The 57671-nt window shown below is 65.8% G+C and carries 49 protein-coding genes (2 of these 49 running past the window's edge); 33 read left to right on the top strand and 16 right to left on the bottom strand.

Going from position 1 to position 57671, the window contains the following annotated elements; genetic code table 11:
- From lhgO to ftcD, 5 genes are all read left to right on the top strand, one after another.
- Window positions 1-456: the end of an L-2-hydroxyglutarate oxidase gene (lhgO, locus tag OEX18_06965; GenBank protein MDH4337007.1), read on the top strand. The gene continues 774 nt to the left of window position 1, outside the view; the window shows 456 of its 1230 coding nt (coding positions 775-1230); the start codon falls outside the window, past its left edge; its stop codon occupies window positions 454-456.
- A gap of 133 nt (window positions 457-589) precedes the next feature.
- Window positions 590-1444 carry a methyltransferase domain-containing protein gene (locus tag OEX18_06960; protein MDH4337006.1) on the top strand — a complete coding sequence of 285 codons (855 nt, stop codon included), beginning with the start codon at window positions 590-592 and terminating at the stop codon, window positions 1442-1444.
- Window positions 1445-1448: 4 nt separating this feature from the next.
- Complete coding sequence (locus OEX18_06955) at window positions 1449-2420, top strand: hypothetical protein (GenBank protein MDH4337005.1); 972 nt, start codon at window positions 1449-1451, stop codon at window positions 2418-2420.
- Between the two features lie 80 nt (window positions 2421-2500).
- The gene (locus OEX18_06950; protein ID MDH4337004.1) at window positions 2501-3121 is read left to right on the top strand and encodes a hypothetical protein; all 621 of its coding nucleotides are present in this window, start codon (window positions 2501-2503) and stop codon (window positions 3119-3121) included.
- A gap of 62 nt (window positions 3122-3183) precedes the next feature.
- Window positions 3184-4854 carry a glutamate formimidoyltransferase gene (gene ftcD, locus OEX18_06945; GenBank protein ID MDH4337003.1) on the top strand — a complete coding sequence of 557 codons (1671 nt, stop codon included), beginning with the start codon at window positions 3184-3186 and terminating at the stop codon, window positions 4852-4854.
- Between the two features lie 80 nt (window positions 4855-4934).
- On the opposite strand, the gene OEX18_06940 is transcribed toward ftcD, so the two are convergent.
- From OEX18_06940 to OEX18_06915, 6 genes are all read right to left on the bottom strand, one after another.
- Window positions 4935-7271, bottom strand: coding sequence for a PKD domain-containing protein (locus tag OEX18_06940; protein ID MDH4337002.1), 2337 nt, complete (start codon window positions 7269-7271; stop codon window positions 4935-4937).
- A 21-nt stretch (window positions 7272-7292) separates the two neighbouring features.
- Window positions 7293-7910 (bottom strand): T9SS type A sorting domain-containing protein, encoded by a 618-nt coding sequence (locus OEX18_06935; protein MDH4337001.1) that lies wholly within the window; start codon window positions 7908-7910, stop codon window positions 7293-7295.
- A 139-nt stretch (window positions 7911-8049) separates the two neighbouring features.
- A complete protein-coding gene (locus OEX18_06930; protein MDH4337000.1) occupies window positions 8050-8649 on the bottom strand; it encodes a hypothetical protein in 600 nt (199 codons plus the stop codon).
- A gap of 43 nt (window positions 8650-8692) precedes the next feature.
- Window positions 8693-9028: a hypothetical protein gene (locus OEX18_06925; GenBank protein MDH4336999.1), complete on the bottom strand. Its 336-nt coding sequence runs from the start codon at window positions 9026-9028 to the stop codon at window positions 8693-8695.
- Complete coding sequence (locus OEX18_06920; protein ID MDH4336998.1) at window positions 9025-9420, bottom strand: phage holin family protein; 396 nt, start codon at window positions 9418-9420, stop codon at window positions 9025-9027. Before OEX18_06920 ends, OEX18_06925 begins: the two co-directional genes overlap by 4 nt.
- A gap of 10 nt (window positions 9421-9430) precedes the next feature.
- Window positions 9431-9760, bottom strand: a complete 330-nt coding sequence (locus tag OEX18_06915; protein MDH4336997.1) for a DUF883 family protein — start codon at window positions 9758-9760, stop codon at window positions 9431-9433.
- 242 nt (window positions 9761-10002) lie between these two features.
- On the opposite strand from OEX18_06915, the gene OEX18_06910 reads away from it, so the two are divergent.
- Window positions 10003-12138, top strand: coding sequence for a hypothetical protein (locus tag OEX18_06910; GenBank protein ID MDH4336996.1), 2136 nt, complete (start codon window positions 10003-10005; stop codon window positions 12136-12138).
- Here the strand turns inward: OEX18_06910 and OEX18_06905 are convergent.
- Genes OEX18_06905 through OEX18_06890 form a run of 4 tightly spaced genes read right to left on the bottom strand, consistent with a single transcriptional unit; the run spans window position 12135 to window position 16332 of the window.
- Window positions 12135-13637 carry a hypothetical protein gene (locus OEX18_06905; protein MDH4336995.1) on the bottom strand — a complete coding sequence of 501 codons (1503 nt, stop codon included), beginning with the start codon at window positions 13635-13637 and terminating at the stop codon, window positions 12135-12137. The genes OEX18_06910 and OEX18_06905 overlap by 4 nt on opposite strands.
- Window positions 13634-14299: an ABC transporter ATP-binding protein gene (locus OEX18_06900; protein ID MDH4336994.1), complete on the bottom strand. Its 666-nt coding sequence runs from the start codon at window positions 14297-14299 to the stop codon at window positions 13634-13636. The genes OEX18_06905 and OEX18_06900 overlap by 4 nt, the downstream gene beginning before the upstream one ends.
- Window positions 14300-15517, bottom strand: a complete 1218-nt coding sequence (locus tag OEX18_06895; GenBank protein MDH4336993.1) for an FtsX-like permease family protein — start codon at window positions 15515-15517, stop codon at window positions 14300-14302. It lies immediately after the preceding gene.
- Window positions 15514-16332: an ABC transporter permease gene (locus OEX18_06890; protein MDH4336992.1), complete on the bottom strand. Its 819-nt coding sequence runs from the start codon at window positions 16330-16332 to the stop codon at window positions 15514-15516. Before OEX18_06890 ends, OEX18_06895 begins: the two co-directional genes overlap by 4 nt.
- A 202-nt stretch (window positions 16333-16534) precedes the next feature.
- Between OEX18_06890 and OEX18_06885 the strand changes: the two genes are divergently transcribed.
- Window positions 16535-18307, top strand: a complete 1773-nt coding sequence (locus OEX18_06885) for an SLC13 family permease (GenBank protein MDH4336991.1) — start codon at window positions 16535-16537, stop codon at window positions 18305-18307.
- Between the two features lie 171 nt (window positions 18308-18478).
- Window positions 18479-19159, top strand: a complete 681-nt coding sequence (locus OEX18_06880) for an HAD hydrolase-like protein (protein MDH4336990.1) — start codon at window positions 18479-18481, stop codon at window positions 19157-19159.
- Between the two features lie 77 nt (window positions 19160-19236).
- On the opposite strand, the gene OEX18_06875 is transcribed toward OEX18_06880, so the two are convergent.
- Both OEX18_06875 and OEX18_06870 read right to left on the bottom strand, forming a co-directional pair.
- Window positions 19237-20319: a hypothetical protein gene (locus OEX18_06875; protein MDH4336989.1), complete on the bottom strand. Its 1083-nt coding sequence runs from the start codon at window positions 20317-20319 to the stop codon at window positions 19237-19239.
- A gap of 155 nt (window positions 20320-20474) precedes the next feature.
- Window positions 20475-20849 carry a GNAT family N-acetyltransferase gene (locus tag OEX18_06870; protein ID MDH4336988.1) on the bottom strand — a complete coding sequence of 125 codons (375 nt, stop codon included), beginning with the start codon at window positions 20847-20849 and terminating at the stop codon, window positions 20475-20477.
- A gap of 215 nt (window positions 20850-21064) precedes the next feature.
- Between OEX18_06870 and pyrR the strand changes: the two genes are divergently transcribed.
- The 10 genes from pyrR (at window position 21065) to pyrF (ending at window position 31133) form a co-directional block, all read left to right on the top strand.
- Window positions 21065-21607 carry a bifunctional pyr operon transcriptional regulator/uracil phosphoribosyltransferase PyrR gene (pyrR, locus tag OEX18_06865; GenBank protein ID MDH4336987.1) on the top strand — a complete coding sequence of 181 codons (543 nt, stop codon included), beginning with the start codon at window positions 21065-21067 and terminating at the stop codon, window positions 21605-21607.
- Window positions 21604-22584 carry an aspartate carbamoyltransferase catalytic subunit gene (locus OEX18_06860; protein ID MDH4336986.1) on the top strand — a complete coding sequence of 327 codons (981 nt, stop codon included), beginning with the start codon at window positions 21604-21606 and terminating at the stop codon, window positions 22582-22584. The genes pyrR and OEX18_06860 overlap by 4 nt, the downstream gene beginning before the upstream one ends.
- Entirely contained in the window at window positions 22581-23903 is a 1323-nt protein-coding gene (locus OEX18_06855; protein MDH4336985.1) for a dihydroorotase, read from the top strand. Before OEX18_06860 ends, OEX18_06855 begins: the two co-directional genes overlap by 4 nt.
- A 1-nt stretch (window position 23904) precedes the next feature.
- Window positions 23905-25554: a tetratricopeptide repeat protein gene (locus OEX18_06850; protein MDH4336984.1), complete on the top strand. Its 1650-nt coding sequence runs from the start codon at window positions 23905-23907 to the stop codon at window positions 25552-25554.
- The gene (locus tag OEX18_06845; protein ID MDH4336983.1) at window positions 25554-26378 is read left to right on the top strand and encodes a dihydroorotate dehydrogenase electron transfer subunit; all 825 of its coding nucleotides are present in this window, start codon (window positions 25554-25556) and stop codon (window positions 26376-26378) included. The genes OEX18_06850 and OEX18_06845 overlap by 1 nt, the downstream gene beginning before the upstream one ends.
- Window positions 26375-27289, top strand: coding sequence for a dihydroorotate dehydrogenase (locus OEX18_06840; GenBank protein ID MDH4336982.1), 915 nt, complete (start codon window positions 26375-26377; stop codon window positions 27287-27289). The genes OEX18_06845 and OEX18_06840 overlap by 4 nt, the downstream gene beginning before the upstream one ends.
- Before the next feature lie 30 nt (window positions 27290-27319).
- Window positions 27320-27991 (top strand): VIT family protein, encoded by a 672-nt coding sequence (locus tag OEX18_06835; GenBank protein ID MDH4336981.1) that lies wholly within the window; start codon window positions 27320-27322, stop codon window positions 27989-27991.
- Window positions 27992-27996: 5 nt separating this feature from the next.
- The gene (locus OEX18_06830) at window positions 27997-28626 is read left to right on the top strand and encodes a hypothetical protein (GenBank protein ID MDH4336980.1); all 630 of its coding nucleotides are present in this window, start codon (window positions 27997-27999) and stop codon (window positions 28624-28626) included.
- Window positions 28627-28718: 92 nt separating this feature from the next.
- Entirely contained in the window at window positions 28719-30218 is a 1500-nt protein-coding gene (locus tag OEX18_06825) for an oligopeptide:H+ symporter (GenBank protein MDH4336979.1), read from the top strand.
- Window positions 30219-30422: 204 nt separating this feature from the next.
- Window positions 30423-31133, top strand: a complete 711-nt coding sequence (gene pyrF / locus OEX18_06820) for an orotidine-5'-phosphate decarboxylase (GenBank protein MDH4336978.1) — start codon at window positions 30423-30425, stop codon at window positions 31131-31133.
- Between the two features lie 84 nt (window positions 31134-31217).
- Here the strand turns inward: pyrF and OEX18_06815 are convergent, their stop codons facing one another.
- Entirely contained in the window at window positions 31218-31682 is a 465-nt protein-coding gene (locus OEX18_06815) for a hypothetical protein (protein MDH4336977.1), read from the bottom strand.
- A gap of 285 nt (window positions 31683-31967) precedes the next feature.
- Here OEX18_06815 and OEX18_06810 point away from each other — a divergent pair, with 285 nt between their 5' ends.
- The 4 genes from OEX18_06810 (at window position 31968) to OEX18_06795 (ending at window position 38491) form a co-directional block, all read left to right on the top strand.
- Window positions 31968-33104, top strand: a complete 1137-nt coding sequence (locus OEX18_06810) for an efflux RND transporter periplasmic adaptor subunit (GenBank protein ID MDH4336976.1) — start codon at window positions 31968-31970, stop codon at window positions 33102-33104.
- Between the two features lie 18 nt (window positions 33105-33122).
- Window positions 33123-36284 carry a multidrug efflux RND transporter permease subunit gene (locus OEX18_06805; GenBank protein ID MDH4336975.1) on the top strand — a complete coding sequence of 1054 codons (3162 nt, stop codon included), beginning with the start codon at window positions 33123-33125 and terminating at the stop codon, window positions 36282-36284.
- On the top strand, window positions 36281-37735 hold the full coding sequence (locus OEX18_06800; protein MDH4336974.1) for an efflux transporter outer membrane subunit: 1455 nt from the start codon (window positions 36281-36283) through the stop codon (window positions 37733-37735). The genes OEX18_06805 and OEX18_06800 overlap by 4 nt, the downstream gene beginning before the upstream one ends.
- Before the next feature lie 75 nt (window positions 37736-37810).
- Window positions 37811-38491 (top strand): potassium channel family protein, encoded by a 681-nt coding sequence (locus OEX18_06795; GenBank protein ID MDH4336973.1) that lies wholly within the window; start codon window positions 37811-37813, stop codon window positions 38489-38491.
- Here the strand turns inward: OEX18_06795 and OEX18_06790 are convergent.
- Together OEX18_06790 and OEX18_06785 are read right to left on the bottom strand one after the other, a co-directional pair.
- Entirely contained in the window at window positions 38486-39838 is a 1353-nt protein-coding gene (locus OEX18_06790) for a hypothetical protein (protein ID MDH4336972.1), read from the bottom strand. The genes OEX18_06795 and OEX18_06790 overlap by 6 nt on opposite strands.
- A 29-nt stretch (window positions 39839-39867) precedes the next feature.
- Window positions 39868-41223, bottom strand: a complete 1356-nt coding sequence (locus tag OEX18_06785) for a BamA/TamA family outer membrane protein (protein MDH4336971.1) — start codon at window positions 41221-41223, stop codon at window positions 39868-39870.
- A 137-nt stretch (window positions 41224-41360) separates the two neighbouring features.
- Here OEX18_06785 and OEX18_06780 point away from each other — a divergent pair, with 137 nt between their 5' ends.
- The 4 genes from OEX18_06780 (at window position 41361) to OEX18_06765 (ending at window position 48571) form a co-directional block, all read left to right on the top strand.
- Window positions 41361-42872 carry an alkaline phosphatase family protein gene (locus OEX18_06780; GenBank protein MDH4336970.1) on the top strand — a complete coding sequence of 504 codons (1512 nt, stop codon included), beginning with the start codon at window positions 41361-41363 and terminating at the stop codon, window positions 42870-42872.
- On the top strand, window positions 42869-44026 hold the full coding sequence (locus OEX18_06775; GenBank protein MDH4336969.1) for a glycosyltransferase family 4 protein: 1158 nt from the start codon (window positions 42869-42871) through the stop codon (window positions 44024-44026). Before OEX18_06780 ends, OEX18_06775 begins: the two co-directional genes overlap by 4 nt.
- Before the next feature lie 3 nt (window positions 44027-44029).
- Window positions 44030-45334 (top strand): dicarboxylate/amino acid:cation symporter, encoded by a 1305-nt coding sequence (locus OEX18_06770; GenBank protein MDH4336968.1) that lies wholly within the window; start codon window positions 44030-44032, stop codon window positions 45332-45334.
- Window positions 45335-45484: 150 nt separating this feature from the next.
- Window positions 45485-48571, top strand: a complete 3087-nt coding sequence (locus OEX18_06765) for a T9SS type A sorting domain-containing protein (GenBank protein MDH4336967.1) — start codon at window positions 45485-45487, stop codon at window positions 48569-48571.
- Window positions 48572-48627: 56 nt separating this feature from the next.
- Here OEX18_06765 and OEX18_06760 read toward each other — a convergent pair whose 3' ends face one another.
- Entirely contained in the window at window positions 48628-51381 is a 2754-nt protein-coding gene (locus OEX18_06760) for a T9SS type A sorting domain-containing protein (GenBank protein ID MDH4336966.1), read from the bottom strand.
- Between the two features lie 289 nt (window positions 51382-51670).
- Here OEX18_06760 and OEX18_06755 point away from each other — a divergent pair, with 289 nt between their 5' ends.
- The 7 genes in view from OEX18_06755 to OEX18_06725 are tightly spaced (at most 24 nt apart) and all read left to right on the top strand, a layout consistent with a single transcriptional unit that may run on beyond the window.
- On the top strand, window positions 51671-52621 hold the full coding sequence (locus OEX18_06755) for a GDP-mannose 4,6-dehydratase (protein MDH4336965.1): 951 nt from the start codon (window positions 51671-51673) through the stop codon (window positions 52619-52621).
- The gene (locus OEX18_06750; GenBank protein ID MDH4336964.1) at window positions 52621-53562 is read left to right on the top strand and encodes a GDP-mannose 4,6-dehydratase; all 942 of its coding nucleotides are present in this window, start codon (window positions 52621-52623) and stop codon (window positions 53560-53562) included. Before OEX18_06755 ends, OEX18_06750 begins: the two co-directional genes overlap by 1 nt.
- Window positions 53559-54872: a UDP-glucose/GDP-mannose dehydrogenase family protein gene (locus OEX18_06745; protein MDH4336963.1), complete on the top strand. Its 1314-nt coding sequence runs from the start codon at window positions 53559-53561 to the stop codon at window positions 54870-54872. The genes OEX18_06750 and OEX18_06745 overlap by 4 nt, the downstream gene beginning before the upstream one ends.
- A gap of 2 nt (window positions 54873-54874) precedes the next feature.
- Window positions 54875-55330 carry a dTDP-4-dehydrorhamnose 3,5-epimerase family protein gene (locus OEX18_06740; protein MDH4336962.1) on the top strand — a complete coding sequence of 152 codons (456 nt, stop codon included), beginning with the start codon at window positions 54875-54877 and terminating at the stop codon, window positions 55328-55330.
- Between the two features lie 24 nt (window positions 55331-55354).
- On the top strand, window positions 55355-56386 hold the full coding sequence (rfbB, locus tag OEX18_06735) for a dTDP-glucose 4,6-dehydratase (protein MDH4336961.1): 1032 nt from the start codon (window positions 55355-55357) through the stop codon (window positions 56384-56386).
- Window positions 56383-57489, top strand: coding sequence for a UDP-N-acetylglucosamine 2-epimerase (non-hydrolyzing) (gene wecB, locus OEX18_06730; protein MDH4336960.1), 1107 nt, complete (start codon window positions 56383-56385; stop codon window positions 57487-57489). The genes rfbB and wecB overlap by 4 nt, the downstream gene beginning before the upstream one ends.
- A protein-coding gene (locus tag OEX18_06725) for a flippase (protein MDH4336959.1) crosses the window boundary here: on the top strand, window positions 57476-57671 show its start. 1319 nt of this gene lie beyond the right edge of the window; only the first 196 of its 1515 coding nucleotides appear in the window; its start codon is at window positions 57476-57478; its stop codon lies beyond the right edge, outside the window. Before wecB ends, OEX18_06725 begins: the two co-directional genes overlap by 14 nt.

Genomic DNA, 57671 nt, shown 5'->3' with positions numbered 1-57671 from the left:
CCGTTCCTCGGTGTTCACTTCACCCGCACCGTCCACGACGATGTCCACGCCGGCCCCAACGCGGTGCTCGCGTTTGCACGCGAGGGATACCGTGTGAGCGACGTTTCCGCGCGCGACATGCTGGAGCTGGCGGGCTTTCCGGGTTTCTACCGCATGGCGCTGGCGCACGGCGCCACCGGCGCGGGCGAGTTCGTGCGCGACCTCTCGCGGCGCGCGTTTGCCAATGCGCTGCGCCGCTACATTCCCGACCTCGGCGACGGGGACCTGATCTTCGGGCCGTCGGGCGTGCGCGCCCAGGCGGTCGACCGCCGGGGACGCTTTCTGGACGACTTCAGTTTTGGCGGTTCGGGACGCGTGCTGCACGTGCGCAACGCGCCCTCTCCCGCCGCCACCGCATCGCTCGCCATCGGCGGCCATCTGGCGGCGGAGGCGGAGCGGCGCTTCCAGGCTTCCTGACCATTGAGAGGCGGGAACACCGTGCGCATCATTCTTGCCGACAGCCACGGACGCACCAGGCGGACGGGCAGGAACGCTCTGGTGGTGACAACCCGCCGGAGCGTAGTATGATGGCGGAACGAGCGTGTACTCCATGGCCAGCACGATTTCCTTTGAAGAATTTGCCGCGGTAAGTCCCTGCCGGGACGCCGTGGATCGCAGGAAGCTGCTCTTCGTATACCGGGCATTGGAAGACCTCGCGGCCGAACGCCGTGCGCAGGTCACAGATCTGTCCGTGCTGGAGTTCGCCTGCGGCGCCGGGGCGGTTACCCTGCCGCTGGCGCGGACCGGCGCGCGTGTGCGCGCCGTCGACACCGACCGTCGCAGCCTCGACGCGCTGTCCAACGCCGCGTCGCGGGCCGGCTTCGACAACCTCTCGGTGACGGCCTCCGATGCGGTTGCGTTTCGCGGCGGCGAGCGGTTCGACCTGGTGATTGCGTCGGGGGTGATCGAGCGCGCCGCCGACCCCGACGCGCTGCTGGCCAACGTCGTGCACCACCTCCGGCCGGACGGGGTGGTGATTGTCGCCGCCGCCAACGGTTATGGTCCCCGCCAACTCTCCAGCTACCTGAGCCCGCGCAGCCTCGCGCGCCGCTGGAGCCGGCAGCGCGATGGGGGCGACGACGCCGCGGGATCCACCGTCGCCTCCCGGGTCCGCACCCGGCACTTCACGCCCGGCAGTCTGGTGACGCTGTTTCATCGCAACGGCCTCGACGTGCAGCGCTTCATGAACTCGGACTTCCTCTTCACCATCTCGAAGACCCTGCGCAGCAATCCGGCCATCGGTTCTCTCGATACCGAACTTGCAGACCTGGTGCCGCGCTGGATGGCCAGCGGCTGGTATGTCGCGTTGCGGCGCGGTGGCCCGGCCGGAAGCGGCGTGCCGGCCATGACCACAGGCAAGCGCGTTCCGTTTCCCGCGGCGCAGAGTCTGCACGGAGCGCCGTGACCTGGTGAATGCGTCGCGAATACCACTCGTTGCCATTGCTGCCGTGTTGCTCGCGTGTTCCGGGCCGAAGGCGCCCGCCCCGCTGCCGCCGGGGTGCTTCGCCTTCGGGGTGTTTGGCGACGGCCCCTACCGGGTCTGGGAGGAAGGACGTTTTCGGCGCCTCGTCCGGGACGTCGACGGCGCCGATCTCGCGTGGCTGTTTCACATCGGCGATATCTTCTGGTATCCGTGCTCGGACGGCCACTACAACGAAATGCTCGCAAAGATGAATGCAATTCAACATCCGGTGGTGTACACGCCGGGTGACAACGAGTGGACGGACTGCCACGAGGGTCTCGCCGGCGACTTCCAACCGCTGGAGCGGCTGGCACGGTTGCGCGCGACGTTCTTTTCCGATCCGTCGCGGACGCTGGGTACTCGCCCGATGCGCGTGGTGTCGCAGGCCGCGGATCCCGCCCACGCGGAGTTCGTGGAGAACGTGCGCTGGGTGCGGGGAGGCTTCGTATGTGCGACCATTCACGTGGTGGGTTCGGGAGACGCGGCGGAAGCGTTCCCGGGACGGACGGCCGAGGACGACGCCGAGGTGGTGCGGCGCCAGGATGCCGCCGTCGCGTGGCTGGAGGAGGCGTTCGCGGTCGCGCACGCCGACAGCCTGAAGGGCGTGATCCTGGCCATGCACGCAGAACCCGGGTTTGCACGCGCGGAGAATGCCGATTTCGGGCGCCTGGTGAATCGCCTGCGGGAACTGGTGCTCGGATTCGACGGCCAGGTGCTGCTGTTGCACGGCGACGGGCACACCTTCGTCGTCGACCATCCGCTATGGGACCCGCCGCTGCGTCCCGACCCCATCGACACGTTCACGCGCATCGAGACCTTCGGTTCGCCCGACATTGGCTGGGTGCGCGTGGTGGTGGATTCCGTGAACGGGCGAATCGTGGATGTTGAACCAAGGCTGGTGAGCCGGTGGTGGTTATGATGAGACGCTTCTTATGGATCGTAGCTGCGCTGACTCCGTTGCTGGCGGCGGGTTGCAACAACTCAAGCCAGGCGGATCCCGTGGCACGCATGACGCGGGCGCTGGGTGGCCGCGAGGCCATCGGCCGCCTGCACAGCTTGTCCGTGGCCGCGAACTGCATCGGCCCCGACGGACATTTCCGCACCTGGGTGGAATCGGTGCGCCCCGGCAGCGTGCACTTTCGACAGAGCGACGGTGTGGACAGCATCGCGGTGTGGAGCACCCCGGACAGCACGTGGTTGAGCGACGGAGCCAGGATGGTGGAGGGCGACCCGCGCGTGCGCGCGTTCGTGCGCGGCCACGAGTTTCACCTGGACCTGTTCGAAATCGACACTCGTTTCTCCGGCCATACCGTGGCGGGGATGGATACGGTGGACGGCCACGCGTGCGCCCGGGTCGACATGCGGGACGAGGGCGGAAGTCCCGCGGCGATCTTCATCGACGAGGAGAGCGGGCTGCCGCGCCTGCTCGAACTCAATCCGGCCGGTGCCGAGGGAACGCTGCGCATCATGTTTGACGACTGGCGTGAGGTGGCGGGTCTCATGGTTTTCTTCGCCTTCGGAATGGCCGAGGGCCCGGACCGGAACTTCATCTACCGCTACACCGAGATCGTGCCCAACCAGGTCCCGCCGGGTCTCTTCGATCCTCGCCAGTTCCGGTAGGCGATGGGCGCATTCTTGGCTAGTATCGCGGGAGCGAAAACCGCTTGGACAGGAGCAGCAGGATGAAACTGGTTGAATGTGTTCCGAATTTCAGCGAGGGCGGCGATCGCGGCATTATCGACGCCATCGTGGCCGCCATCGCCGCCGGCGAGGGCGTGCACGTGCTCGACGTGGACCCCGGCCGCGACACCAACCGCACCGTGGTCACCTTCGTGGCACCGCTGGAGCGCGCGGTGGACGCGGCCTTCCGCGGCGTTGCCAAAGCCGCCGAATTGATAGACATGGGCCAGCACAGCGGCGCGCACCCGCGCATGGGCGCCACCGACGTGTGCCCCTTCGTGCCGCTGGGAACCACCTCCATGGGCGAATGCGTGGAGCTGGCGCGCGTGCTTGCAAAGCGCGTGGGCGACGAATTGAAGATCCCCGTGTATCTCTACGAGTTCGCCGCCTCCAGCGACGAGCGCCGCAACCTAGCCGCCATCCGCGCCGGCGAATACGAAGGGCTGGTGGAGAAGCTCGCCGACCCGGCGTGGAAACCGGACTTCGGCCCTGCGCGCATGAACGCGCGCTCCGGAGCCACCGTGATCGGCGCGCGCAAGTTTCTCATCGCCTACAACGTCAACCTCAATACGCGCGACCGGAAGAAGGCCAACGACATCGCCTTCTCCATCCGCGAGTCCGGGCGCAAGAAGCGCGACGAACACGGGCGTTTCGTGCGCGACATGAACGGCGATTTCGTCTACGAAGCGGGCACGCTCAAGGAATGCAAGGCGGTGGGCTGGTACATCGACGAGTACCAGCGCGCGCAGATATCCATCAATCTGACGGACTTCGACATCACCCCGCCGCACGTGGCCTTCGACGAGGTGGCGCGCCAGGCGGAAGCGCGCGGGCTGCGCGCCACCGGCAGCGAACTGGTGGGCCTGATACCGCTGGAGGCGATGCGGCGCGCGGGTCTGCACTACCTGGAGAAGCAGGGCGCGTCGCCGGGCGTACCGGAGGGTGAACTCATCGAGACCGCCATCCAGTCGCTGGGGCTGCGCGAGCTGGGCGGGTTCGATCCCGCGCAGAAGATCATCGAGTACCGCGTGGCGCAACCCGCCCCGCTGGCGAGCGCGAGTGTCGCGTCGTTCGTGGATCTGACGTCGACAGAAGCACCGGTGCCGGGCGGCGGCAGCGTGGCCGCGTTGTGCGGCGCGCTGGCGGCGGCGCTCACCGCCATGGTGGCCAACCTCACCCACGGCAAGAAGGGCTACGAGGAATCGTGGGAGGAGATGGGCAAGGTGGCGCACCTGGCCCAGTCGATCAAACAGTCGTTCGTGCGCGCGGTGGACGACGATGCACGCGCGTTCGACGCCGTCATGGCCGCCAACCGGATGCCGAAGGGTTCCGAGGAGGAACAGAAGCGGCGCGATGCCGCCATCCAGGACGCCACCCGCCAGGCCATCGAGGTGCCCCTCGAGGTGATGCGCGCGTGTCACCGCGTGTTGCCGCTCATCGAGGCCACCGCCGAGAAGGGCAACAGGAACTCCATCAGCGACGCGGGGGTGGCGGCGCTGGCGCTGCGCACCGCCGCGGGCGGCGCGTTCTTGAACGTGCTCATCAATCTGCCCGGCATCGAGGACAAGAAGTACGCGGACCGCACGCTGCGCGAAGCGCGCGACCTGGTGGACGCGGTGGCCGCCGCCGCGCCCGGCATCGCCGACAAGGTCAAGAAAGGCCTGGGCGCCTGAGCGGCCAGCGCAACGTGAGCACGTGAAAAAAGGGGCGCACCGTATGGTGCGCCCCTTCTCGTTGACTCCCTGGATACGGCTTAGAACGCGAGCGTATTTGCGCTGATACCCGCCGCACCCGCTGGCGCCGTACCCCCGAAGCCGTTGGTGCCACCGCTGCCGCCCGGGCCGGGCGAGCCGAGTGTATAGAGAGGACTGGTAATGGTCGGGGCCGCGCCGAAGTACGCCACACCCACGCTCGGCCCACCGGGGCCACCCGCTCCGCCACCGCCGTCGCCGCCATCGCCGCCCCGCCCGCCGTTGCCGCCACGTCCGACCTCGGATGTGCAGACGGCTGCGCCGGATCCTCCATTTCCACCCACGCCGCCGATGCCGCCGCCGCCGCCCGCGGCACCGCTGCCGCCGCTACCGGTCTGGAAGATGCACGAGGCGAATTCGCACGACGAGTTGTAGACCCACACGGCGAAGGACGCGTAACCGCCCCCGCCGCCGGAGCCGAAGGCGCCGCCACCCGCGCCGCCGCCGCCGCCACCACCGCCATTACCGCCGCCATCGTCGCAGACGACACCGCCCTGGCCGCCGCCGCCGCCACCACCGCCACCGCCGTTACCCGGCGAGCCGCTGCTGCCGTTTCCGGAGTTCATGGGAGTCCAGTTGCCGCCCACTGTCTGGCCGGTGTTTGGCGCGGCGGCTCCCGCGGCGCCATTCGCGCCAAAGGCACCGGGTGAGCCGCTGCCGCCGGGACCGCCGACCGCGTTGCAACTGATGAGGCTGTTATCGTAGTCGCCCAGGCCGCCGCTACCCCCTGCCGTGCCACCGACGCCGGTGCCGCCGGCAACCCCGTTGTTGGCCCCTTCCAGTCCACCCCGCCCGCCCGTTCCTCCAGTGCGTCCCACCGGAGACGAGCCGCCCGAGCCGCCATTGCCGTAGGTTCCGTTGCAACTGCCGCCGAGGCCCGACACTCCAGGGTTCGCGCTCGGGCCATTGCTTCCGGAACCGCCCGCGGTGCCGGCGCGCGCGTTCGAGGCGACGAACATGCATTCCTCGAAGCGGACGGTTGCCGCGGAGTTGGTGACCCGCATCGCAATCGAGTTACCGGTCGCCAGGGCGGACGATGCCTGAATATGGATACGCCGGACCAGCACGGCGGTCGTGATGTTGTTTGCGCTGGCGGGGGTGACGCCAACGTTGAACGTCGAATAGCCGACACCTTCTGCCCATGAGGGCCAGGTCCGGCCACCGGACACGTCGATCCCCGACAACAGATTGGGGACCTCGTTGTACGCTCCCTCCTCGATCAGAATCGCCGTGCTGCTGTTGGCCATTGCGGTGGCGTACGCCTTGGACAGCGTCTTCACCGGAACATTGGGAAGCAGCCCGGCATTGGTATCGCTCCCGCGCCACGACATGTAGACCGTGGATGTGGGCAGGGGACCGATCTCCAGGTTGATCGCGGTCAGTCCGATTGCACCCTGGTTGTCGGTCACGCGCAGCTTCGCGATGTAATTGCCATCCGTGGTATAGGTGTGGCTGGCGTTGGCGGAGTCCACGCTCGCATAGTCGAAGACACCGTCGTTTTCCCAGTCCCACTCGTAGAGAACCACGGTCCCGTCCACGTCGCTGCCGCTTGCGACGAAGTCGACCGGGAAGTTGCTGAACAGCGGGCCCGCAGCGCTGATGGTTGCCACCGGTGGAATGTTGGACACGAGCGGCAGGTACATCGCCGGCACGGGCGCCACTTCGCCCGCCATGGCGATGGTCCCGCTGTCGGAGTCGTCCAGATAGCCGGGATGCGTGGCGCGCACCGTGTAGCTGCCGACCGGCACGTCCGTCAGCGAGTAGGCGCCGGTGGGGTCGGTGACCGCCACGTACGACGTGCCCTGCACGTACACCACGGTGCCCTGGTGGCTGGTGGCGTTTTCGAGCGTGGCGACACCGTCCAGCGTGCCCGTGGGGGTGAGGTTTACGTCCACGTACACCGTGTCCAGCAACGCCTCCGGGGCGGGAACGAAGATTGCCTGCATGGCGCCGAGATGGTCGTCGGCGATGACCTGCAGGTAGTAGTCGCCCGGTGCGACGTCCTTGAAGGCGTAGCTGCCGCCGGCGCCGGTGGTGGTGACGCGGCGCCCGGACGTGGCCGGGCCGTTGGCCGCATCGTCGCCGTGGGCGAGCAGTGTCGCCGTGAGCGGAACCCCTTCCACGGAGGGCTCGATGACCACGAGCGCGTCCGCGACCACGCTCTTCTGCGCGTCGCGAACCGTTCCCGCTACCACCGCCGCCACCGGACTGTCAGAGGCCGGCAGCGGCGAATACTGGTCCCCGTCCTTGCCGCAGGCAAGGACCAGGAGCAGCGCGAGGGCCGTGCCCGCACGCCCGGACCAACGCAACTGTTGAATCAGGTTTCGAGATGTACGCATGGTGTCCTCCGGGTTGATCGGTTAGCGAAGCCGAACGAAACGCCGAACGGCCTCGTTGCCGCCCGATCGCACACGAACCACGTAGACCCCCGAAGCGACCGGAGAGCCGTTCGGGTCTTTGAGATTCCATTGAATGGCGTTGTCACCGCTGCCTTCACCGCTCCAGCCCATCACCAGGCGGCCGGTGATGTCGAACACCTCGAGCGTCGTGGGTTCGCCGCCGGGCGAGCCGAACCTGAAGGTGACGTTGTTGGTGGCCGGGTTGGGTTGTGGCCCGGCCAGGAACAACGGGGTGCGGGTGTGCACATCGACACTGGTGGCACTCTGCACCACAATGTCGCGAACCACGGCGGCCACGTAGTCATCCACGCGCACCTGCAGCGTGTAGGTGCCGGCAGGGACGTTATCAATACAATAGTGGCCGGCGGGGTCGGTGCCCGCATAGAGGCCGGTGTACTGATCGAGGTTGTCGTAGAGAAAAACCGCCGCGCGATCAACGGGCAGAAGGGTCTGCCCATCGCGGACGATTCCACATAGGGTTCCGGCGAATGCCGGCACGGCGGCCAACAACGCCAGTGCGAGGAAACCGAACAGCCAGCCCGAGGGGGCAAGCGTTCGACGCTTTGTGCGTCGACTCATGGCGCGACCTCGTTTGTTTCCGGGAGCACTGCGGTATGGAATTGAGCATTAAGTGTACACCGCATAGGGACACCGCACAACGCGTTAGAACAGGAGTTACGGGTCCGCTGGTGCAGTATGTGGTGGACTCGATGAACGGTTAACGCGGTGAGATTGCTCCGAGGGGGGCAATGAGTATGGGGCGCAGGCTGCGTTCGCGCTGACAGCGGTGCACAAGCTCGGCCTCGAAGAACGACAGATAGCGGCGCATGCCGTGCGAGCGCTGCACCACCGCCTCGCGGGCGACTTCGAACACGACGCGCGCCTGCGCGTCATTGAGTCGTCCGTTCTCGTCCAGCATGGATCTGGGCACGCGGATGTAGCTGGGCCGCTCGTCGTTGAGCGTCCAGTGACGCGCCAGCGAGAACACGTCGCACGCCTTCTCCCCGGAAGGAATTCCCAGGTCACGGCATTGCAGCAGATGCATCAGTTCGTGCGCGATGGTGTGATACGACAATCGCGACGGGTTGAGCCAGATACGCGTGCCGCCCGGGATGGCCATGCCGCTCGCGGCGCGCGTAACACCCACCGTGATGGATTCGCCGTCGAGCTCGGGAAAGTAACGGCGCACGTACTCCACGCGCCGCAGCACGTCGTTGCGCAGGCGGTGCTTCTGCAGATGGCGGCTGGCCACGACGCGTGGCGGCGTCGCGTTGACGTGCGAGAGAAGCTCGAGTTCGAGCTGGGCAGGGGGTGTCACGCCGCCAGAGTAGGCGATGCGGCGCGAAACCAACAGGAAGAAGTCAGCCGGTGGATTCGGCCTGCGGGGACGGGTCGTCCGGCGGAGACCGCCTGTGCCCGGCGAAGAGCTGGTATCCCTCGATGGCCGCGGGGATCAGCCAGAGCGCGCGGCGAATCCAGCTCCGCGCTGCGAGGGGTGCGAGCACCATGAACACCCCGGCGGCGCCGGCGAGGGCGCGATGCCGGTTGAGTCCACGCGCCGTCGCGACCACGGTTTCCGCCAGGGCAAGCTTGCTCTCGATCCCGCCGACGATCGCGCCCAGTTCCTCCCGCTCCTCGCCGCAGCGCGCGATCAGGGCCTTGCGGCGCTCGGCCAGCGCATCCGGCCGGAAACTCATCGCCGGCTCCTGATGGCGTCGCGGTCCTTCTCCAGTTCGCCGAGCGTGGCGTCGAAGGGGCGCGGTTTCGAGTGCAGGATTCTGCGGATGGCAGCAAACCCGACCGCGGCGATGACCAGAAACACGAGTCCCAGCCCCGCGGCGACCAGGGCACGGTACCTCTCGGGCGCCGCCACCAGGAGCATGGTGCCCAGAAAGGACGCACCGATGATCACCGAGAACACGGACACGATCCCCCACAGCAGCACGCGGACCAGGCGCGTCACTTCTTCTTCCAGCTCGGTGCTGAGGAGTTCGGCCCTGCCGTGCAGAATGGTCAGGATCGTGTCGAGCAGTGACCGAAACGAATCAAGAATGCCGTGGGGGTGGTTGGTGCGCGGACGGTCGTTCATGGCCGTGCCCCTAGCGCCGTCGCCCCAGGGCGCCCAGCACGTAGCCGATCCCGGCTGCAACCGCAACCGCAATCCACGGGTTTTCGCGCACGTACGCGTCGGTGGAACGCGCCGCAGACCGGGCGTTCTCCTCGATGCCGGCACCCGCGTTCTCCAGGCGTTCGCGCGCGCCGCCCAGCGTTTCCTCGGCACGGGTGCGGATGCCGGCGATCTTCTCGTCCGCCTGTCCTTCCGTGGCGCGCAGAAGCTCCTCGGCGTCGTGGATGACGGCGCGGAGGTCTTCCAGAAGGTCCTTCGCCGTTACGCGGCCTTGGTCGTCAACGGGTGTCTTTGCTGGCATGGTGGTCTCTTTCAGGAAACAACGAATCGGAAGGTGAGTTGAACCCGATGACCGGGTTCGATTCATATTTTCTTCTTCTTCGGGATTCTTTAGAATCGGCGGTGCTGGGATCGGCGGCCGGTAAAGTCTGGTCCGATGTTACGCCACCCGTACGGCCGGGGCAATAGGCGACTTCCCCAGACAGCCGGTGGCGCTCGCCCGGATGCATGAGCTCCTTGACCGCCCCGGGGGGCGGGTTCCCCATGAAGAATCAACTCCGCCGGATCTTCGTTGTGGCCTGTGGCACGATCAGCCTGGCCGCGCTCCTCTTCGGCGCAACTTACTCCTACTTTTCGCGCACGTTCTTCGACGCCGATGTGTTTGCAACCCGCGTGGCCGACGGGCTCTCGGACCCGGAGCTCGCGGGCGTGGTCGCGGGAGTTCTCTCCGACCAGATCATCGCCGCTCGTCACGACCTGCTGCCGTACCGCCCGATCATCGTGGGCTCCGTGGAGCGCGTGGTGGGTTCCGTTGCTTTTCGGGCGGTCGTCAAGAAGGCGGTCAAGGAGACCCACCAAACCATCCTCTCGGAGACGGGCAAGAGCATCTCCTTGACCTTGAACGACGCGGGTGTCGTGGTTCGTGACGCGCTCGCCACGAACCCGGAAATAGCCGCCAAGATCCCCGCAAAGGCGCTCGCGGTCATCGCCAACGAGGATGACTGGCCTTCCGGGAAATACCTCGCCCGCGCGATGCGCATCGCGAACCGCATGCGCACGCGTGCCTTCGTGCTGCTCGGCCTGAGTCTCGTGCTTGGCGCCCTGAGCCTTGGACTCTCGCAGCGCAAGGAGCAGGATCTCGTGCGCTACGGGCTCGCTATGGCGGTGTCCGGTGCGGTGGTGGGTGCGCTGGCGAAGTTCGGTGGGCCGCTACTCGCGTCGATGGCCGGGGCGGAGTTCATGTCCGGACTCATTCGCGGGCTGTGGACGGCTTTCATCGGACCGCTGGCGCTGCGCATGTGGATCTTCGCGGGTATCGGGCTGGTACTGGTGGCGGGCGTCACGTCCACCTTCAACCGCGTCGACATTGCCGCCATCGCGGCGCACGCGTGGCGGGGCGTTGGAAGGCGGCCCCGCCGCGGTTCGCTGGGACTCCTGCGCGGAGCCGGCCTCGCACTGGCCGGCGGGGTGGCCGCATTCCATCCCATGGTGGCCATGCAGGTGCTGGCCGTGGCCGGCGCGGGCGTCCTGTTCTTTTTTGGCATACAGGAGATCTTCCTGGCCATCATGGGCTGGATTCCCAGAGTTGAAGCGGCGGTAGCAGCCGCGTCCAGCGGCAGGCACTCGCGCCTCCCGCGCAACGTGGTCGCGTCCGTCGTCGGCGTGGTGGTCATCGGTGCCGGGGCTATCTGGTATGTGCGCCAGGACCGCGCCCCGGTTGCGGACTCAGTGGTCGACGCATGCAATGGCCACCCGGAACTCTGCGACCGCCGCTTCGACAAGGTTGCGTTGGCGGCGACGCACAACTCGATGAGCGCGGGCGACATTGCGGACTGGATGTTCCCGAACCAGCAGAAGGGCATCCGCGCCCAGCTCCAGGACGGCATCCGGGGATTCCTGATCGACGTCCACTACGGCGTGCCGGTGGGCGACCGGGTGCGCACGGAGCTCGAGGACGAGACGAATTCCATGGCCAAGTATGAGGAAGCGCTCGGCAAGGAAGCGGTGGGAGCCGCCATGCGCATTCGGGACCGCATGGTGGGAAAGGAAACCGGAAACCGCGACGTCTACTTCTGTCATGGCTTCTGCGAACTCGGGGCCACACGCTTTGTCGCCGCGCTGGAGCAGATCCGCGAGTTCCTCGTGATGAACCCCGGCGAGGTCATCGTCATCATCATTCAGGACGAGGGAGTCACGCCGCAGGATGTCGCAGCCTGTTTTGAGAAGAGCGGGCTCGACCGTCTCGTGTACCGCGGGGCGGTAACGGCGCCCTGGCCGACGCTGCGGGAAATGGTCGATAGCGACCAGCGTGTGGTGGTGCTCGGCGAAAACAACACGGAGGGGGTGCCGTGGTATCACCCCGCGTTCGAGGTCTGCCAGGAAACCCCGTACCGCTTCCTGGATCCGTCCGAGTTTTCCAACAAGCCCGGCCGCGGTGGAACCTCGGGCTCGCTGCTGCTCATGAACCACTGGATCGAAACCACGCCGACGCCGCTGCCCAGCAACGCGGAGATCGTGAACGCGTATGACTTCCTGCTGAAGCGCGCGCGTGCCTGCCAGAAAGAACGCAAGATGATCCCCAACCTGGTCGCGGTGGACTTCTACCGGAGCGGGGATTTGATGCGCGTGGTCGACACCCTCAACGGCTTCGGACCCGGACCGGTTACCGCAAAACGCTAACGATCCACGAAGAACGTTTCCGAGTAGGCGTGGCCGGTCTCGTCCACCGCTTTGCCGTCCAGGTGTCCGGTCAGGCGCACGCGTCCCTCCAGTTGGTAGAAGAACGAACGCGCGGTCTCGTCCGCGCGGAACAGCGGCTGCTCGCCCCCGCCGGTCTCGGAGAGGAAGTGGCGCTCGACCTCGATGGTCAACGCGAGCTTGTCCGGCCCCCGCACGGCCGAGAGCGAGATGACACGCGGCCAGCGTTGCGCCGCTGTGGCATGCATGACGCGGGTCTTCGGGGGTGGTGTCGCGGATGTCTCCGCCCATTCCACCCGGTAGTCGCCCGTCAGTACGAAGCGCTGCGGACCGTCGCCGTCGAACGCGGCCAGTAGCAGCGGCCGGTTCTGCAGCTCCCGCTGCGATTCCGCAAAGCGCCCGTACAGGATGCTGTACGGGCCCGCGTGCACGATCCCCCAGTCCCACACCGCGTCCCTGAAGTGACCCCAGTTGTGGTCGTGATAACCGACACCGTCGAGTTCGATGGTGCTTCCATTCATCTGTACGCGTCCCGTCATGTGGCCGCGCACCACCGGTACCACGTAACCGAACGGCGTCTCCTCGCCCAGCGGTGTCACCGGCGGGATGTACTGGTGCGGTGTGGGGGTGAGATCCAGCGTCACCGTGACCGGCCGCGCCAGCGAGTCGGAGAGCGCAACCGACACGCGGTAGGCGCCGCCGTCCAGGCGCACCGCGTTCAAGCCCACCAGCAGATCGGGGGAGTCGTACGAGGCGCGGATCTCGCGGCCGGGGAGGATGTCCACCATCTTCGTCTGCCGGCCGTGTTCGTCCACGAACTCGAACAGCACCACGCCGCGCGAGTAGCCGCTGGCCGCGATGTCCTCGTCGAAGGTGACACCGCTGATGGAGACGTATAGCGAGCGCCCCGCGTCGTCGTGGTAGTTGAAGTAGTGCCACTCCGCCCACACCTGGCTGGTGTCCACCACCGGCGGGTGGAAGGCGTCGATCTGGTAGAGCAGTGCGGTGAAGTCGGGGTCGATGTAGTCGCGGTCGTGCGGCGTGTCGGCGAACGCAGCGGGCATCGCCGGCCACAGCCCACGAAAGCGGGATGGCACCGCGCCCTCCATGCGCACCAGTTGTTCGTTGCCGCGGTGGGAGAGCGTGCCGTACACGCGCGACAGCTCGGGTGAGACCACATCCACGCCGGGAAGCCGCCGCGGGGTGAGGAACTCGCGGGTGAGGTAGCGCGCGTTGGGGATGTCGAAGTTCATGGACGTGACGCCGCCGGTCTTGAGCACGGACACGTCGATGCCGACGGGCAGCAGCACCACGTCGCCGCCGCCGGTCAGATCCTCGTCCATGGCCTGGTCCAGCACGGCGGTGCCCACGGACAGGAGCACCGTCATCACCATGACACCCACCGCAAAACCAAGCAGCAACAGCAACGTGCGCTGCGGGCGGAAGCGGAGTCCCTTGCCGATGAACGAGACGGTGTTCACGATGTCTCCATCTGAATGGCGCGGTCGCCGAGTTCGGCGGCATGCGGGTCGTGGGTGGCCATGACGACGGTGAGGCCGCCTTGCTGCAGTTCCTTGATCAGTGCCAGGATCGACGCGCCCGTCTTGCGGTCGAGCTCGCCGGTGGGTTCGTCGGCGATCACCAGGTTGGGCTGGTTGGCGAGCGCCCGCGCGATGGCGGTGCGCTGCATTTCGCCGCCGGAGAGCTGGTGGGGCCGGTGCTTGATGCGGTGTCCCAGCCCGACCCGCTCCAGCAGCGATCTTGCGCGTTCGGTGCGCTCGCGGCGCGGTACCTTCGCCTCGATCATGGGCAGTTCCACGTTCTCAAACGCGGTGAGCATGGGCAGCAGGTAGAAGCGCTGAAACACGAATCCGATGCGCCTGAGGCGCAGGGCCGACCGCTCGCCGTCGCTCATCGCCGCCGCGTCGGTGCCGAACACGCGCAGCCGTCCCGAGGTCGGCGTGTCGATGCAGCCGAATAGATTCAACAGCGTGCTCTTGCCGCAGCCACTGGGTCCCATGAGGGAGACGAACTCACCGCGCGCGACGGTTAGCGAGAAGTCGCGCACCGCCTCCACGTCGCTGGCTCCCACGTGGTAGTTCTTGCCGATTCGTTCGGCCACGATGATCGGTTCGGCCGCCACTCACACCACCTCTTCGTGCAGGGTCCGGGGAATATCCACGCGCGCCGCCTGCACCGCGGGGAGCAGCGCCGCAACAACGCCGGCCGCGCCGGAAATGAGCACCGCCAGGATGATCTCGCGCGGCGCGGGTATGAAGAAACGATACCCGTCCGGCAAACTCGGCGAGCGGGTGAGGATGCCGTCCAGATACCCGGCCAGAAACCAGCCCAGCACCGCGCCGATCGCGGCACCCATGGCCAGCAATACAACGCTCTCCGCCACGATCATCCACTGGATCGAGCGCCGTGCAAAGCCCATGCTGCGCAGTGCGGCAATCTCGCCGCGACGTTCGCCCACGCCAATCGCGAGCAGCACGGCAATGAGCAGGAAGGTAATGAACAGGCTGATGGTGGAGAGAATGGTGGCAAACTGCTTGAAGTACGCGAGTTGCCGCTCGAGCGCGAGCATGAGTGTGTCCATCGAGTAGGCCGACAACTCCGGGAAGTCCGCCTCGATCCCGGCCGCCACCGCGCGCTGGTCGTCAACCCCGGCGGGCGCGAGCGGATCGTCGCCGCCGGCGTGCAGTTTGACGAGGACGAAGGAGACCGCGTCGCGCGATTCCGGGCGCAGTCGCTGCACCGCATCGAGCGGCATCACCACCGTGCGCTGGCCGGGCAGGTCGAAGGCGATGTCGATGATGCCGCTCACCACCACTATCGCGCCGTCCGAGAACGCCATGGTTGCGCCGGGCGGCGTTGCGGTGAGCGAGAGTGTGTCGCCCACCCCGGCGCCGAGTGCGGCGGCGGCATTTCTGTTCATCACCAGGGGCGTTTGTTCCGGCACAGGCACGCGCGAGATGTCGACACCTTCCACCACACGGTACAGGGACTGGTCCTCTCCACTCGCACCCATCGCGAAGACGGGAACCGAGTCCGCGTACAAGGTGGTTCCGAGTACGCGCAGCACGCGGGCCACGCGCGCGTCGCGCGCGAGCCGGTCGGTCACGCGCGCGCTCTCCGTGATCACCGCCTCGGTGGCGAAGGGGAGCGTGCCGCGTGGACATACGCGCACTTCGTATCCCACCGACGAGAGCACCCGGTTGAATGTCTTCTCCATGCCGGTGGAGAGCATGAGCATGTCGGCCAGCAGCGCTACCGCAATGGCGAGTGCCGCCACCGAAAAGGTGGTGCGCAGCCGGTGCCGCAGCACGTTGCGAAGCGCGATGCGCATCATCATCATCGGCCCAGCACCTCGTTCACCTGCAAACGGAACAGGTAGGCGGTTGCCAGCGATCCCACCAGCAGTCCCACCAGCGTGGCGATCCCGAATGCCAGGGCCACGTGCATTCCCGTCACCGCGGAAAAGACGAGATCGGTGTCGAAATAGCGGCGGTAGTACATGTTTACCCCGCGCGACACCACCAGTGCCAGCGCCACCCCGATTGCCGCGCCCGTGTTGGCGAGTAACACCGTTTCCCCCACCACCGAAACGTAGATGCGCCGCCGCGAGAAGCCCAGCACGCGCAGCACGCCGAGCGACTTGCGCAGCTCCTGAACCTGCAGGAGCACGATGGCGGCCAGGAAGGCCGAGCCGGCCATGATGGAGAGAAACGAGATTGCCTTGTGGAAGTTGGAGATCACCACGAAGGTCTCAGAAGAGCGCGCGGCCACGTCGGTGGCGTGGTAGGCGCGAAAGCCCATTTCCATTTGGTTGAGTGCGGTCACCGTCGAATCGGCATTCGCGCCCGGCGCAAGCGCCAGCACGAAGCGGCTCACGCGGTCGTGGCGTCCGGAGAGGTCTTCGAGGTCGGGGAGCGACATCCATACCGTGCGGCTGCTGCGGCTGATGCCCGCCGGGTCGGGCGGGGGTGTGTGGGTGCCCGCCACCACGAAGGCGGTGGCGTCCCGGTTGTCGCCGGTCATGCGAATTTCCACCGTGTCGCCCGGCGCGAGGACGAGGGCGGAGGCCAGGCGATCCTCCAGGATCACGCGGCCGCCCTGCTCCGGAAGCGCGATGGTAAAGGCGAACAGCATTGCGATGAATGGTGGGGTCATGTCTTACGAAACGGCGTCACAGTTGCCCGTGCATCATAGCAAGATACGAACACCCGGGGGATGGCACAAACCTGCCCAGTTCACTGCCGACGATCGTCGTTGCGCAGCCGGTGCCGGGCCGTTACCCTTGACAGCCCGGCGACCGGTCCGCGCGACATGGCGGTGGTGGGCCCGGCAGGAGCTGTAGAAAAAGGGAGTTGCCGTGACACCAGAGATCGCACTGTTACTGCTGATTCTCGGCGCCGGCATTGCAATTTTCTGGTCGGAGAAGGTCTCTCCCGACGTTACCGCGCTCGGCATTCTGCTGGCATTGGTGCTCACCGGGCTCCTGCCCACCGAGCGCGCCTTCGCCGGCTTCGGCAGCCACACCGTCATTCTGATCCTGGGCCTGCTCATCATGACCGCCGCCCTGCAGCGGACGGGTGTGGTGGACGTGATCGGCCGCGCGCTCATGCGCCAGAGCGGCAAGAGTCCCACCCGAGCGCTGCTGCTGCTGATGGTGGCCGCGGCCACCATGAGCGCGTTCATGAGCAACACGGCATCGACCGCTTTCTTTCTCCCCGTCGCATTCAGCATGGCCCAGCGCACCAACACCAGTGCGGGGCGCTTCCTGATGCCGCTGGCGTTCGCATCCACGCTGAGCAGTTCTGTCACTCTGGTGAGCACGTCCACCAACGTGGTGGTGAGCGGTGTCATGCGCGACCACGGCATGGCGCCCATGGGTCTCTTTGAACTCGCCCCCATCGGTATCCCCATCGCGCTGGCGGGGATCCTGTACATGATTCTCATTGGCCGGCGATTGGTGCCGGATCGCGCCAAGGCGCAGGACCTGGCCGACCGCTTCGGCCTGCGACCCTACCTGAGCGAACTCATCGTCACGCCCAAATCCGGCCTCGCGGGCAAAACGCTGGCGCAGGCGAAGATCGGGGAGAACCTGGGCCTTACCGTTCTGCACATCGTGCGCGACAAGCGCGAGTACATCCAGCCCGACGGGGCCACGCTGCTGCAGGATGGCGACGTGCTCATGGTGGAGGGGCGGCAGGAGGACATCGTGCGCGTGAAGGACATCGCCGGTGTGAAGATCAAGGCGGACGTGACGCTGTCCGACCCGGAACTGCAGAAGCACGACATGGGCCTGGTGGAGGCGATCCTGCTGCCTGGTTCGGCGCTCATCGGGCGCACCCTGCGTGGTTTTCGCTTCCGCGAGCGCTTCGGGCTGCAGGTGCTGGGGATGAACCATCGCGGTGTGCACGTGGTGCGCAAAATGAGCGACGTGCCGCTGCAGATCGGAGACGTCCTGCTGCTGCAGGGGCGCCGCGACGTTCTCTCGCGCATGCGCGACGAACCCACCTTTCAGGCACTGGGGCGCGTAGAGCTGATGGACACGCTGCGCCCCAACCGCGCGCGCGCGCCGGTGGCGATTGCCACCTTCGTGGGCGTGCTCGCGCTGGCGGCACTGGGGATTCTTCCCATCGCGATCTCGGTAATGCTGGGCGTCGTGATCGTGTTTGCCACGCGTTGCATCTCACCCGCGGCGGCCTACGCCACGGTGGAGTGGCGTGTAATCATCATGATCGCGGCGTTGCTCGGGCTGGGCACGGCCATGCAGGAAACGGGGGCGGCGGCGTACCTTGCCGGTTTCCTGGTGGACGGACTGGGGCCACGCTGGCTCCTCGGCGGCTTCTTCATGTTGACGGTCCTGCTTACCCAGCCCATGTCCAACCAGGCCGCGGCCATCGTCATGCTGCCCATTGCGTTGCAGGCGGCGATTCTGACCGATCTAAATCCGCGCCCATTTGCCATGATGATTGCCATCGCCGCGAGTTGTTCGTACCTGACCCCCCTCGAACCGTCGTGCGCGATGGTTTATGGCCCCGGCAGCTACCGCTTCCGCGATTTCGTGCGCGTGGGCGCGCCGCTGACGTTGCTCATATTCGTGCTCGCGCTGGTCATGGTGCCCCGCCTGTGGCCGTAGCCGCTTCTTGCGGTCGCACGACACCGCTCCTCCGCTCATGGTCCTCGCGCGAAACATTTGAAATCGCGCTGCGGAAATCGCGTCGGATCGGTATCGTGCGCCCGCCATTTTCGGCGGACTGCCCGCAAACACGGTTTGCACCCGGACACCCCCCCGTAGTAGCTTGCCTGCGTGAAACTCATCCTGTTTGATATCGACGGCACGCTGGTCGACAGCGGCAAGCAGCCGCGCCTCGCCTTCGCCGAAGCCCTCATGGAGGTCTACGGCGAGACCGGCGACATTTATAACCACGAGTTCTCGGGGAAGACCGACCCGCGCATCATGCTGGACCTGCTCACCGAAGCCGGCCGCACGCGGGAGGAGGTGGTGGCGTGGCTGCCTTCGGCCCGCGACGCCTACCTCGACCGCCTCGACGAGATCCTGCACCGCGACCGCATGCGCATTCTGCCGGGCCTGCCCGGACTGCTCGATGCCCTCGCCGCACGGGACGATCTTGCCCTGGGTTTGTTGACGGGGAATTTCGAACGAGGCGCAAAGATAAAACTCTCGCGGGTGGGGATCGACGGCTACTTCGCCTTCGGCAGTTACGGCGACGATCAGTTCGACCGCAATGACCTGCCGCCGGTGGCGCTGGAACGCGCCCACGCCCTGCTGGGGCGCCGCTTCGACGCGGCCGACGCGGTGATCGTGGGGGACTCGCTGCTGGATGTGGCCTGCGCGAAGGCGCACGGTCTCAAGTGCCTCGCGGTGTCCACGGGCTGGACGTCCGCGGAGAAACTCGCCGCCGCCAACCCGGACTGGCTGGTGGACGACCTCACCGCGGTCGCAGACCACGAGGCGTTCGGGTCGTAGGTCCGTCGCGACGCCCGCACGATCCCATCAGAAGCTCCGCTTCCAATCGATTGTGATACGCGCACAGGAGCCGTAGATTATCCGGCGTGCCGGGGCCACCACGGGCAACGGGTTTGACATGATCGATCTGCAGCGCGCGCCTGGATTCGCAGCGCCGGCCATTGCCAGCCTTGAACGTGCAGCGGCCGTCGTCTCTCACGAAAGACCGTGTCGCGTACCGCCATGGGGATATGCCGCGGATTCTCGCGTCGTTTCTTCGCGTTGCCGGCGGCTTTGACAGCCCCGCGCTCCTGACGTCCGGCGCGCTGCTCGCGCCTTGACTGTCGGCGTGACGGATCCTCGCGCGCGATCAAGAAATCCAGGGCCAGCTCGAAGACCTGCTCGAAAGTAGCATTGGCCGGCAGGCGGTGCCAGACCAGCGACTTCACCTTCTCGATCTTGGCCATGAATGCTTCGCTGGCGCAGAAGTGGATGGACGCAAGGCGTTCGAGTCGCGCGGCTTCCGCCATGCCGCCGACCGCCACGGCCCCGGTCGCGCCCCGTGAATCCACGCCATCTTTACATTCACAACCGTTACGGTTGTGATCTCGTGCCGGCGCCCGCGGCGGTGTATTCCTGCCATTGGGGGCAGCGCCCGGGTCTGTCGCGAGAGACAGCCCGCGGCCATCTTCGCCCACATTCGCCGCCTGGACCGGCGTTGAAGGCGCCGCCACAACCGGGACCCGCACCACCACCGTGCGCACCCGGTCCCGCGGCGCCGCCGCGCGGGGCTCGTACTCGGCGACGATTGCCTCGACCTGCCGCTGCGATCTGCCACGAATCCGCGCCAGTATCTCGACCTTGTTGTCCACCGACAACACGCGCGCCACCTGGGCGACCGTACTCACGTTCACCTCGTTTGATTCCAGCAGGGCGTACACCTCGGGGAAGCGCGCCACGCACCGCGCAACGCGCAGGCGTCGTGAGGCGGCCGACTCCGAGTACCCCAGAGCAGCCGTGCAGAACTCGAACATCGACTTGTACGCCAGTTCCAGGTGCAGCTTGCGCCGTTCGATCTCGTTGAGATGCAGCAACACGCTGAGAGCCAGCCTGCGCTCGCGGCGGGTGAGTTCGTGGGTCGTGGAGAGGAGTTTCTTGTCGGAGAGAGAATGAAGCAACACGGCATTACCTCCTGATGGGCTGCACCACACAAAGATGATGGGAGGAACACAACGTGCTCTCTTAATGTAGCAATGTTTGCTGAGTAGTCAACATTCGTGACGAAAGAAACGCAAGAAAGTGTGCGCGTGTGAGACCAAGCAGTCTGAACGCCACATCAACTGTCGTCCCGGTTGCTGCGTGGCGCGACGACGACGGAGTAGATATCAGACTGCGCTCCATCGACGGGATGAGGCCCGCTTCCCACGCAGCGCATGGCGAGTCGCTCCGCCAGCGACGGGCTGCGGTGATTCTCAGGATCGATATGCGCCATGAACTCCGTGACCCCGCACTTCGTGGAGCAGTACTTCGTCACGCACCGCAGCGCTTCGGTCGCGAACCCCTTGCGCCGGTGTTCGCGAGCACAATGGCCAGCAGGAAATACGGAGTGCTGGTCCCGTATGACAAGTCCGAGGGCGCCGGAATTCGCGGAACAGCCCTTGCGGACGCCCCGAAGAATCCCCTTGCCTCGCCGCCCCCGGGGGCGTACCATGCATGGCAGCAGATCCTTTTAAGCTTGGTCCGGGAGACCGGCAAGGGGTCGAGAAAATGACAACGGCGTATTTCGATGCGCCGCCGCCAGGTGCCTCGCCCTCTGAACTTCCCAGGAGGGCTTTTTTTGTGCCCGCCGATGCCGCCCCGGACACCACCCGAGACCACCGGAGACGCCCGCATGAGGTCCGCATGAAGAAGGAAGATCACGCCGGCATCCATTATAAGGCGACGCTCATGGATCGCGACCAGATCCGCCGCGCCGTCAAGCGCATCGCCCACGAGATCGTGGAGCGCAACGGGGGTGTGGACGGGATCGTGGTGGTAGGCATCCGCCGCCGCGGCGTCCCGCTGGCCCAGCGTATTGCCGAATACATCGAGCAGAACGAAGGACAGCCCATCCCCGTGGGTGCGCTCGACATCACCCTGTACCGCGACGACTTCCAGCGCATTACGCGCCACCCCCACGTGGGAAAGACCGACATCAAGGAAGACATCACCGACAAGGTGATCGTGCTGGTGGACGACGTGCTCTTCACCGGCCGCACCATCCGCGCGGCACTCGACGAGCTCATCGACTATGGCCGCCCGCGCAAGATTCAGCTCGCGGTGCTGGTCGATCGCGGACACCGGGAGTTTCCCATCAAGGCCGACTACGTGGGCAAGAACGTGCCGACTTCGGAAAATGAACTGGTCGACGTCCAACTCGCCGAGATCGACGGCGAGGACGAGGTCCTTCTCGCGGAGAAACAATCATGACCCAGTCAAGACACTTGCTCGGCCTGGAAGGAATGAGCGCGGAGGATCTCATCCGCTACCTGGACACCGCGGAGTCCTTCAAGGAAATTTCCGAGCGTCCGGTCAAGAAGGTGCCCGCGCTGCGCGGCATCACGGTGGCGAACCTGTTCTTCGAGCCCAGCACACGCACGCGCATCAGCTTCGAGCTGGCCGAGAAGCGCCTCAGCGCGGATTCGGTGAACTTCAGCGCCTCCGGGAGCAGCGTGTCCAAGGGTGAGACGCTGCGCGACACGGCGGAGAACATAGAAGCCATGAAGGTGGACATGATCGTGATCCGCCACGGTGCCTCCGGCGCGCCGCACTTTCTGGCCAGCCTGCTGGACGGGTCGGTGGTCAACGCGGGCGACGGTTCGCACGAGCACCCCACCCAGGGACTGCTGGACATGTTCACGCTGCGCGAGCGGTGGGGCAGCTTCGAGGGCAAGAAGGTGGTGATCGTGGGCGACGTGGCGCACAGCCGCGTGGCGCGCTCCAACATCCACGGCCTGGTCACCATGGGTGTGGAGGTGGTGGTGTGCGGCCCGCCCACCCTGATGCCGCCCGAGGTCGAGCGCTTCGGTGTACGCGTGGAAACGGACCTGAAGAAGGCGGTGGAGGGCGCGGATGCCATCAACGTCCTGCGCATCCAGCGCGAGCGGCAGAAGGCGGGAATGTTCCCGAGCCTGGACGAGTACGCCCGCGTATGGGGGATCAACACCGACGTGCTCAAGAACGCACAGAAGAATTGCATCGTCATGCACCCGGGGCCGATGAACCGCGGCATCGAAATCGCGCAGGACGTCGCCGACGGAGAACGCTCGGTGATCCTCGATCAGGTTACCAACGGTGTTGCGGTGCGCATGGCCGTGCTCTATCTGGTGAGCGGCGCCGCGGCGCTGGAGCTGGGAGAGACGCAGACCGCGGAACAGAAGGCACGGGAAGGGAAGCAGGTGGCATGATGCTGAGTCTCGACAATCTCACCCATCGCTCGTTCATCATCGATAACGTGACCGTCGTGGACCCGGCGCGCAACACCTTGTTCCCCGGCTACGTGGTCGTCGCCGACGGCAAGATCGAAGGCGTCGAACGCGGACGCGCGAAAGAGGCGGCGCTCCCCATCTACGACGGGCGCGGGTTGCATCTGGCGCCGGGCTTCGTGGACATCCACGTCCACCTGCGCGAGCCCGGACACGAGTACAAGGAAACCATCGCCACCGGCACGCGCGCCGCGGTGGCGGGTGGGTTCACGTCGGTGGCGTGCATGCCCAACACCATTCCCGCCATCGACGACCGCAGCGTGGTGGAGTTCATCCTCACCCAGGCGAAGATTGCGGGTCTGGCGAAGGTGTATCCCATCGCCGCGGCCACCATCGGCCGCAAGGGCGAGGTGCTGAGCGAGTACCACGATCTGGTGGATGCGGGCGCGGTGGCGGTGAGCGACGACGGCTCGCCGGTGGGCACCGCCGACATGGCGCGCCGGGTGATGGAGTATACGGTGCCGCTGGGAATCCCGTTCATCGAGCACTGCGAGGACATGTGCGCCTCGGGCGACGGTGTCATGCACGAGGGCTTCTACTCCACCAAACTCGGCTTGAAGGGAATTCCCGCGTACAGCGAAGAAGTGTGCCTCGCCCGCGATCTCACCATTCTGCGCGCGGTCAAGGGCGCGAAGTACCACGGCGCGCACATGTCGACGCGGGGCTCCATCCAGCTCATCCGCCGCGCCAAGGAAGACGGTCTCTCGGTGACGGCGGAAACCGCGCCCCACTACCTGTGCCTGGAGGACAAGGATCTCGTCACCTACGACACCAGCAAGAAGATCAACCCGCCCCTGCGCGGCGCCGAGGACCGCGAGGCCATGATCGAGGCCATCAAGGACGGAACCATCGACTGCATCGCATCCGATCACGCTCCCCACGCGGCCCACGAGAAGCAGGTGGAGTTCAGCGCGGCGCCGAATGGTTCCGTGGGGCTCGAGACCATGTTTCCGCTGGTGGTCAAACATCTGGTTGCCCCGGGTCATCTCACGCTGCCGCAGGCGCTGGCGCTCATCACCCACAAGCCGGCGGCATGCCTCGGCATCCCCGGTGGGACGCTCAGCCGCGGGGCTTCCGCGGACCTGGTGCTCTTCGATCCGGCGGAGCCGTGGACGGTGCGCGCCGAGGATCTGCATTCTCGCTCAAAGAACTCCGCCTTCATCGGGCACGAGGTCACCGGCAGGGTGAAGCACACGCTGGTGAACGGCGTGTGCGTCTCGACGGCGGGGGTGGGAGTGTAGCGTGCGTACCGCGCGGGCACGGGGCTGGACTTCGGTTGCGTTGTTGGGCGCGCTGATCACGCTCAGCGCGTGCGCGTACTTCAACACGCTCTACAACGCCGAGCAGCAGTTCAAGGAGGCGCAGAAGCTGGATACGCGCGCCGCCCAGACCCAGCCCGGGCAATCCCAGCAATCGCAGCCCTCCCAGCAGTCACAACCCACGAGCGCCAGTCCCGCGGCCCGCCAGTACGAGGATGTCATCGAGAAGTGCAAGAAGATGATCGCCAACTATCCCGATAGCAAACATGTGGACGATGCCATGCTGCTCTCGGCCAAGTCGTTGTACGCGCTGGGCCGCTATGAAGAGGCAGTCGCTGCACTGGACACGCTGGAACGCACGCATCCCGAGAGCAACCTGCTGGACGACGCGGAATTCCTCAAGGGAAAGTCGCTCTATGCCAGCGACAAGTACGACCTCGCAGCGCTGGCGCTGCGCGATTTCGTGTCCGAGCACCGCAAGAACGACCATCGCCCGGAGGCCCTGTACCTGCTGTGCTCGAGCCTCATGGAGCTGGGGATGTACGACGAGGCCGTCAGGGCGCTCGGGATTCTCGAGAAGGACCACGACCACTCGAACTATCGCTTCACCGCCCAGGTGGAGATGGCCGACATCCTGGCGCGCAAGGAACAGTACCAGGAGAGTCTCAACGTGTACAGCCGACTCAGCGAGTCGCGCATCCCGGAATCCTACCGGTACGACGTGTGGATCGGGATGGCGCGCGTGCAGACCCAGCTGGGCGAATACCACAACGCGATCACGACGCTGGAGGGTGTGAAGACGCTCCCGCGCTCCATCGAGAAGGAGCCCATAGCCATCCTGTTGCGGGCACGCGCGCACGCGGCACTCGACTCCACCATCATCGCCATTGACGAGTACAAGGATGTCACCACGCGCTTCGCGCGCGGTACCTACGCCGCGGAGGCGTACTACCGACTCGGTGTGTTGTACGAATCCATGGACAGCCTGCAGACCGCGCAGCACAACTACCAGGAGGTGCCGCGGGCATACTCGAGTTCGGACTACGCGGAGGACGCCATCAAGCGCAGCGGCAACATCAGCCGGATGCTCAAGGTGCAGGAGACATCGGGCGATGACAGCCCGGAAGCCGTGGCCATGCGAACCTTCTCGCTGGCCGAGATTCAGTTCTTCCAGTTCGAGAGCCCCGACAAGGCCGTCGCGAACTACGAAAAGGTCGCCAACGACTTCCCCGACAGCGAGTACGCCCCCAAGGCGGTCTACGCCCTCGGGTACATCAGCGGCGTGGTACACGGCGATACGCTGAAGGCGCGCCAGTACTACGAGGTGCTCATCACCCGCTATCCGGACAGCGCACAGGCGCAACTGGCGCAGGGCTTCTACGCCGGTGCGCCGGCTCCGCCGCCGGTCTCGGAATGGGTGCAGAAGGCGCCCGCGCCGCAGGTGGTCCCGCCGCCCGGCCCCGATACGCGCAACCGGCCGCAGCGGCCCGTGCCGCGACCGGTGGCCGGCGTCGATTCCGCGCGCGTCCGCCGTCCCGCCGTGGCGGACACCAGCGCGGTTGCGCCGCCACCCGCACCGGTTGTGGCAGATACCACCGCCGCGCCGGCCGATTCCAGTGGTGGTGGCGGCTGATGGCAGCCTTCTTTGCGCCCGCGCACGCGCACGAGCACAGCGCGCGCGTCATCGATAATGTTCAACTCAGCCGGCGCTATTTTCTGCTGCGCCTGGCGCGGCCGGACGGGTTCGTGGAGCCGCAGGCGGGGCAGTTCGTGCACGTCGCCGTCCCCGCGGCGGGCGACGGACGCTTCTTTCTGCGCCGGCCCTTCAGCATCCACGATTGCACCAGAGAGTTCATCGATCTCGTCATCGTGGAAGTCGGGCCCGGCTCGCGCGCACTTCGTCACCGGGTCGAAGGCGACCGCGTGGATTTCTACGGACCCCTGGGACACCCGTACCCGGTGCTGCCGGGTAAACGCATCCTCGGTCTCGGTGGCGGCGTGGGGCTCGCGCCGCTCTACTACTACGGCTTCCGTGCGCCGGGGAACCTGGGTGACGGCTACCGGCTGATCTACGGCGCGCGCACCCGGGAAGATCTCTTCCTGGAACACGTGCCGCTCGAAACGCGCGGCGTGATCCTCGCCACCGACGACGGCAGCCACGGTTTCCAGGGCAACGTGGTGCAGGCCGCGGAACGCGAACTCGCGCGCGAGCCCGCCGACGCCATCTTCTCCTGCGGTCCCACCGTGATGATGCGCGCCGCGCAGGCGCTGGCCGACCGCATGCACATCCCGCACTACGCGTCGCTCGAAAACCGCATGGGGTGCGCGCTGGGCGCGTGCCGCGCGTGCGTCGTACCCACCACCCTCGACGGCGGCAGCCACTACCGCACCGTGTGCCACGACGGCCCGGTGTTCGACGGCTCCATTCTGCGCTGGAAGGAGTTGCCCGTCCCATGAGCGACATCGGTGTGCAGATCGGCCCGGTTCGCTTCAAGAACCCCGTGTTCATCGCGTCGGGCATCTGCGGCTACGCGGAGGAGTACTCGCCGCTGGTCAATCTCTCCGGCCTCGGTGGCGTGGTCACCAAGACCATCACCATGCGTCCGCGCGAGGGCAACCTGCCGCCGCGCATCCATGAGCTGCCGCACGGTATGCTCAACTCCATCGGGCTGGAGAACGTGGGGCTCGAGCGCTACGTGGCCGAGAAGTTGCCGCAGCTCAATCAGCGCCCCGACGTGGCGGTCATGGTGAGCGTGGCCGCGGAGACCGAGGACGAGTTCGTCCGCCTGGCCGAGACCTTCGCGCCCATGGACGGCTACGCCGGTCTTGAACTCAACCTCAGCTGCCCCAACGTGAAGGGCGAGGCGTTGGACCAGGGGCGCAACCCGCAGCTCGTCGAGCGCATCGCGCGTATCGTCAAGGAGCGCATCCCGCAGAAGTCCCTGTGGATCAAGGTGACCCCCAACATCACCAGCGTGGCCGATGTGGCGCGCGCGGCGGAGCAGGGGGGTGCGGACGCCATCGCCGCCATCAACACCGTCATCGGCATCGACTTCGACCTGGAGACGGGAAAGCCTGTGTTCGCGCGCGGCAGCGCGGGCTACTCCGGGCCGGCCATTCTTCCCATCGCGCTGCAGAAGGTGTGGGAGTGCGCCAAAGCGGTGAAGATTCCCATCGTGGGCATCGGCGGCATCTCTTCTATTGACGACGTGCGCAAGTTCTTCCTGGCCGGTGCCACCGCGGTGCAGGTGGGCACGGTTCTCTATAATGACCCCGCTCTCCCCGAGCGCATCATCGCCGCGCTCGAGGAGAACCCGGCCTGGGTGACGGCGCGGGCGCTTCCCGCGCGGTTCGCACCCGCCGGCTGAGACCCTGTACCGCAATACTCCCGGGCGGACATGAGCTCACTGCGGCAATCCTTCATCAACAAGTACCTCGACCCGGGCGACAGCCTCGGTGAGGTGCTGTTTGGCCTCATCATGGTGCTCACATTCACCCTGGGGACGGGCCTGAGTGCGGGCGAAGGCAGCGGAGCCACCCGGACACTCCTGATCGCGGCCATCGGCTGCAACCTGGCGTGGGGGCTCATCGACGGCCTGATGTACGTGATGGGTTGCATGTTCGCCCGCAGCCGGGATGCCCGTCTGATTCGCAAGATACGCGCAACCCAGGACCCGAAAGGCGCGGTTACCGCAATCGCAGGTGAGCTGGACGAGAAACTCGATTCGATCAGCACACGTGAGGCACGCCACCAGTTCTACGAGGACGTCGTGACGACCATCCGCCGCAAGGAGCCCGTCGTCACGCGCGTTACCCGCGAAGACATCTATGGCGGCATTGCGAGTTTCTGGCTGGTATTCGTCTCCGCCATCCCGGCGGTGATTCCGTTTCTGTTCATCGATTCAACGCGCATCGCATTGCGGACTTCCAACGCGCTGCTCGTCGCCATGCTCTTTCTGGTGGGGCACCGATGGGGCAGGGAGACCAACGGGCGGCCGTGGGCGGTGGGTGTGTTCCTCATGCTGTTCGGCGTGGCGCTGGTCTTCATCGCGATCGTGCTGGGTGGGTAGCCGGCATGCTGATTTCAGCCCCTCTTCTTGCGGCCACGCTGCTGCTGGCCGATCCCGGCTCCGCGGCCGCGTCCGCGGACACCGTCGCGACCACGCCGGCGTGGTCGGGCTACGCAACCGCCTACGCGTACTTCGTTGAGAACGACGATGACTTCGTGACCGCCGTGGCCTGGGCCGACCGCGGCCCGCTCCACCAGGAGGCCCGCTACAACTACGAAGACCTCCGCACCGGTTCGCTGTGGCTGGGGGTGAACCTCGATGGCGGGGACAGTCTCTCGTGGGAACTGACCCTCATGGCCGGTGGTGTCTTTGGTTCCACCGACGGTATCGCGCCCGGCTACCGCGGCGCGCTCTACTGGAAGGCGTTCGATCTCTCCAGCGAGGGCGAGTATCTCTTCGACCTCGGGGACAAGGCGGACGACTTCTTCTATTCATGGTCCGAACTGGGATGGTCGAAGGGCTGGTTCCGCGGCGGCATCGCCGTGCAGCGAACGAAGGTCTATCAGTCCGACGCCGACGTCCAGCGCGGCATCCTCGCGGGCGGATCATGGTCCCGCGTGGACGCCGCGATCTACTGGTTCGAACCCGGTTCCGACCACACCGCGGTCATGTTGCTGGCCGGTTTTGCCCTCTGACCCCCCCCTCTGTACCCGATTGACTCGTTGTCACTCAAACGGTTAGACTCCGGCGGTCCTATCTACAACCTCCCCACGGAAGGAGCGTCCAGATGGCAGGAAACGCCACGACGGCCGGCGCGGCCGAGATCCCTGATTACAAACAGGTCCTGGGCCACCCACGGCCGCTGTGGATGCTGTTCATGTCCGAGTTCTGGGAACGCTTTGCGTTCTACGGCATCCGCTGGGCGCTGACGCTCTACATCGTCGCCCAGTTCCACAACGGCGACGCGTCCGGTGAGGCCCCCGCCAGCCGGATCTACGGCGCCTACCTCGCGCTGGTCTACGCCACCGCGATCTTCGGCGGCTACGTGGCCGACCGCATCATCGGCTACCAGCGTTCCATCCTGGTGGGGGCGGTGATCATGGCGGCCGGCCTGTTCATGATTTCCCTGCCCAGCGAGGCGATCTTCAAGCTGGGCCTGGCCACCATCATCGCCGGCAACGGGCTGTTCAAGCCCAACATCTCCACCATGGTCGGGAAGCTTTACAGTGTGTCGGATCCGCGGCGCGACTCGGGCTTCACCATGTTCTACATGGGCATCAACGCCGGCGCGTTCATCGCGCCGCTCCTCACCGGCTGGTTCGCCGACCAGGTATTCGGCACCCCGGAAATGCCCGCCTACAAGGTGGTCTTCATCGCCGCCGGGATCGGCATGCTGATCAGCCTGGTGTGGTTCTACTTCGGACGCAAACAGCTCGGCCCGGTGGGGCGTCCCACCGAGGGAACCGAGAACCGCGGACGGGTGCTGGCGGTTGGTGTTTCCGCAGTGGCTGCGATTCCGGTGATTTACTTCCTGTTGTCGATGGGTGCCAACGCGCTGGGCTGGATCCTCGGCGTCATGTTCATCGCCCTGTGCGCGCTGATCCTGGTGGAAGGCATCCGGGAGGGCAAGGTGGCGCGGGACCGCGCCATCGCCATGCTGATCATTTTTACCTTCAACGTGATGTTCTGGATGTTCTTCGAGCAGGCGGGAAGCTCGTTCAACTTCCTCGCCGAGAGGATCGTCGACCGCGACTTCGGCGGCTGGATATTCCCGGTGGCGTGGTTCCAGTCCATTAATCCCATCGGCATTCTGGCGCTGGCGCCGGTGTTTGCCTGGCTGTGGGTCAAGCTGGGACGCATGAATCCGTCGATCCCGCGCAAGTTCGGCCTGGGGCTGACCGCCAACGGACTCGCGTTCCTGCTGCTGATGTTCGCGCTCTCCAGCCTGGTGAACGACGCCGGCATGATTCCGTTCTGGACGCTGACGTCGGTCTATCTGATCCAGACCGTCGGCGAGTTGTGCCTGTCACCCATCGGGCTGTCGATGGTGACCAAGCTGGCCCCGGTGCGGCTGGTGGGATTCGGCATGGGCGGCTGGTTCCTGTCGACCGGGATCGGCAACAACCTGTCGGGTATCTTCGCCGGTCACGTGAGCGGCGAGGTGGGCATGTCCACCGAGTCGGCGTTGGCGGGTTACACCTTCGGCTTCTGGGCCCTTGTAGGCTCGGGCGTGTTGCTGCTGCTGATCGCGCCGCTGATTCAGAGGCTGATGCACGGCGTGAAGTAAGCGTACCGGCCGCTGCCGGGCAGTATATCCTGCTAGATTCGCCGTTCCTCAAGGCCTCCCTGAGGAACGGCGATCTTTTTGACGCCGGCGAAGCCGCCCCGGCCGGGTGCAACGGGAACACCGCCGCCGAGTGCGACGTGGTATGCTGGGCTCGCAGCCGGAAGCAGCTGGTGGATCGTATCCCCTGGAAAGGAAGTCGCCCCCGTGAGTTCCCAACCATCTGAGCGGCTTATCGTCGCCCTCGACGTTGCCTCGTACGACGCCGCGCGCGGGCTGGTGGAGTCGCTGAGCCCCTACGCGGGCTGGTTCAAGATTGGCTCCGTGCTGTTCACGCGCGAAGGGCCCCGCGTGTGTGAGGTGGTCAAGCGCGCCGGCGCAAAGCTGTTTCTCGACCTCAAGTTCCACGACATCCCCAACACGGTGCGCGGCGCGGTGAAGAACGCGCTGGCCATCGGCGCCGACATGATGACGCTGCACGCCTCCGGCGGAACCACCATGCTGGGTGCGGCGCGGGAAACGGTGGAGAGCTCCAATCGTTCCGATGCGATCCTGGTTGCTGTCACCGTACTCACCCATCTCAGCGAGGCGGAATGGAACGCCACCTTTGGCCACAAGGGCATGGTGGAAGACACGGTGGTCTCGCTGGCGCGCATGGCGCGCAGCGCCGGCATGAACGGCGTGGTGGCATCGGCAAAGGAGCTGCCCGCGATCAAGCGCGCGCTCGGACGGGAATGCATTGTGGTGACGCCGGGAATCCGGCTCCCCGAGTCGGGAGCGGACGACCAGACGCGCGTGGTCACGCCCGGGCAGGCGGTGCGCGACGGCGCCGACTTCCTGGTGGTGGGCCGGCCCATTATCGCCGCGCTGGACCCGGTGGCCGCGTGCCGGGAAGTGGTGGCGCGGATGGGAGCCTGAACCGGCGGGAAAGCGGTGCTCAAAAAAACGGGCGCGTCGTGTGACGCGCCCGTTTCATTTGTGCGGAATCTGGGAAACCCGGCGTTACTTCATCAGCGGCAATTCGGCGCTGATCTGCACGTCGATCATTTCGTTGATCGCGTACTCCGCCTGCAGCCAGCGGGCAGCCATCTTTGGCGACAGCGCCTTGGCAAACTTGCCGTTGTACTTCTTGTACAGACTCAGACGGTCTTCCTGATTCTTCAGCGAGCGCTTGGAGAGATCCTTGGCCATTTCCTCGGTCATGTTCTCGTAATTGTCCGCGAAGTCCTTGATGGTCGCAACGCGCCGGTCGCCGACCAGGCGGAGCTCGTTCTCGTACTCATTGTAAATCGGCCAGAAGATGTCGCTCTCGGCCTCGGTCATCTGCATGGCCCCCGTGATGAGCGCCTTCTTTTGCGTGCGGATGTCGGAGCGCAGCAGCTCGATGACGTCGTTCTGAGCGAAACTCGGCGCGGCGATGCCCGCGATCACGGTGATCAGCGTCACCGTCAGCAATTTGCGAATCATGTGGATAACTCCTTGATTGCAGGGTTCATAGAAAAAGAGCGTCCCATTTGCGGCGGGACGATGTTCGGCCTAAGATAGTCCAGCCACGGGTAAATGGCAAGCGGCGGGGTGCCAGGAGCTTGACTCCGGCCCGGAAGGCGGGTAATCTAGCAAGTTCAGCACTCACATGGGAATGCGACTCCGGTCGTTCTCTCTAGAAAGCCGCCAGGAGTGGGGCCCTCCAACCAGATGATCATGAACCAATGTCCGACTGAGAAGAGACCGGGGTCCGGCCGGGGGGAACTCGTGCTCGCCGTGTGCCTTGCCGGCGGCCTGGTGTTCCTGGGTGGCTGCGGGAAGAAGGAGCAGGGAACTTCCGCGGCGCCGCTCGAGGTGGGCATTGTGGCGGCGGTGCAGAAGGACGTGCCGATCCACCGGGAGTGGGTGGGGCAGGTGTACGGGGCGCAGGACGTGGAAATCCGCGCGCGGACCGTCGGCTGGTTGCAGACCATCCACTTCGAAGAGGGCGGCCCGGTCAGGAAGGGCCAGCTCCTCTATTCTATCGATCCCAGCGAGCTGGAGGAAAAGTACAACCAGGCCGTCGCGAGCCGGGCCCAGGTGAAGACCATGCTCACCCAGGCCGAGTCCGACGTGAAGCGCTACCGACCCCTCGCCGAGGCGGGTGCGGTGAGCCAGCGGACCCTGGAGATCGCCCAGTCCGAAATGGATGCGCGCCGCAGCGAACTCGACGCGGCCGAAGCGGGGGTTCGCTACGCCGAACTCAACCTCAGCTACGCGCGGATCAAGGCCCCCATCGCGGGCCTGATCGGGCTCAGCGTGGCGAAGCCGGGCGAGTTTGTCGGGCAGTATCCCAATCCCGTCATCCTCAACACGATCTCGAGCATCGATACGGTGCGGGCGCGCTTTTCCATCACCGAACAGGAATACCTGGAGCTGGTGCGGCGAAACGAAGCTGGCAAGGCCGCGCCCCGGGAACGGCAGGACCTGGAACTCATCCTGGCGGATGGCTCCACGCACCCGTACGCGGGCTGGGTGAGCGTGGCACAGCGCCAGGTGGACACCGCCACCGGCACCCTCCTGATAGAGGCGTACTTCCCCAATCCCGGGCATACGCTCCGTCCCGGCCAGTTTGCGCGCGTGAGGACAGCGGTGGAAACGCACGTGGATGCGGTGGTGATTCCCTCGCGCGCCGTGCTGGACGTGCAGGGGGTCAAGATGGTGTACGTGGTGGGCGACGACCATACCGCGCAGAACCGCCGCGTCACCCTCGGCGCCACGCTGGGTAGCGAGGTCGTGGTTGACGAAGGGCTCGTGGCGGGCGAGCGCGTGATCACCGACGGGCTGGTGCGCGTGCGTCCGGGGATGGCCGTATCGGAGCGGGCGTCGGAAAGCCCGGCCGAAACCACGCAACCCGTACACTAGGCCCGGTCCCCCCACCCGATGGCGGAATTCTTCATAAGGCGACCGATCGTGGCGATGGTGATCTCCATCGTCCTGATTCTGCTGGGCGTTGTCGCCATCCAGACCCTTCCCATCGCCCAGTTTCCCGACATCGTTCCGCCCATGATCCAGGTCAAGTCGACGTACTTCGGCGCGTCGGCGGTGGACGTGGAACAGTCGGTCGCCACGCCGCTGGAGCAGCAGGTCAACGGCGTCGAGAACATGATCTACATGAAGTCGATCAACGGCAACGACGGCACCATGACGCTGCAGGTGTCGTTCGAAGTCGGAACCGACCTCGACAACGCCAACGTGCTCACCCAGAACCGGGTTTCGCAGGCGACGGCTGCTCTGCCCCAGTCGGTGAAGGAGTACGGTGTCACCGTAAAGAAGTCACTGGCCTTTCCGCTGGTGGTGGTAACGCTGTCGTCGCCCGACGGCACCTACGACAACAACTTCCTCTCCAACTACGCCGGCATCAACCTCAACGACGTCATCGCCCGCATCCGCGGAGTCGGTGACGTGGTTCTTTTTGGTGGCAGCGACTACTCCATGCGCATCTGGGTGAAGCCGGACTACCTGGCCAAGCTGGGTCTGACCGTCAATGACCTGGTGGCGGCGGTGCAGGAGCAGAATGTCATTTCGCCCGCGGGGCAGATCGGCGGGGCGCCGGCGCCGCCGGGAACCGAGTTCACCTACACGGTGCGCGCGCGGGGACGCCTGATGACCGCGGAGGAGTTCGGCACCATCGTGGTGCGCACCAACCCGGACGGCTCGCAGGTGCACCTGCGCGACGTGGCCCGCATCGAGCTGGGAACCCTCCTGTACAACCAGATCGGCCGCAACAACGGCGAGCCCGCGGCCGTCATCATGATCTACCAGCAGCCCGGCTCCAACGCGCTGGCCGTGGCCGCGGCCGTCAAGGATGTGATGGAGCAGGCGAAGCAGGTGTTTCCGCCCGGCCTCGACTACACCATTTCGCTGGATACCACCCTGGCGGTCGAAGAGGGCATCAACGAGATCCTGCACACGCTGGTCGAGGCGGTTCTGCTGGTCATTCTGGTGGTATTCGTCTTCCTGCAGAACTGGCGCGCGACACTCATCCCGCTGCTCACCGTGCCCGTGTCGCTGATCGCCACGTTTGTTGTGTTTCCGTTGCTGGGCTTTTCCATCAATACGCTGTCGCTGCTGGGGCTGGTGCTCGCCATCGGGATCGTGGTGGACGACGCCATCGTGGTGGTGGAGGCGGTGATGCACCATATCGAGCAGGGCCTTTCGCCGAAGGACGCCACCGTCAAGGCGATGAAGGAGGTCTCCGGCCCCATCGTGGCCGTGTCCCTGGTGCTCGCCGCGGTATTCGTGCCGGTGGCCTTCATGGGCGGGATCACCGGGAGGCTGTTCCAGCAGTTCGCGGTGACCATCGCCATCTCGGTGATGTTCTCCGCGCTCAACGCGCTCACGCTGAGCCCGGCGCTCTCCGCCAAGCTGCTCAAGCCCAAGGGCGAGTCGAAGTCGTTCCTGGATCCGTTCTACCGCTGGTTCAACAGGGGTTTCGACAGGTTCACCGGCGGCTACCTCTCGTTCACCGCCATCATGATTCGCCGGATGTTCCGCAGCCTGGTGTTCATTGCGGCCATCATCGTGTCGATCGGGCTTCTCGGTAAGCACATTCCGGGCGGCTTCGTACCGGAGGAGGACAACGGGTACTTCCTGGTGGCGGTACAGCTCCCGGACGCCGCCTCCCTCCAGCGTACCGACGAGGTATGCCGCAAGGTGGAGCGCATCCTCGGTGAGGACCACAACATCGAGAACTACACGGCCATCGCGGGTTATGGCATCAGTTCGAGCACGGCCGCGTCGAACATGGCCACCTTCTTCGTGGGACTGAAGCCGTGGCACGAGCGCCACGGCAAGGAGGGCCGCTCCTTCGAGATGATCGAGGAATTCAACCGGCGGTTTGCGGCGGAGGTGCCCGAGGCGTTTGTGCTGGCCATCGGCCCGCCGCCCATCCAGGGGCTGGGAACCGGCGCCGGTTTCTCGTTCATGCTGCAGGACCGCAGCGGCAACACGCCGCAGGACCTGGCCGACCAGGTGGAGAAGTTCATCGAGGCTGCGCGCCAGCGGCCCGAGATCGGGTCCATTTCGAGCCCCTACCGCGCCAGCGTGCCCCAGATTTCCGCCGTGCTCGACCCCGACCGCGTGACCAAGCAGGGTGTGACCGTCAGGGACGTCAACACCACGCTGGCAGCCATGCTGGGCGGCAGCTACATCAACGATTTCAACCGCTACGGTCGTGTCTACAAGGTATACCTGCTCGCCGAGCCGGAGTACCGCGACGATATCTTCGACATCGGCAGCTTCTTCGTGCGCAACAACAATGGTTCCATGGTGCCGCTCAGTTCGGTGATTCGCACCGCGCCCGCGTACGGCCCCGAGTTCACCAACCGTTTCAACCTGTACCGTTCCGCGGAACTCACCGGCGTCCCGGCGGCCGGCTACAGCTCCTCGCAGGCGCTCAACGCGCTCGAAGAGGTGGCGCGCGACGTGTTGCCCGCCGGCTGGGGTTACGACTGGTCCAACGTTTCCTACCAGGAGAAGAAAGCCGCGGGCACGGCCGCCATCGTGTTCGTGTTTGCACTGGTGTTGGTGTTCCTCGTGCTTGCCGCGCAGTACGAGAGCTGGGGCCTTCCCTTCAGCGTGCTCCTGGGAACGCCCTTCGCCGTTTTCGGCGCCTTCCTGGGGCTGTGGATCATGCGTTTCTTCAGCCCCGCCTACGTGAACAACGTGTTCACGCAGATCGGCCTGGTGACGCTGATCGGTCTCGCGGCCAAGAACGCGATCCTGATTGTCGAGTTCGCGAAGGTGCGCAAGGAGGAGGGGGTGGATCTGGTGCAGGCCGCGCTGGATTCGGCCAAGCTGCGCCTGCGCCCCATCCTCATGACGTCCTTCGCGTTCATCCTGGGCGTGATGCCGCTGGTGCGCGCCGCCGGGGCGGGCGCCGAGGCGCGCAAGGTTCTGGGAATGACCGTGTTCGCGGGGCTGTTGGTGGCGACGGTGATGGCCATCTTCCTGATTCCGGTTCTGTTTGTCGCCGTTGAGCGGGCCACCACCCGGCGCGGTCATGCGCCTGTCGCGCCTCCGGGCGGGGAGGACGCACGATGAAGCGTACGGCCTGGGTTGCGGGGATGCTGCTCGTTGCCGGCTGTTCGGTGGGGCCCAACTACCAGCGGCCGGACATCGAGTCGCCGGAGTCGTGGCGCGCGGCGGATTCAACCGTCTTCGTGATGGCGGATTCCACGTCGCTTGCGCTGGCGGACACGGCTTGGTGGGAACTGTTCGGCGACACCGTGCTGACCAGCCTCGTGGCCGAGGCGCTCACGGCCAACTACGACATCCGCATTGCGGCGGGGCGCGTCGACGAGCTGATGGGCCTCTACGGTGTCACCCGCTCCGACTACTTCCCCAAGTTGGATGCGCAGTTCGAGGGCAGCCGGGGCCAGCGCGCATTCCCGGGCGACCAGGGTGACCGTTCCACCGACAACTACTTCGATGTGTCGCTGGGCGCGTCGTGGGAGATCGACATCTGGGGCCGCATCCGCCGCGCCAACGAGGCGGCCCGTGCCAACCTGCTCGCCGCCGAGGCGGGCCGGCGCGCGGTGGTGCTCTCGGTGGCATCGCTGGTGGCGACGTCGTACGTGGACCTGCTTGCGCTCGACGACCAGCTCGACATCGCGCGCCGCACTGCCGCCACGCGGGAACAATCCGTTGATCTCATGCGCAATCGCTACGATCACGGTGACGTATCCGAAATCGAGTTGCGGGTCATGGAAGCCGAGTACTGGCGTACCGTTGCCACCATCCCCGTGATCGAGCAGCGGATCACCGAGGTGGAGAATGCGTTGAGCGTGTTGCTGGGACGGAATCCCGGCCCCATCGCGCGCGGCACCACACTGCGGGCGCTCGCGGTGCCGGAGGTGCCGGCGGGTCTTCCGTCTGAAATGCTGCTGCGCCGGCCGGACGTGGTTGCAGCGGAGGAACAACTGGTTTCCGCCAACGCGCGCATCGGTGTGGCCAAGGCGCGCTATTTTCCATCCCTGTCGCTCACCGGCCTGCTGGGCACCGCGAGTGGCGACTTCGGCAAGCTGTTCGAGTCGCCACAATACGACATCTGGAACGTGGGCGGGAGCGTGCTGCAGCCGATCTTCCGCTGGGGGGAGATCCGCGGCCAGGTGCGCGCGAGTGAAGGGCAGCAGCGGCAGGCGCTGAACTCCTACGTCTTTTCCTTGCGCAATGCCTTCGCCGATGTCGAGAACGCGCTGAGTGCCCGCGCCAACGTGCGGGAGGAACTGGTTGCGCAGCAGAACCGCGTGGAGGCGCTGCGCATCTACAACCGCCTCACGGAAATGAGTTACAACGAGGGTGTCGCCACCTACCTCGAGTTCCTGGACTCCCAGCGCACTCTCTTCGACTCCGAACTGCAGTATGCGGGAACCCTGGCAGGCGGTTACAAGTCCGTCATCGGTGTCTACCGTTCGCTGGGTGGCGGCTGGGTGGACCGCGCGTCCTACGAGGCGTTACAGCCCGGCCAAGAGGTCGAACTTCCGGACCGCTAGTGCTCCTTTCGTCCAAGGAGGTCCTGCGTGAAACATGCCCCTGGCTTGCACAGGCCTGTCCGCAGCTTTGTTGGTTTGTGGAACGCGCTCCGTTTCCGCCAGTTGCTCGTCTTTATCATCATCGGTCTGCTGCTGGAGCCGTTCACTTCCTCGCATGCGGGGCTGTCGATCGTGTTCCAGTTCATCTTCCTGAATGCCCTGTTGGTGGCGTTGTCATCCATAGAAGGACACGAGCGCTGGCTGGTGTCGCTTCGCGCCGTCCTGGTGGGATTATGGGCGATTGGAGCGGTCCTCAGGGTGGTTTGTCTCACGGGCCTGGCGCCGGCGCTGGACACCACCTTGCTCGCGGTAACGGTGGTAGTGGACGCGTTCCTGATGGGTACGTGCGTGGCCGTGTTGATGAAGTTCGTCCTGAGGGGGCATGACGTCGACGCTGAGCGAATCTTTGCCGCCGTGGTGGCCTACTTCCTCATGGCCTTCACATTCGCGTCGATCTACGACCTCCTCGTGATCGTCCGGCCGGCGAGCTTCTTTGCGGCGGAAGCCGCTGGCGAAGCAACCGGGTACATGACGTACGACTCGCTGTATTTCAGCTTCGTCACCATCACGACACTGGGATACGGCGACATCGTGCCGCACCTCCCGCTCGCGCGGGCGCTTTGCATCATCGAGGCGGTGGCCGGGCAGTTCTACATCGCGGTGGTCATCGCCTGGCTGGTGAGTTCCTACGTTGGTTCCCGCCGGGCCCGCTCATAGCGCGATGCCGATGATGAACTTCATGCGGCTGTAGCGGGCCTCCGCCGGGACCAGGTTGGGTGGAAGATCCCCGGTGGGGGGAACCGTCGGCTGAATCGTGTTGCTCCCCCAGGCAAAGGCCATTCCCAGCGTCAGCTCCGTGGTGCCGAATTCGAGCGCCGCGCCGCCGCTGACGTGGTAGATGTTCCAATCCGAAACCACCACAGAAATTCCCTCCACCGGCCGCGCGGAAGAGCGGTCGGTCACGAACGCCGCGTACCCGGTGCCCTTGTCGCTGAAGCGGTGTTCAACGCCGACGCCGGCGTTCCACACTGACTTTGCGGCGTTGTCGTAGTCCACCGCGATACCGGTGACACCGGGTCCAGTGACAGGTGCCGGCGACGCGAGCACGGTGTACGGATCGACGACGCCAAAGTACTCGGTGGTGACGTGGAGGGTGGTTGCCCCGAGTTCGCGTGACAGGCCCAGCGCCACTGAGGCGGGGGAGTGGTATTCTGCGTCCTGGTCTTGCGCAAATGAGATAATGGCGGCGCCGTCCGGAATCCCGTCGAAGTCGACGTCGCCCGTTATGGAGCTCACGTCCTCCGCGGTTCCGCTGCCGAACAAGTGGAGACCCGGTGTGGTGAAGGAAATGCCGACGATAGTCCTCCCGAAATCGGCCAGCAGCCCGAACTTGGCCAGGACGCGAATGGCCCGGTAGTCCAGTTCTTTTACCGTGGTTCCGGAGGCGCCGTATCCGTCGGCGCCGAACGCCTGCACCAGACCCTGAAGGCGCGTGCGCTGTGATCGACGGACCCCGTAGACAGTGGTTCCCGCCGAATAGCGGTCGGACAGGTTTTTTGACCACGTGACGCCGCCCCAGTACTCTCGCAAGCGCTGATCGAACATCGCTTCGCCGCCAATCGACAATGAATCGATTGGCTGGCTGTTGCCGACGAATACGCCATTGCGAACCACCAGGCGGAAGTCCAGTTGCTGGCGGGTGAGGAATGAATAGCCCATGCGGCCACCAAACCATTTCATGGGAAGCAGCCCCGCCACCATGCTGGGGGAGGGCCCGTTGTTGGTCGCCGCGGGTGATTCCTGACTGGTATCCGCGCTCACGAGCGTTACCTTCTGCAGCGCGAAGACGCTCCCCGTCAACAAGACGGACGGTTTCTCCGTGCGGGCGAACGCGCCCGGGTTGTAATACGAGGAGCTCAGGTCGAGCGCACTTCCCACCATGACACCGCTCACCAGCTCGCCGCGCGTGCCGTAGTGCAGGTTCCAGTAGTGGCTGTCCTGGGCGCGAGCGCCCGCACCGCTCGACGCAACAATCGCGAAGCAGAGCGCGGCGCAGATCACCATTCGTGTACACCTTGTCGACATTGCTTCTCCTATCTCAAACGTGCCCGTTGCGCGCTCAGTTTGTCACCCACGCCCAGGTGGAAGTGTACGTCCCCGTCCTCCCCGATGGCCACATCCGTCCGGATTTCGTAGACCGAGGGGACGAGGAAGCGGAGTCCCACACCGAAACCATGGCGGGCGTTGCGGGTATTCAACTCTTCCGCCAGGTTCCACGCGTCTCCGGCGTCGTAGAATCCGGCAATGTCGAGGCCCCCGCTGACCGACCATTTCATGAATCGGAACTCGCGGATGGGGATCACGGCACGCTGGTACTCGAGCGTGAGGATCAACTGGTTCCTGCCGACCAATTCCTTGCCCAGCACCTCGATGTCATGCCCGCGGATGGAGTTGGCGCCACCCATACGGTACTGCAGGTAGCCGGGGATCTCCGCCCCGGCCTGGCCGTCCTGCCAGGAGAACAGACCCCCGATGATGAGCGTATTCCGCCGGTTCCCGAGTGGCTGGTAGCGGCGCAGGTCCAGTTCAACCAGCGGCCAGCTGTGTTCGTCGAAGGCAAAGCCATGGTACCACATGATGAGCAGCTCGTTGTTCCAGCCGCTGGTGGGGTTGCGCCAGGAATCGCGGTTGTCGAACCCGCCTTTGATTCCGTAGCGCAGGTAGTCGTCGCGCCGGTCGGGAGAGATGGTGATGCCGTCACGGTCGGCGTTCATCTGGAACCAGGAGATGGTGCCCGCCAGGCGGCCGTTATCGCGGATGTAGCGGCCAAACCAGGGCGTGATCTCGCGACTGTGCTCCCGAAATTCGTTGAGGGTGTCGTGGCGCCGGTCGTCGGATAGAAACGCGTCGATGGAGATGTGGTTGCCGGTGATCCACGGATACTGGAAGAGGGCCGAGAAGGCATCCACGCCGCCCACCGTGCCGGAGCCGCCCAGGTAGATGGCGCGCCCCAGCATGTTGACCGACGCCACCCCGGCGCCGATGGACCAGCTGTCCTGCTCGGTGTACTTGAACCTGGGATAGGGGACGATCCACGGCATTTCGCGGACCTGGTATGTCAGCGCCACCGAGCTGTCATTCGGCACCACCTGGATCACTTGCGAGCTGAATATGCCGAGGTTCTCGAGGCGCGTGAGGTCCGCGGCGGCCAGGGCAACGCGGAACTCCTGGCCGGCCTGGGTGCGGATCTCACGGCGGATCACGTACTCCCTGGTCACGCTGTGTCCGGTGATGGTGACACCCGTGACGAGAAACCCCTCATAGCGTGCCAGCTTGCTTACGTCGAAGTCGGCGTGCGCGGTTGTGGCAAGTAATGCAATCGAAGCAAGGGCGGCGGTCTGGACGGTTCGCCGCGTGCGGACACTGGCATGGAAGGATGACATCTTCATCGCTTGGGCGGATCCGCGGCCACTCTAGCACACGCGCAGCGCGGGTCCCAAGCACGCAAGCTCGTTGTAATGCGTGGCAACGCTCCTCTATACTCGATGCTTCGGCGCGGCCTCGCGCGCGCGAAGTAAGGAGCCGCATGGCCACCCGCATTCTCTTCCTCGGCGCCGATGCGCTGGACAAGGACACCGTCCTCGCCTGGGCGGAAGACGGCACGCTGCCCACGTTCCGCCGCCTGTTGCGCGAGGGTGCCTGGGGGACCACCCACAATCCGCCCGGGCTCTACGTGGGCGCGGTGTGGCCCTCCTTCTGGACGTCGGTGGGTCCCGACCGCCACGCACGCTACTGCTACGAACAACTCCGCCCCGGCTCCTACGAAAAGGTCCGCGTCCATCCCACCGACACGCGTGCACCGGCGTTCTGGGACGCCATCGGTGCCGCGGGAAGGCGTGTGGCGGTGATCGATGTCCCCAAGACGCACGTCGTGGAAGGTCTGAACGGCGTGCATGTAGTCGACTGGGGGACGCACGACCCCGACTTCCAGGGGCCGCTGACCTGGCCCGCCTCTCTCGCCGCGGATCTGGTTTCGCGCCATGGTCGCGACGAGGTGGGGAACTGCAACGTGCACGGTGGCGCGGGTGACTATGAGAAACTGCGCGCGCAGTTGGTCGCGCGCATCGATCGCCGTAAGCGCATGCTGCGGGACATCATGGCGCGGGAAGACTGGGATGCGTTCATCGCCGTGTTCAGCGAGAGCCACTGCGTGGGACACCAGTGCTGGCACCTGCACGACACCGCGCACGTGCGCCACGACGCGGCGCTGGCCGGGCGCATCGGCGACCCGGTGCGCGACGTCTACGTGGCCATCGACGCGGCCATCGGCGAGTTGATCGAAGCCGCCGGGCCGGGAACCGACGTGATCGTGCTCGGCAGCCACGGCATGCGCTCCCACTACGACGCGTCGTTCATGCTGGACGCCATCCTGCGGCGCATCGAACGTCCGGACGCAACCCCGCCTTCGGCGAGGACCGTGTCGCGAGCCAGACGAATCTGGAGCCGCACGCCGAAGGGGCTGCGCGTGCTGCTTTCGCCGCTCAAGGGACCGGCGCGGCAGCGGCTGGGCATCAACGACCTGGCGTCGCGCCGTTTCTTCGCGGTCCCCAACAACGACGCGTACGGTGCCATCCGCATCAACCTGGCGGGACGCGAACCGGCCGGCCGCGTGCAGCCGGGTGCCGCGTTCGAACGCGAGTGCGCGATGCTGGAGGCGGACCTTCGCGCGCTGATCAACGTGGACACCGGTGAGCCGGCTGTGCTTCGCGTGCTGCGTACCCGCGACCTCTACCGCGGGCCCATGCTCAACCATCTGCCGGATCTCATGGTGGAGTGGAACCGCCGTGCGCCCATCACCCGCGTGCACTCCGCGAAAACGGGTGAAGTGACCGGCGAGTACACCAAGTGCCGCACCGGGGACCACGCGCCCACCGGGTTCTTTGCTGCCACCGGCGCGCGCGTGATTCGGGGCCCGTTGCGGGAACCGGTGTCGGTGATGGACTTCGGTCCCACCATCGCGGATCGCCTGGGCGTGACGCTCTCCGATGTCGAGGGCCGCTCGTTCGCGGCGATGGTGTTCGCGGGCGCCGGCAAATGACGATGCGCGTTTCGCTGCTGGTGCCGGGGCTCTCGCGCGGCGGCATGACCCGCGCCTACGTGCTGGCCGGTGCCCTTGGCACCATCGGTGTGCGCGCGGAGATCGTGGGCGCGCTGCCCGCGGGCGATCACGTCTATCCCGACCCGCCCGGCGGCATCGTCATTCGCTCCTTTCCCGAACGATCGTTTGTCGAGCGCGTGCTCGACGCCCGGGAACTCGCCACCGGCGATGTTCTCTACGCGGTCAAGGTGCGCGCCTCGAGCCTGGGCGTGGCGCTCCTGATCCGCCGCGGGCGGCCGCTCATCGTGGATACAGACGACTGGGAAACGGCGTTTCCGCGACCCGCCCGCCCTGGCCCGTGGACGCGCCGCGCGTATCGCCGCTGGCGCCGCGCGCGCAACCCGGATCATCCGCGCTACAGCCGCTGGATGGAGTCGCTGCTGCCGCGCGCCAGCGCTATCACGGCCAACACGCGCTTTCTTGCCGACCGCTACGATGCGGTGCGCGTGCCCAGCGGAAAGGACACGGCACTCTTCGATCCGTCTCGATACGATCCCGACGCAGCGCGCCGCTCGCTCGGGCTCGACGGTTTTCGTGTGATCATGTTTCCCGGAACCGCGCGCGAGCACAAAGGCGTGGAGGACGTGGCAGCGGCGCTCGACCTGCTGGACCGGAAGGACGCGCGTCTCGTGATAGTGGGCGGGCGCGAAGCTGGAGACAGGCTCGCGCACGAAATGGCCGCGCGACATCCGCATCGCGTCATTCGTCTCGGCCAGTTCGGCGCCAATGAAATGCCGCGCGTGATCGCAGCGGCACACGTGGTGGTGGCGCCGCAGCGCGATACCGCGCCGGCGCGCGCGCAGTTCCCCATGAAGCTCACCGACGCCATGGCCATGGCGAAGCCCATCGTTGCCACCCGCGTGGGCGACATTCCTGCGATGCTGGACGGCGCCGCGTGGCTGGTGGCGCCTTCGTCGCCGCGCGAGATCGCAGAGGCGATTGCGGCGGTGTTTGCGGACCCGGGTGAAGCACGACGCCGCGGTGACGAGGCGAGGCGACGCTGCATCGAGCGCGCGAGCCTGGAGTCGATCGGGGCCATACTTGGCGATGTGTTGGATGCTGCGACGGCGCGGGGGACCGCGCGACGCAAGTAGGCGTTGCGCGCGCTCGCGCGCTCGCGTACCCTCGGCCCCACCATGCGCAGAGTCGGCCCCTGGTACCGCCAGCTTCACTGGCAGATCTTCATCGCGATGGCGTTGGGTGCCGCCACTGGTGCCATCGGCGGCGAAACCGTCGTCCCCGCCGTGGGCTGGCTGGGTACGCTGTTCATCCGGCTGCTCAAGATGATCATCGTCCCGTTGATCATCTTTTCCATCATATCCGGGGTATCGTCCGTGGCGGAGAGCGGGCGCCTGGGGCGCCTGTTCGGAAAGACCTTCGGCTATTACATCCTCTCCAGCCTGCTGGCCATCCTCACCGGGCTCGTGCTCGTCAACCTGATCCGCCCCGGCAAGGGTGCCAACCTGGTCGACGTGGCCGCCAGCGAACTCCCTCCGCTGGAAACGCCGAGTTCGGTGCTCGACGTGGTCAACCAGATCATTCCCGAGAATGTGGTCGCCGCACTGGCCAAGCCCGACATGCTCTCGGTGATATTCTTCTGCATCCTCTTCGGCGCCGCCATCGCCGCGCTGCCCGAGTCGCCGCGCCGCGCCATCGCCGGCTTCTTCGACGCGGGCTTCCAGGCCATGATGAAACTCACCGGCTGGATCATCGCCCTGGCGCCGCTGGGTGTGTTCGGGCTGATCACGCGCATGGTGGGAACGACGGGATTCGCCTCGTTCAAGGCGCTGGGCCTGTACATGCTGACCATCGCGCTGGGACTGCTGGTCCACATGTTTGTGATCCTGCCCCTGTTGCTGATCCTGCTGGGGCGCATCAACCCGCGCGTGCACTTCCGCAACATGCTGGAGCCGCTGGCGGTGGCGTTTTCCACCGCGTCGTCCGGCGCCACCCTGCCGGTGACGCTGCGCACCGTGGAGGAGAAGGTGGGCGTGTCCAACCGCATCTCCTCCTTCGTTCTGCCCATGGGGGCTACCGTCAACATGGACGGCACCGCGCTCTATGAGTGCGCCGGTGTGTTGTTCATCTCCCAGGTGCTGGGCTTCGACCTGGGCATCCAGCAACAGATGGTGGTGGTGCTGACCGCCCTGCTCGCCTCGATCGGCGCCGCGGCGGTGCCCTCGGCGGGACTGGTGATCATCTTCCTGGTGCTCGAGTCGGTGGGGCTGCGCGGCCCCGAAGTCAACGCCATCGTGGGCGCCATGCTGGCCATCGACCGTCCGCTGGACATGTTCCGCACCTCGGTGAATGTATTCAGCGACTCCTGCGGGGCGGCCATCATCGCCCGCAGCGAGGGGGAGGACGGGGTGGACGCCGAGGTGCGCGCGGTGCCCGTGGCCTGATCCCCCGGCAAAATGGGGTCGACAGCCCGCCGGCCCGGGTGTTAATCTTCTCTTGTACGCCGCCGCTTATCTGGGCAAGGGCGCCGGCACTTCAGCAGGCCAGCCAGCCGACCAACCAACAGAGTCGCCGACCGGAGAGGAGGAGTTGTAATGACTCCCCGTTCTTGCGCGTTCATGGCTGTGGTGCTCATGGCGGGCACCCTCACTTCATGGCCGTTCGTTTCCGCCGCGCGCGAACCCGCGCGTGGCCTCAAACAGACGCCCCAGTTCACCGAATGGACGCGTCCCGCGTCCGACAACGCCGACTCTAACAGCCGGCGCCTCTCCGGCGCCTCCGCGGACACGCTCGTGCTCGGCTCGTGGAACTTCAACGGCTCGGGTCTGTGCACCAGTCAGGGCTGGGTCAAGGTGGACGTCACCAGCTCGAGCAGCATCATGACCCACGTGGACGACTTCGCCGGGCTGGGCAACGGCGCCTTCGGCCGCCTGCACGCCATCCGGGGCAGCCGCTCCATGTGGTGCGGGCTCCGTCCCGACGACCCTGGCGTGTGCGGCTATGCAGCCCTGCCGGGATACGGCAACAACATGAGCCAGACGCTCACGGTGAGGAACTGTCTCTATCCCACCGGCGACGTGGTATTCGACTACTGGCTCACCTGGGATGTCGAACCGTCGTATGACTTCGTCACCATCGAAATCGACCACTGCGACGACGACTGGAACGCCTTCCCGGCGGGTTCCTCGGGTTGCGGCTACTACGGCGGCACCTGCAGCGGCTTCACCTGGGCCGGCGTGGACTCGCTGGTCTCGCTCACCATTCCCGCCGCGGATCATCAGGGGCAGTTCCGCGTTCGCATTCATGCATCTTCGGATGGTGCGTGGTCCGACGAGGACGGGATGTGGAACACGGACGGCGCGTACGTCACCGACGACCTGCTCATCACCGACGCCAACGGCGTGGTGGTGCCGCTGGAGGACTTCGAGAGTGCGCCGCTGGGCGCCACCGAGGTGGCGGACTGGGTGGCGGGGACGCCGGATGGCTACGGCACGTACGCCGCGGTGATACCCGGTGTATCCACGCTGCAGCTCGGCAACTGCTCCAGCAACGTCAGCTGTCTGTGGGCGTTCTACTCCGGGTCGACGTACAGCTACGCCTGCGGCGGGTACCCCGCGCAGCCGGTGGTGCCCTTCGGCAACGCGGCCGGGCAGTACCTCAACAACGAGTTGTGGTCCCCGTGGATCGAGAACCTGGGAAGCGGCAACGAGTACCTCTTTGAGTTCGACGTGATGCGAGACCTGCCGCTCGACAACCTGGTGTTCTTCGTGTGGCACATCCGCAGCCGGGTGGGCAACTGCCCGGGCCAGTGGCAGGACTTCAACTTCCTCTACTACGGCGCCCAGCGCGACTGGGAACGCCAGCAGTTCCCGGTGGGAACCCTGGTGGAGCCCGGTGCCACGCACCTTCAGCTCGCGTTTGGTGTGGTGGACATGTGCAGCTTCTGGTGCGGGTATATTGGCAGCGGCGCGTGTCATAGCAACGGACCACTGTTCGACAACCCGCGCCTGTTGCGCGTGGACCTGACGGGACCGCGCTGGGACATCCGCGACATCGACCAGTTCCAGGACAGCTTTGCGGGAGACGGGACGCTCACCGGTACGGTGCGCGCGGACATGGCCCGCGACCTCCTGCCATCGTATGTCTCCAACATCATTCCCGGAGACTCGGCGGTGGTGCTGGTGGCCGACCCCGAGGCCGACCTGGCCGTGGACGCGATGTTCGGGAGCGCGGCCGTGTACCTCTACGTGTCGGTGTGGCCGCAGGGCCAGCCGGGCAAGAGCGGCATTGGCCTCGAGGCACCCGAGACGCGCAACGGCAGCGTGCGCTACCCGGTGGTGGGAACCTGGACCGACGCGTCCGGCATTGAGTGGACGTGCATCCGCGCCGACACCGCGGGCACCGGCGGTGGCTACTACATACCGCTGGACCGCTACTGCTTCGATATGAAGGACGACCTGTTCACGCCGGGTGACACCATCTGCTTCTTCTACGCGGCGAGGAACGTGAACAGCGAGGAGTCGTACGCCTTCGGTTCCAGTCTGGCGCGCCATGGCAACGACCGCGAAGCCGCGGCGGCCGACCCCTCGGAGTTCACCTGCCTGCCGGCGGGCGGCTACAACCGTGGCGGAGATATCCTCTACGTGGATGGCATGGATGGCCGCGGATCGCAGCCCTACTGGGACATTGCGCTTGCGTCCCTGGGGCTGCTGGAGAAGGTGGACCGCTACGACGTGCGCGGGCCGTCGTCATCGGTGGGCAACCGGCCCGCCGGCCGCGTGACGGATCCCTACACGCAGATCCTGGGCGTGTATCGCTCGATTCTGTGGGATTGCGGCCCGCTCGTCACCACGCTCGGGGACGGAAGCGGCAACCCGCAGAAGACCGACGACTACGGGCTGCTCAACACGTTCCTCAACAACCTGTCGAACCCCGGCGGTGTTCTGCTGATGGGGGACGACGTGCCCCAGCGGTTGACCGCCGGCAGCACCAGCGCGGTGACGTTCCGCAGCAGCTACATTCCGTTCTCGCTCACGAGCGCCGATCACTCGCAGACCTTCGGTCTGTCGCCCGCACTGCAACCGGTCAATGGCGGTTGTTACGACGACAGCTTCGTGCTGGCCGGTGCGTGTCCGGTGCGGCGCGACTTCGACGTGCTCACGCCCTCGGGCGCGACCACCATGGAGATGGCGTATGGGACCCCGGCCACGACCAACGGCGCGGTGATCGGCAAGACCACCAACAACGGCAGTTCGCTGGTGAACGTGTTGCTGGCCGGCTTCGGGTTCGATGCGACGCGTGACGACGACGTCAACGGCGTCTCCGACCGGGCCCAGTTCCTGGCCAGCTCGCTGGCATGGCTGGGCACGGGCACGAACCAGCCGACGCGGGTGGGTTCGGCGGCGGTAAACAGCCTCGCGCAGAACTACCCCAACCCGTTCAACCCGCAGACCACCATTGCGTTCTCGCTCAAGAGCCGCGGTGTGGTGACGCTCGCCATTTACAACGTGGCGGGCGAGCGGGTGCGCACGCTGGCGAACGAAGAGTTCGCGGCGGGTGGTCACACCAGGGTCTGGGATGGCCGCAACGACTCCGGTGCGCTGGTTTCCAGTGGTATCTACTTCTACCGCCTGACGGCGCCGGGTTTCTCGCAGACGCGCAAGATGGTCCTGCTCAAATAAGAGGATTCAGGCGTGGCGTGCGGGCCGTCGTGCAAAACGGCGGTTCCGCACGCGCGTCATTTCACGAGGACCATTTTCCTGGTGATGGTGGTTCCAAAGCCGGCCATCCGGTAGAAATATACGCCCGAGGTGCAAGGAGCGCCGCGGTCATTGCGTCCGTCCCACTCCAGTGCGGTGACGCCGGCGTCGACGGATTCGTCAGCAAGCGTTCGCACGTGCGCACCGCTGGCGTCGTAGATGACGATGGATACATGTCCCGCCGCAGGCGCGAGAAAGCGAATGGTCGTGGTAGGGTTGAACGGGTTGGGCGCGTTCTGCGAGAGCGCGGGTGTCGTGGGTGCGCGGGCGCTCACCACCGGCCCCACGCCGGACCGGGCTCCGTATAAGAGCAGCAACCGGTAGTCGTACGCGCGGCCCGGCTCCACGTCGATATCACGAAAACTCGTCGTTCCTGGAGACATTACCGAGTCGACACTCGCCGGTGCAAAGACGCCAGTACCGCCGGGGCGGCGTTGCAGCGTCAGTCCGCTGAGGTTGGAAAGATCGTCGAGGGCCCAGGAGACGTCGATGGACGCCTCCTCCGCATGGGCGACCATCCCGGAGACGTTGGCGGTAAGGAACACGGTGACGCTGTCCACCAGCGACTCGCGCGCCTGGGTCAAGACTTCCACCACGCGATAGTGGACGAGATCACCATTGACGGGTTCGTCATCGGTGTAGGCGGAGTTGTAGGGAGGAATGCCGGACTCGAAGATCGTCTCAAATTGACCGGTGGGAAGGTAGCGGCGCTGCACGCGCAGGCCCAGCTGGTCCGGGCAGCCGGCCATGGACCATTTCATGTGGATGCCGGCTTCGATGACGGAGAACGTAACTGAGCTGCTTCCGCACAACTGCCACTCGCGCGAAACGAGCATATCGTGCAGGAAGTCGGCGCGGTCCATGTGCCCGTTGTTGTCGTCGTCGCGCATGAATTCCAGCCCGAATCCCGCCAGCACTACCCAACTGTCCTGCGTGAACTGACTGACGACGGCGCTGTTGCTTCCGGTTGGGGCTCCGTAGGTGATCTCGCTGCGCGCAGTTCCGGCGGGCTCCATCACGTCGAACTGGTTTACCAACGGACAGCCGCCGTAGATGATGAAGCTGCTGTCGGTTGTGAAGGAACTGCCCGCATCCGACTTGGCCAACGGAGAGATGCCCATCTGCGGCCGGTGATTGCCCGTGACCAGACGATAGCCGATGTACTGCCGCAGTTCCTGTATGGCCGTCGATTGCAGGCGGTCGAGTTCGAGCGGAAGGTTGTCGCCGTTCAGATAAACGAATCCCCACGGCACCTTGTGCGCCAGGTATTCCACCAGCATCTGCGCGTCGGGCGACTTCTCCGGAGCGCCGCTGCCGTCGCCGATCAGCCCGTGGCCGAGATTGCCTGAACTCCAGATGATGGAGTCGTACGGGCCCGTGAGTTGTGTTGCGATGTTGCGAACGCGCGAACCCGGGCCGTTGCCCACCAGTTCGTCGGGGGCGCGCACGTCGTAACGGTCCACCTCGTCAGCAATGCCGGTTGCCTGAAACGCAGTCTCGAAGTAGCTCTGCGCACCAAAGCCGTCGGCATCGTCGACGTAGAGAATGCTGCGTTGTAACAGTCCGTAAACGGGCAGACACGTCATCTCCATCGGATAGGAGATGGGGTCGCTCTCGCTGAACTCCGACCAGTACGTGGTGCGCCCCAGTGCGTCGCGCGCGGAGAAGTAGAAGTCGATCTGTTCGCCGGGGACGTAAAGCGCGTCGTCGAGGTCCACGCAGAAGCCACCGGCGTTGGTGCCGCTCGTCGTGCGCACACTGTCGAAGCGCAGCACCGTCCAGCCGCCGCCGGTGGACACCAGGGGCCAGCGCGCCACATCGCCGGATATGACCGCGCCGCTCTTGGTGGCGGATACATCGCGTACGTGAAGATACACCGCCGGCCCGCTGGACGGGTCTCCGTGCACATGATTGTCCAGTCCGACCGTTGGTTCGTTCACGCTAACGACAAGCGAATCGCCCGTGCGGATGGTAGCGACGTCGCGCGGGTTGATGTCGCGCGCCATGTCGACGCGCACCGTGCCGGTGAGCGTGCCGTCTTCGGCGAACGCGTCCTGGAAGAGATCCGCGGGATCGACGAACCAAAGCGGTCCGTTGGTATCGACGCGGTACAGCTTCACCCCGTCGAAGAGCGGTGTGTGGCTGTGGCACAGACCACTCCCCAGCACACCACCCCAAGCCCCCGCCATGTCGACTACGCCCAGCGCAATCTGCACGCTGTCCGCGCCGGGATCGACGAACGCGCCGATGGACTCGCGCTGGATGAACCAGTCGCTTCCGCCGTCGTTGGTAGCGATGGGCGCGTAGAAGAGTTGTGTGCTGCCCCGCCACGGGCCGGGAATCGAACCGGTGAAGGAACGCACTCGCCACGTGTAGAAGACGAGCCCGTCGAGATCCATCTCCCGGTACACCGCGAACTCCAGGCCGATGTGTGAGCCGGTACCGGCCAGTGCGACCACAGGCGACTGGATCTCGTTCCAGATGTACCCCGTCGCCGGGTTTCCGAGCGGAATTGCCGGCTGCACTGGAAACCCGCCACACGCAAAGTTGTCCGCCGACCCCGCGGTGAAACTCCACGCGCACAGAAGGTCCTTGGCGCATGGGTCCTGCTGCAGGATAGCGAGGCCGGGACCAAGGGTGGCGAAGTCACCAAAGCCACCCGTCAGGTCGACGGACACCCAGCCCTGGGCGGTGCACGACGGACCGGACTCGAACGTCCACGCCCCGAGCATGGTCGTGCCCGCGGATGCGCTGTGGAATACGTGAAGGCGGGCGTCGAATGACGGACCACGCGCGATTCGGGGGGTTCCGTCGGTGGGTTGGGAATTCACCGCTGAGGCGGCGAACAGGCATGCGAGCGCCACCACGGCCGGTGGGAAACGTCTCTGCCGTCGGGGGAGCATTGCCCCATATTGTACCACGCGGCGCAGGGCTCCACCCCTCAAACCCTTTGACCCGGGCCCCCGCTTGCCGTACCCTTGAGGGTCACGGCTGCGGCCGATCTCTCGAAAGGACCCCGACTTGCGCGTATTGATCACCGGCATCACCGGCTTCGCAGGAAGCCACCTGGCCGACTTCTGCCTGGCCCGCGGCGGCGTGGACGTCCACGGCATCATTCGCTGGCGCAGCCGCACCGAAAACATCGAGCACCTCGGCGGCAAGATCACGCTGCACGAGTGCGACCTGCGCGACGCCACCTCCACGCGCGACGTCATCGAAGACGTCGCGCCGGACTACATCTTCCACCTCGCCGCACAGAGCTTCGTACCCACGTCGTGGAAGGCACCCAGCGAAAGCCTCACCACCAACATCATCGGTCAGCTCAACATCTTCGAGGCGGTTCGCAAGATCGGACTCAAGTGCCGTATCCAGCTGGCGTGTTCCAGCGAGGAATACGGCCTGGTGCACGAGGACGAGGTGCCCATCAAGGAAACCAACCCGTTGCGCCCGCTCTCGCCCTATGGTGTGAGCAAGGTGGCGCAGGATCTCCTAGGTTACCAGTATTTCATGAGCTACGGCATGGACGTGGTGCGCACCCGTGGCTTCAACCACGAGGGGCCGCGGCGCGCGTCGGTGTTCGTGATGAGCGACTTCGCCAAGCAGATCGTCGACATCGAGCGTGGCCTGCGCAAGCCGGTGGTGGAGGTTGGCAACCTGGAGGCCAAGCGCGACTTCACCGACGTGCGCGACATGGTCAGGGCGTACTGGCTCGCGCTAGAGAAGGGCAAGCCGGGCGAGGTGTACAACATCTGCCAGGAGAAGTGCTGGTCCATCCAGGAAACCCTGGACGCGCTGCTCGCGCTGACCGACGCAAGAATCGAAGTCAAGCTGGACAAGAGCCGCATGCGCCCGTCCGACGTGATGTTGCTGCTGGGTGACTGCTCGAAGTTCCGGGCGGACACGGGTTGGAAGCCGGAAATACCATTTGAACAGACGCTGCGCGACACGCTGGAATACTGGCGCTCGCGATAATGGAGAAAGCCCTCGTCACAGGCTGTAACGGATTCGTCGGTCGCGCGCTGGTCGCGCGGCTGGCCGCGGCCGGCTACGACGTGTGGGGGGCGGACCGGTTGGCCGCGGCGGGGGACTTCGATGGCGCGCAGTGTCTGGTTGGTGACCTGTGCGACGAGGCCTTCGTGGAGGACGTGCTGGGACGATCCGATCCCGCGTGTATCGCCCACCTCGCCGGGCAGGCGAGCGTGCGCGTATCGTTTGACGATCCCGCGCAAACCCTGTCCGACAACACGCGCCCGGCGCTTAACATCATGAACCTGCTGCGGCGGCGCAGGTCGCCCGCGCGAATCCTGCTCGTCGGTTCCGCGGACGAGTATGGCACGGTGCACCCGTCGCAACTCCCGCTGGTGGAGACGACGCCGGTGAACCCGCAGAGCCCCTACGCGCTCGCCAAGGCCATCCAGAACCAGACCGGGGCGATGTTCGCCCGGCTCTATTCGGTGGACGCGGTGATGACGCGCAGTTTCAATCATACCGGGCCCGGCCAGCGCGACGCGTTCGTGCTGTCCAGTTTCGCCCGCCAGGTGGCGGCCATCCGGCGTGGAACGCGCAGCGAGACCATCGAGGTGGGAAACCTGGACGTGAAGCGGGATTTTCTGGACGTGCGCGACGTGTGCGACGCGTACGTCGTGCTGTTGAAGAAGGGCCGCAGCGGCGAGACCTACAACGTGTGCAGCGGCCGCTCGTACCGAATCGGCGACATGCTGCGCCAGATGTGCGACATCGCCAACGTGGACGTCACCATGCGCGTGGACGCGTCGCGTCTGCGCCCGGTGGACATGCCGGACCTGCGCGGCGACCCGGGCAAGATACACAGCCACACCGGGTGGAGCGCAAGACTGCCCATCGCAGAGACGCTCGCGTCGCTGCTGGACTACTGGGATAAGGAAGACGCATGACCAAAATCTGCATGATCGGAACCGGCTACGTGGGTCTGGTGAGCGGCGCGTGCCTGGCGGACTTCGGGCATCACGTGACCTGTGTGGACATCGACGCCGGGCGCATCGCCGCACTGGGACGCGGTGAGATACCCATTTACGAACCGGGGCTCAAGGATGTGGTCTCGAACAACGTCGCGGGCGAGCGCCTGTTCTTCACCACCGACCTCGCCGCCGCGGTGCGCGACGCCGAGGTGGTGTTCATCGCCGTGGGCACGCCCGCGCAGGAAGACGGCGGTACCGACCTGAAATTCGTGTTCGACGCGGCGCGCGACGTGGCGAAGCACCTCTCGGGCTACACGGTGGTGGTGCAGAAGAGCACCTCGCCCGCCGGTACCGCGCGCAGGATCGCGGCGGTGATCGAGGAGAACAAGCCCAAGGGCGCCGAGTACGACATCGTTTCCAACCCGGAGTTCCTGCGCGAGGGTTCCGCGGTGGACGACTTCCGTCGGCCCGACCGCGTGGTGGTGGGTGTCGAGAGCGACCGCGCGCGCGAGTTGATGAAGCAGGTGTACCGGCCGCTCTACCTGCTGGAGACGCCCATCGTCTCCACCACCCTGGAGAGCGCGGAGATGATCAAGTACGCCTCCAACTCGTTTCTGGCCACCAAGATATCATTCATCAACGAGATGGCGCGCATCTGCGAACTGGTGGGCGCCAACGTCGATGAAGTGGCCAAGGGCATGGGGCTCGACGGCCGCATCGGCAGAAAGTTTCTCCACGCCGGCATCGGCTACGGGGGCTCGTGCCTGCCCAAGGACGTGTCGTCGCTGATCCACGTGGCCAACCAGCACGGATTCGCCGCGCCGCTCATCTCGGCCGCGCACGCCATCAATCATGAGCTCACCGGCCGCGCCATGGAGAAGCTGGTGGGGGCCACCGGCGACGTGGAGGGAAAGACGATTGGTCTGCTGGGCCTGGCCTTCAAGCCCAACACCGACGATCTGCGCGAAGCGCCCGCCATACGGCTGATCCACGACCTGCTCGCGCGCGGCGCGCGGGTGCGCGTGTTCGACCCGGTGGCGATGGAGAACTTCAAGAAAGTGGTGGAGGCGCCGGTGGAGTACGGCAAGAATGCCTACGACACCGCCACCGGCTGCGACGCGCTCGTCCTGGTAACCGAGTGGAACCAGTTCCGCGAGCTGGACTTCCCGCGCCTCAAGGGCGCCATGCGCGGCAATGTGTTCGTGGACTGCCGGAACGTCTACACGCGCGAGCGCGTTGAAGGACAGGGTTTCGTGTACGAATCGTTCGGAAGGGGACGAAAGTGAAACTGATAGACGGTGTCCGCATCAAGCAGCTCAAGGTCATCCCCGACGAGCGTGGTTTCCTGATGGAGATGCTGCGCTCCGATGACGAGATCTTCCAGAAGTTCGGGCAGGCCTATCTCACCGTTGCCTACCCGGGCGTGGTCAAGGGCTGGCACTACCACAAGAAGCAGACCGACCATTTCGTGTGCGTCAACGGCATGCTCAAGGTGGTGCTGTACGACGGCCGCGAGAAGTCGTCCACGCACGGGCTGGTGAACGAGTTCTTCCTGGGCGAGCGCAACCCCATCCTGCTGGTGATTCCGCCCCTGGTGCTGCACGGCATGAAGGGCATCGGCACCACGCCGGGGTTCCTGGTCAACATCCCCACCGAGCCCTACAACTACAAGGAGCCGGACGAGTTCCGCGTGCATCCGCACGACAACGACATCCCCTACGACTGGGACCGCAAGGACGGCTGACGCCCCGCGTCGGCGGAGAACACCATGGCGTTCAAATCCATTCTCGTCACCGGTGGCGCCGGTTTCATTGGTTCCAACTTCGTGCGCATGATGGCCGCGGAGCATCCTTCGTGCGCCATCACCGTGCTCGATGCGCTCACCTACGCCGGCAACATGGAGAACATCGGCGACCTGGTGGACAAGGGGCGGGTGCGCTTCGTGAAGGGCAACATCTGCGACCCCGCCGTGGTGCGCGAGGCCATGGCCGGCGCCGAGGTGGTGTTTAACTTCGCCGCGGAGACGCACGTGGACCGTTCCATCGAGGAGGCGGCCAGCTTCATCGAGACCGACATCCAGGGCACGTACAACCTGTTGAACTTCGCGCGCGAATTCAAGGCGAAGCGCTACGTGCAGATCTCCACCGACGAGGTGTACGGCTCCAGCGAAGGCGAGGGCTTCACCGAGGAATCGCCGCTCAAGCCCGGCAACCCGTACAGCGCCAGCAAGTGCGGCGGCGACCTCATGTGCCTGGCTTTTGCCAACACGTACAAGCTGCCGCTGGTGATCACGCGCAGCTCCAACAACTTCGGGCCCTACCAGCACGTGGAGAAGTTCATTCCCCTCTTCACCACCAACGCCATGGAGGGCAAGGAACTTCCCCTGTACGGAGACGGCATGCACATGCGCGACTGGCTGTTCGTGGAGGACAACTGCCGCGGCATCGCTCTGGTGGCCGAGAAGGGCAACGACGGCGAGGTGTACAACATCGCGGTGGGGAACTCGCAGCCCAACCTGCGCATCGCGGAGCTGATCATCAAGCACGTGGGTGACACCGGGTCGAAGATCGTGTTCATCGAGGACCGCAAGGGGCACGACCGCATGTACAAGCTGGCCGCGGACAAGGTGCGCGCGCTGGGCTGGAAACCGCAAACCGACTTCGCCGACGCCATGCAGCAGACGGTGCGCTGGTACGTGGAGAACCGCGGCTGGTGGGAGCGCGTCAAGAGCGGCGCCTTTCGCGAGTACTACCAGAAGCACTACGGTGAACGGCTCGCGAAGGGAAAGGCCCGTTCGTGACCCGCAAGCCCAACATCCTCCTGGTTGCCGCCGCGCGGCCCAACTTCATGAAGGTGGCGCCGGTGTGGCGCGCGCTCGACGCCACCGGCCGCTTCAAGCTCACCCTGGTCCACACCGGGCAGCACTACGACGAGAACATGTCGAAGGTCTTCTTCGACGACCTCGGCCTGCCCAAGCCCGACGCGCACCTCGGCGTTGGCTCCGGCACCCACGCGGAACAGACCGCGCGCGTCATGCTTGCCTTCGAGCCGGCGCTGGTCGCCGCCGACGCGGACCTGGTGCTGGTGGTGGGTGACGTCAACTCCACGATCGCCTGTGCACTGGTGGCGTCCAAGCGCGGCGTGCCGGTGGCGCATGTGGAGGCGGGCCTTCGCAGCTTCGACCGCGAAATGCCCGAGGAGATCAATCGCATGCTGACCGACGCCATCAGCGACCTCCTCTTCATCACCTCCCCCGAGGCGCGCGACAACCTCCTGCGCGAGGGCATCGAAGCAAGGAAGATTCACTTCACCGGCAACGTCATGATCGACAGCCTGCGCGCCTCCGAGCACGTCGCGGAGAAATCCACCGTGCTGGAGACCCTGGGCCTGGAGCCGGGCGGCTACGGTCTGGTGACACTGCACCGGCCGTCCAACGTGGACGACATGGTGCAGCTAACCCGCCTGCTGGACGCGCTTTGCGAGGTCGGGCAGGATTGCCCGCTGGTGTTTCCGGTGCACCCGCGCACCCGCCAGGCCATCGAACGGGCGCGCTACCAGATCAAAGGCGACGCCGTGCGCCTGATCGAACCAGTGGGGTATCTGGACTTCCTCAAGCTGATGAAGTATAGTTCTCTTGTTCTCACCGATTCTGGAGGTATCCAGGAAGAAACGACTGCTCTCGGAATCCCCTGCCTGACGATCCGTGAAAATACTGAACGGCCCGTGACCGTAACGGTCGGGACCAATCGTCTGGTCGGGACCGACACCGCGCGAATTGTGGCCGAGGCACGGGATGTGCTTCGGCATGATGTCAGGGAAGCGCGGATTCCGGACCTGTGGGACGGAAAGTCGGCCCCGCGAATCGCGCAGGTGATCGTCCGTTTTTTTGATGAGCAGCCGTAACAACTGGTCATTTCAGAATACCGCGGTGGGGCACAGCTTCGCCTGGAGCGTCGCTTTGTCGCTCCTGCCCGTCTTCGCCGCCTTCGCCACTTCCTGGATCATCGCGCGCTTCTCCGGCCCCGCCGTGTGGGGTTCCGTGTCCTGGGCCATGGCCTTCGCCACCCAGGTGCTCATCGTTGCCA

This window comes from Candidatus Krumholzibacteriia bacterium (assembly GCA_029865265.1).
Taxonomy (GTDB): domain Bacteria; phylum Krumholzibacteriota; class Krumholzibacteriia; order WVZY01; family JAKEHA01; genus JAKEHA01.
This window is presented reverse-complemented; position numbering and strand designations above follow the sequence as displayed.

Coding starts and splice junctions, on each gene's coding strand:
- OEX18_06890 (MDH4336992.1), bottom strand. CDS start 16,332: ATGACCCCACCATTCATCGCAATGCTGTTCGCCTTTACCATCGCGCTT.
- OEX18_06750 (MDH4336964.1), top strand. CDS start 52,621: ATGGAGAAAGCCCTCGTCACAGGCTGTAACGGATTCGTCGGTCGCGCG.
- OEX18_06935 (MDH4337001.1), bottom strand. CDS start 7,910: ATGAGTCGACGCACAAAGCGTCGAACGCTTGCCCCCTCGGGCTGGCTG.
- OEX18_06805 (MDH4336975.1), top strand. CDS start 33,123: ATGGCGGAATTCTTCATAAGGCGACCGATCGTGGCGATGGTGATCTCC.
- rfbB (MDH4336961.1), top strand. CDS start 55,355: ATGGCGTTCAAATCCATTCTCGTCACCGGTGGCGCCGGTTTCATTGGT.
- OEX18_06785 (MDH4336971.1), bottom strand. CDS start 41,223: ATGAAGATGTCATCCTTCCATGCCAGTGTCCGCACGCGGCGAACCGTC.
- ftcD (MDH4337003.1), top strand. CDS start 3,184: ATGAAACTGGTTGAATGTGTTCCGAATTTCAGCGAGGGCGGCGATCGC.
- OEX18_06815 (MDH4336977.1), bottom strand. CDS start 31,682: ATGATTCGCAAATTGCTGACGGTGACGCTGATCACCGTGATCGCGGGC.
- OEX18_06855 (MDH4336985.1), top strand. CDS start 22,581: ATGATGCTGAGTCTCGACAATCTCACCCATCGCTCGTTCATCATCGAT.
- OEX18_06920 (MDH4336998.1), bottom strand. CDS start 9,420: ATGAACGACCGTCCGCGCACCAACCACCCCCACGGCATTCTTGATTCG.
- OEX18_06960 (MDH4337006.1), top strand. CDS start 590: ATGGCCAGCACGATTTCCTTTGAAGAATTTGCCGCGGTAAGTCCCTGC.
- OEX18_06895 (MDH4336993.1), bottom strand. CDS start 15,517: ATGATGATGATGCGCATCGCGCTTCGCAACGTGCTGCGGCACCGGCTG.
- OEX18_06940 (MDH4337002.1), bottom strand. CDS start 7,271: ATGCGTACATCTCGAAACCTGATTCAACAGTTGCGTTGGTCCGGGCGT.
- OEX18_06790 (MDH4336972.1), bottom strand. CDS start 39,838: ATGGTGATCTGCGCCGCGCTCTGCTTCGCGATTGTTGCGTCGAGCGGT.
- OEX18_06765 (MDH4336967.1), top strand. CDS start 45,485: ATGACTCCCCGTTCTTGCGCGTTCATGGCTGTGGTGCTCATGGCGGGC.
- OEX18_06860 (MDH4336986.1), top strand. CDS start 21,604: ATGACCCAGTCAAGACACTTGCTCGGCCTGGAAGGAATGAGCGCGGAG.
- OEX18_06745 (MDH4336963.1), top strand. CDS start 53,559: ATGACCAAAATCTGCATGATCGGAACCGGCTACGTGGGTCTGGTGAGC.
- OEX18_06780 (MDH4336970.1), top strand. CDS start 41,361: ATGGCCACCCGCATTCTCTTCCTCGGCGCCGATGCGCTGGACAAGGAC.
- OEX18_06845 (MDH4336983.1), top strand. CDS start 25,554: ATGGCAGCCTTCTTTGCGCCCGCGCACGCGCACGAGCACAGCGCGCGC.
- OEX18_06910 (MDH4336996.1), top strand. CDS start 10,003: ATGAAGAATCAACTCCGCCGGATCTTCGTTGTGGCCTGTGGCACGATC.
- OEX18_06830 (MDH4336980.1), top strand. CDS start 27,997: ATGCTGATTTCAGCCCCTCTTCTTGCGGCCACGCTGCTGCTGGCCGAT.
- OEX18_06840 (MDH4336982.1), top strand. CDS start 26,375: ATGAGCGACATCGGTGTGCAGATCGGCCCGGTTCGCTTCAAGAACCCC.
- OEX18_06800 (MDH4336974.1), top strand. CDS start 36,281: ATGAAGCGTACGGCCTGGGTTGCGGGGATGCTGCTCGTTGCCGGCTGT.
- OEX18_06925 (MDH4336999.1), bottom strand. CDS start 9,028: ATGAGTTTCCGGCCGGATGCGCTGGCCGAGCGCCGCAAGGCCCTGATC.
- OEX18_06825 (MDH4336979.1), top strand. CDS start 28,719: ATGGCAGGAAACGCCACGACGGCCGGCGCGGCCGAGATCCCTGATTAC.
- OEX18_06760 (MDH4336966.1), bottom strand. CDS start 51,381: ATGCTCGGGGCGTGGACGTTCGAGTCCGGTCCGTCGTGCACCGCCCAG.
- OEX18_06870 (MDH4336988.1), bottom strand. CDS start 20,849: ATGGTACGCCCCCGGGGGCGGCGAGGCAAGGGGATTCTTCGGGGCGTC.
- OEX18_06775 (MDH4336969.1), top strand. CDS start 42,869: ATGACGATGCGCGTTTCGCTGCTGGTGCCGGGGCTCTCGCGCGGCGGC.
- OEX18_06835 (MDH4336981.1), top strand. CDS start 27,320: ATGAGCTCACTGCGGCAATCCTTCATCAACAAGTACCTCGACCCGGGC.
- OEX18_06915 (MDH4336997.1), bottom strand. CDS start 9,760: ATGCCAGCAAAGACACCCGTTGACGACCAAGGCCGCGTAACGGCGAAG.